General features: G+C 40.8%; 52 protein-coding genes and 1 pseudogene (1 of these 53 only partly in view). 17 read left to right on the top strand and 36 right to left on the bottom strand.

What is annotated here, in order from left to right:
* Positions 1-310 precede the first annotated feature (310 nt).
* From AC04NP_RS16840 to AC04NP_RS16825, 4 genes are all read left to right on the top strand, one after another.
* Positions 311-673 (top strand): BlaI/MecI/CopY family transcriptional regulator, encoded by a 363-nt coding sequence (locus AC04NP_RS16840; RefSeq protein ID WP_482861001.1) that lies wholly within the window; start codon positions 311-313, stop codon positions 671-673.
* A complete protein-coding gene (locus AC04NP_RS16835; protein ID WP_482861000.1) occupies positions 670-2190 on the top strand; it encodes a TonB family protein in 1521 nt (506 codons plus the stop codon). Before AC04NP_RS16840 ends, AC04NP_RS16835 begins: the two co-directional genes overlap by 4 nt.
* Positions 2191-2461: 271 nt before the next feature.
* Complete coding sequence (locus tag AC04NP_RS16830) at positions 2462-2800, top strand: hypothetical protein (protein WP_482860999.1); 339 nt, start codon at positions 2462-2464, stop codon at positions 2798-2800.
* A 118-nt stretch (positions 2801-2918) separates the two neighbouring features.
* Entirely contained in the window at positions 2919-4616 is a 1698-nt protein-coding gene (locus AC04NP_RS16825) for a DUF262 domain-containing protein (RefSeq protein WP_482860997.1), read from the top strand.
* Between the two features lie 195 nt (positions 4617-4811).
* Here the strand turns inward: AC04NP_RS16825 and AC04NP_RS16820 are convergent, their stop codons facing one another.
* From AC04NP_RS16820 to AC04NP_RS16765, 12 genes are all read right to left on the bottom strand, one after another.
* Positions 4812-5552 carry a phosphodiester glycosidase family protein gene (locus AC04NP_RS16820; RefSeq protein WP_482860996.1) on the bottom strand — a complete coding sequence of 247 codons (741 nt, stop codon included), beginning with the start codon at positions 5550-5552 and terminating at the stop codon, positions 4812-4814.
* Between the two features lie 258 nt (positions 5553-5810).
* On the bottom strand, positions 5811-6473 hold the full coding sequence (gene nth, locus AC04NP_RS16815) for an endonuclease III (protein ID WP_482860994.1): 663 nt from the start codon (positions 6471-6473) through the stop codon (positions 5811-5813).
* 63 nt (positions 6474-6536) lie between these two features.
* The gene (locus AC04NP_RS16810) at positions 6537-6710 is read right to left on the bottom strand and encodes a hypothetical protein (RefSeq protein WP_482860993.1); all 174 of its coding nucleotides are present in this window, start codon (positions 6708-6710) and stop codon (positions 6537-6539) included.
* A 222-nt stretch (positions 6711-6932) separates the two neighbouring features.
* A complete protein-coding gene (locus tag AC04NP_RS16805) occupies positions 6933-8078 on the bottom strand; it encodes a hypothetical protein (protein WP_482860992.1) in 1146 nt (381 codons plus the stop codon).
* Positions 8079-9346: 1268 nt separating this feature from the next.
* On the bottom strand, positions 9347-9835 hold the full coding sequence (locus tag AC04NP_RS16800) for a DUF4276 family protein (protein ID WP_482860991.1): 489 nt from the start codon (positions 9833-9835) through the stop codon (positions 9347-9349).
* Positions 9836-9994: 159 nt separating this feature from the next.
* Positions 9995-11083 carry an AAA family ATPase gene (locus tag AC04NP_RS16795; protein ID WP_482860990.1) on the bottom strand — a complete coding sequence of 363 codons (1089 nt, stop codon included), beginning with the start codon at positions 11081-11083 and terminating at the stop codon, positions 9995-9997.
* Positions 11084-11202: 119 nt separating this feature from the next.
* Positions 11203-11424, bottom strand: coding sequence for a helix-turn-helix domain-containing protein (locus tag AC04NP_RS16790; protein WP_482860988.1), 222 nt, complete (start codon positions 11422-11424; stop codon positions 11203-11205).
* Positions 11425-12303: 879 nt separating this feature from the next.
* On the bottom strand, positions 12304-13401 hold the full coding sequence (locus AC04NP_RS16785; RefSeq protein ID WP_482860987.1) for a hypothetical protein: 1098 nt from the start codon (positions 13399-13401) through the stop codon (positions 12304-12306).
* A gap of 737 nt (positions 13402-14138) precedes the next feature.
* Positions 14139-15395, bottom strand: coding sequence for a hypothetical protein (locus tag AC04NP_RS16780; RefSeq protein ID WP_482860986.1), 1257 nt, complete (start codon positions 15393-15395; stop codon positions 14139-14141).
* Positions 15396-15426: 31 nt separating this feature from the next.
* A complete protein-coding gene (locus AC04NP_RS16775) occupies positions 15427-17793 on the bottom strand; it encodes a TonB-dependent receptor (protein WP_482860985.1) in 2367 nt (788 codons plus the stop codon).
* A 92-nt stretch (positions 17794-17885) separates the two neighbouring features.
* On the bottom strand, positions 17886-18503 hold the full coding sequence (locus tag AC04NP_RS16770; RefSeq protein ID WP_482860983.1) for a hypothetical protein: 618 nt from the start codon (positions 18501-18503) through the stop codon (positions 17886-17888).
* 100 nt (positions 18504-18603) lie between these two features.
* Positions 18604-19131 (bottom strand): RNA polymerase sigma-70 factor, encoded by a 528-nt coding sequence (locus AC04NP_RS16765; RefSeq protein ID WP_482860982.1) that lies wholly within the window; start codon positions 19129-19131, stop codon positions 18604-18606.
* Between the two features lie 686 nt (positions 19132-19817).
* On the opposite strand from AC04NP_RS16765, the gene AC04NP_RS16760 reads away from it, so the two are divergent.
* The 6 genes and pseudogenes from AC04NP_RS16760 (at position 19818) to AC04NP_RS16735 (ending at position 23532) form a co-directional block, all read left to right on the top strand.
* Positions 19818-20381: a hypothetical protein gene (locus tag AC04NP_RS16760; RefSeq protein WP_482860981.1), complete on the top strand. Its 564-nt coding sequence runs from the start codon at positions 19818-19820 to the stop codon at positions 20379-20381.
* A 190-nt stretch (positions 20382-20571) separates the two neighbouring features.
* On the top strand, positions 20572-21057 hold the full coding sequence (locus AC04NP_RS16755; RefSeq protein WP_482860980.1) for a YciE/YciF ferroxidase family protein: 486 nt from the start codon (positions 20572-20574) through the stop codon (positions 21055-21057).
* Positions 21058-21448: 391 nt separating this feature from the next.
* A pseudogene (locus tag AC04NP_RS16750) lies at positions 21449-21619 on the top strand (TonB-dependent receptor plug domain-containing protein); the annotation flags it as partial.
* 18 nt (positions 21620-21637) lie between these two features.
* Complete coding sequence (locus AC04NP_RS16745; RefSeq protein ID WP_482860979.1) at positions 21638-21811, top strand: hypothetical protein; 174 nt, start codon at positions 21638-21640, stop codon at positions 21809-21811.
* A gap of 121 nt (positions 21812-21932) precedes the next feature.
* Positions 21933-23150 carry a PepSY-associated TM helix domain-containing protein gene (locus AC04NP_RS16740; RefSeq protein ID WP_482860978.1) on the top strand — a complete coding sequence of 406 codons (1218 nt, stop codon included), beginning with the start codon at positions 21933-21935 and terminating at the stop codon, positions 23148-23150.
* A 154-nt stretch (positions 23151-23304) separates the two neighbouring features.
* Complete coding sequence (locus tag AC04NP_RS16735) at positions 23305-23532, top strand: RNA polymerase sigma factor (protein WP_482860976.1); 228 nt, start codon at positions 23305-23307, stop codon at positions 23530-23532.
* Positions 23533-23746: 214 nt separating this feature from the next.
* Here the strand turns inward: AC04NP_RS16735 and AC04NP_RS16730 are convergent, their stop codons facing one another.
* The 5 genes from AC04NP_RS16730 to AC04NP_RS16710 all read right to left on the bottom strand — a co-directional run bounded on the left by AC04NP_RS16730 (position 23747) and on the right by AC04NP_RS16710 (position 28303).
* Positions 23747-24607: an MORN repeat-containing protein gene (locus AC04NP_RS16730; RefSeq protein ID WP_482860975.1), complete on the bottom strand. Its 861-nt coding sequence runs from the start codon at positions 24605-24607 to the stop codon at positions 23747-23749.
* 25 nt (positions 24608-24632) lie between these two features.
* Positions 24633-25451 (bottom strand): DUF2490 domain-containing protein, encoded by an 819-nt coding sequence (locus tag AC04NP_RS16725; protein ID WP_482860974.1) that lies wholly within the window; start codon positions 25449-25451, stop codon positions 24633-24635.
* Entirely contained in the window at positions 25448-27343 is a 1896-nt protein-coding gene (locus tag AC04NP_RS16720; protein WP_482860973.1) for a hypothetical protein, read from the bottom strand. Before AC04NP_RS16720 ends, AC04NP_RS16725 begins: the two co-directional genes overlap by 4 nt.
* A gap of 125 nt (positions 27344-27468) precedes the next feature.
* The gene (locus tag AC04NP_RS16715) at positions 27469-27705 is read right to left on the bottom strand and encodes a hypothetical protein (RefSeq protein WP_482860972.1); all 237 of its coding nucleotides are present in this window, start codon (positions 27703-27705) and stop codon (positions 27469-27471) included.
* 94 nt (positions 27706-27799) lie between these two features.
* Positions 27800-28303: a hypothetical protein gene (locus AC04NP_RS16710; RefSeq protein WP_482860971.1), complete on the bottom strand. Its 504-nt coding sequence runs from the start codon at positions 28301-28303 to the stop codon at positions 27800-27802.
* A 462-nt stretch (positions 28304-28765) separates the two neighbouring features.
* On the opposite strand from AC04NP_RS16710, the gene AC04NP_RS16705 reads away from it, so the two are divergent.
* Positions 28766-29803, top strand: a complete 1038-nt coding sequence (locus AC04NP_RS16705; protein WP_482860970.1) for a zinc-dependent alcohol dehydrogenase family protein — start codon at positions 28766-28768, stop codon at positions 29801-29803.
* Positions 29804-29960: 157 nt separating this feature from the next.
* Here the strand turns inward: AC04NP_RS16705 and AC04NP_RS16700 are convergent, their stop codons facing one another.
* Entirely contained in the window at positions 29961-32021 is a 2061-nt protein-coding gene (locus tag AC04NP_RS16700) for a helix-turn-helix domain-containing protein (protein ID WP_482860969.1), read from the bottom strand.
* Positions 32022-32433: 412 nt separating this feature from the next.
* On the opposite strand from AC04NP_RS16700, the gene AC04NP_RS16695 reads away from it, so the two are divergent.
* Both AC04NP_RS16695 and AC04NP_RS16690 read left to right on the top strand, forming a co-directional pair.
* Positions 32434-32556 carry a hypothetical protein gene (locus AC04NP_RS16695; RefSeq protein ID WP_482860968.1) on the top strand — a complete coding sequence of 41 codons (123 nt, stop codon included), beginning with the start codon at positions 32434-32436 and terminating at the stop codon, positions 32554-32556.
* A gap of 19 nt (positions 32557-32575) precedes the next feature.
* Positions 32576-33682: an acyltransferase family protein gene (locus tag AC04NP_RS16690; protein ID WP_482860967.1), complete on the top strand. Its 1107-nt coding sequence runs from the start codon at positions 32576-32578 to the stop codon at positions 33680-33682.
* Between the two features lie 205 nt (positions 33683-33887).
* On the opposite strand, the gene AC04NP_RS16685 is transcribed toward AC04NP_RS16690, so the two are convergent.
* Positions 33888-34259: a hypothetical protein gene (locus AC04NP_RS16685; RefSeq protein WP_482860966.1), complete on the bottom strand. Its 372-nt coding sequence runs from the start codon at positions 34257-34259 to the stop codon at positions 33888-33890.
* Entirely contained in the window at positions 34222-34497 is a 276-nt protein-coding gene (locus tag AC04NP_RS16680; RefSeq protein ID WP_482860965.1) for a hypothetical protein, read from the bottom strand. The genes AC04NP_RS16685 and AC04NP_RS16680 overlap by 38 nt, the downstream gene beginning before the upstream one ends.
* 316 nt (positions 34498-34813) lie before the next feature.
* Here AC04NP_RS16680 and AC04NP_RS16675 point away from each other — a divergent pair, with 316 nt between their 5' ends.
* Positions 34814-35398, top strand: coding sequence for a GrpB family protein (locus AC04NP_RS16675; RefSeq protein ID WP_482860964.1), 585 nt, complete (start codon positions 34814-34816; stop codon positions 35396-35398).
* 216 nt (positions 35399-35614) lie between these two features.
* Here the strand turns inward: AC04NP_RS16675 and AC04NP_RS16670 are convergent, their stop codons facing one another.
* The 11 genes from AC04NP_RS16670 to AC04NP_RS16620 form a co-directional block, all read right to left on the bottom strand.
* The gene (locus AC04NP_RS16670) at positions 35615-35908 is read right to left on the bottom strand and encodes a hypothetical protein (RefSeq protein WP_482860963.1); all 294 of its coding nucleotides are present in this window, start codon (positions 35906-35908) and stop codon (positions 35615-35617) included.
* 478 nt (positions 35909-36386) lie between these two features.
* Entirely contained in the window at positions 36387-38846 is a 2460-nt protein-coding gene (locus tag AC04NP_RS16665; protein WP_482860962.1) for a TonB-dependent receptor, read from the bottom strand.
* A 78-nt stretch (positions 38847-38924) separates the two neighbouring features.
* On the bottom strand, positions 38925-39725 hold the full coding sequence (locus AC04NP_RS16660) for an AraC family transcriptional regulator (protein ID WP_482860960.1): 801 nt from the start codon (positions 39723-39725) through the stop codon (positions 38925-38927).
* Between the two features lie 195 nt (positions 39726-39920).
* On the bottom strand, positions 39921-40658 hold the full coding sequence (locus AC04NP_RS16655; protein ID WP_482860959.1) for a hypothetical protein: 738 nt from the start codon (positions 40656-40658) through the stop codon (positions 39921-39923).
* Positions 40659-40860: 202 nt separating this feature from the next.
* Positions 40861-41049, bottom strand: a complete 189-nt coding sequence (locus AC04NP_RS16650; protein ID WP_482860958.1) for a hypothetical protein — start codon at positions 41047-41049, stop codon at positions 40861-40863.
* Between the two features lie 246 nt (positions 41050-41295).
* Positions 41296-42255: a hypothetical protein gene (locus AC04NP_RS16645; protein ID WP_482860957.1), complete on the bottom strand. Its 960-nt coding sequence runs from the start codon at positions 42253-42255 to the stop codon at positions 41296-41298.
* Positions 42256-43015: 760 nt separating this feature from the next.
* Positions 43016-43393: an ABC transporter permease gene (locus AC04NP_RS16640; RefSeq protein WP_482860955.1), complete on the bottom strand. Its 378-nt coding sequence runs from the start codon at positions 43391-43393 to the stop codon at positions 43016-43018.
* Positions 43353-44672: an ABC transporter permease gene (locus AC04NP_RS16635; protein WP_482860954.1), complete on the bottom strand. Its 1320-nt coding sequence runs from the start codon at positions 44670-44672 to the stop codon at positions 43353-43355. The genes AC04NP_RS16640 and AC04NP_RS16635 overlap by 41 nt, the downstream gene beginning before the upstream one ends.
* 408 nt (positions 44673-45080) lie before the next feature.
* Complete coding sequence (locus tag AC04NP_RS16630; RefSeq protein ID WP_482860953.1) at positions 45081-46568, bottom strand: TolC family protein; 1488 nt, start codon at positions 46566-46568, stop codon at positions 45081-45083.
* A 22-nt stretch (positions 46569-46590) separates the two neighbouring features.
* Positions 46591-47799 (bottom strand): efflux RND transporter periplasmic adaptor subunit, encoded by a 1209-nt coding sequence (locus AC04NP_RS16625; RefSeq protein WP_482860952.1) that lies wholly within the window; start codon positions 47797-47799, stop codon positions 46591-46593.
* A 221-nt stretch (positions 47800-48020) separates the two neighbouring features.
* Positions 48021-48509, bottom strand: a complete 489-nt coding sequence (locus AC04NP_RS16620; protein ID WP_482860951.1) for a DUF427 domain-containing protein — start codon at positions 48507-48509, stop codon at positions 48021-48023.
* A gap of 454 nt (positions 48510-48963) precedes the next feature.
* Here AC04NP_RS16620 and AC04NP_RS16615 point away from each other — a divergent pair, with 454 nt between their 5' ends.
* From AC04NP_RS16615 to AC04NP_RS16605, 3 genes are read left to right on the top strand one after another with little or no spacing between them, the layout of a single operon-like run.
* A complete protein-coding gene (locus AC04NP_RS16615; RefSeq protein ID WP_482860950.1) occupies positions 48964-50370 on the top strand; it encodes a WD40 repeat domain-containing protein in 1407 nt (468 codons plus the stop codon).
* A 1-nt stretch (position 50371) separates the two neighbouring features.
* Positions 50372-50575: a WD40 repeat domain-containing protein gene (locus AC04NP_RS16610; protein WP_482860949.1), complete on the top strand. Its 204-nt coding sequence runs from the start codon at positions 50372-50374 to the stop codon at positions 50573-50575.
* Positions 50515-51561 carry a WD40 repeat domain-containing protein gene (locus AC04NP_RS16605; protein WP_482860948.1) on the top strand — a complete coding sequence of 349 codons (1047 nt, stop codon included), beginning with the start codon at positions 50515-50517 and terminating at the stop codon, positions 51559-51561. Before AC04NP_RS16610 ends, AC04NP_RS16605 begins: the two co-directional genes overlap by 61 nt.
* A gap of 46 nt (positions 51562-51607) precedes the next feature.
* Here the strand turns inward: AC04NP_RS16605 and AC04NP_RS16600 are convergent, their stop codons facing one another.
* The 5 genes from AC04NP_RS16600 to AC04NP_RS16580 form a co-directional block, all read right to left on the bottom strand.
* Entirely contained in the window at positions 51608-52039 is a 432-nt protein-coding gene (locus tag AC04NP_RS16600) for a hypothetical protein (RefSeq protein ID WP_482860947.1), read from the bottom strand.
* On the bottom strand, positions 52036-53001 hold the full coding sequence (locus tag AC04NP_RS16595) for a hypothetical protein (protein WP_482860946.1): 966 nt from the start codon (positions 52999-53001) through the stop codon (positions 52036-52038). Before AC04NP_RS16595 ends, AC04NP_RS16600 begins: the two co-directional genes overlap by 4 nt.
* 20 nt (positions 53002-53021) lie before the next feature.
* On the bottom strand, positions 53022-53303 hold the full coding sequence (locus AC04NP_RS16590) for a hypothetical protein (RefSeq protein ID WP_482860945.1): 282 nt from the start codon (positions 53301-53303) through the stop codon (positions 53022-53024).
* A 72-nt stretch (positions 53304-53375) separates the two neighbouring features.
* Complete coding sequence (locus AC04NP_RS16585; protein ID WP_482861031.1) at positions 53376-55259, bottom strand: pyruvate kinase; 1884 nt, start codon at positions 55257-55259, stop codon at positions 53376-53378.
* 411 nt (positions 55260-55670) lie between these two features.
* Positions 55671-57671: the 3' portion of an ABC transporter permease gene (locus AC04NP_RS16580; protein ID WP_482860944.1), read on the bottom strand. The gene runs 465 nt beyond the window's last position; only the last 2001 of its 2466 coding nucleotides appear in the window; its start codon lies beyond the right edge, outside the window; it ends in the stop codon at positions 55671-55673.

Raw genomic sequence — 57671 nt, 5'->3', positions numbered from 1 at the left:
AACAGGATCATGTACCAAGTACTGTTCATATTTCGTATGGCTACCGATACTACCTGTATTTTTTGATTTATCTCAGCAGTTATATTTATCATGTAATCCTGCTCCATTGAGAATTTTACCGACCCGAAACCCACCAATTGTTTATCCTGTTTTGCGCTTCTTCCCTATTGGCAATGGTCTAATATAGTTTTTATAAACTAAAAAATTAGTTTATTATTTGGAAAAGTTAAATGAAGTTCTTAGCTTTGAACTAATGATTTAGTTTAAACTAACTGTATAGTTTGTAAATCCGGGTAAAACAAATCAATCCATGAAAGAGTTAACGAAAGCCGAAGAAGAAATCATGCAGGTGCTATGGGAACTGGACGCAGCATTTGTGAAAGACATCATCACTCAATTACCCGAGCCCAAACCTGCATACAACACAGTTTCCACCATTGTTCGAATCTTGCAGCAAAAGGGATTTGTGGGTCATGAAATACATGGTAAGTCTCATAAATATCATCCTTTGATTACCAAGGAATCCTATACCCGATCCTTTATGAAAGGATTTGTAAAAAGGTACTTCAGTGGATCCTATCAGCAGATGATTTCATTTTTCACCAAAGAAGATGACCTTAGCCTCAAGGAACTGGAGCAACTTCTTCATAAACTTAAAAACAAGGACTCATGAGCAATTATTTGATAGAATTTTCGGTGAGCCATATGGCATTGATTTCAGGCTATTGGTTCTTTCTGAGAAAAGAGCGACAGTATACGAAAATGAGGTTTTATCTTATAGGTTCTACACTTCTGGCACTTATCATTCCATTGCTCAAACTACCAAAGCTACCATTTAACAATACGAGTGAGGAACCCGTTGATGCCGTATCTATGGAAGCCATCCCACCGGATGCTATCACCGTTAGTCCCATGGCTGATCAATCCATCTGGAACTATGATCTCTTGATCTGGATATATATAGTCATTAGTGTGTTCTTTCTGTTCAAATTCTTTAGCGGTGTATTCTACCCTATCTACTTAGAGCGCCGGAGTAACTATGAGAAGTTTAATGACTTGTATATCCGCAAAGTCGGGAATATTAAGGGAAGTTTCACCTTTTTTAACTGGATTTTCCTGAGTGATGCAATCGATACAAACCAGCGGGATTATGACGCTATTCTGAAGCACGAACAAGCACATGCTTCTTTGGGTCACACCTACGATCTCATATTCTTTGAGCTGTTTAAGGTATGTTTTTGGTGGCTCCCTACGACATGGTTTATCATTAAAGAAATTAAAAAAATACACGAATATCAGGCTGATGCTTATGTACTTAAGTCACATGATGTTGACCAATATTCGTCTATACTGATCAGTTCTACTTTGAAATCAAATGGACTGAGCCTGGCCAGCTCATTTCATGATGGTTTAATTCTAAAACGATTAATAGCAATGAAACAACAAGCAAAAAAAGTAAGCCCATGGAAACTTTGGGTTTTATCGGCACTGAGCGCTTTACTTTTCATAGTATTTGCGTGCAGCGAAGAAAAACAAAATACCCCCGACTCTGACTTCCATACTGATGCGTCCAAAATGGGAGAAGAACTCTTTACTATAGTGGAAGAGCTCCCTGAATTTGAAGGAGGAATGGACGCTTTCTACGACTATGTAGGAAAAGAAGTGAAATATCCCTCACAAGCACTACAGATGGGTGTTGAGGGGCACGTATTTATCCTGTTCGTTATTGAGAAAGATGGTTCCTTATCAGGCGTAAAGACTGTCAGGGGAATTGGTGCTGGCTGTGACAGTGAAGCTGTAAGAGTGGTGCAAAATGCTGCTTCGTTCAAGCCTGGAAAACAAAGAGGGAAGCCTGTAAGGGTGCGCATGGTAATGCCCATCACCTTTAAACTTAACGAAGATAAAACCAATGAAGACAACGGTTCGCAGGGAATGATTATCGTGGAGAGAGCCCAAATAATAGGTAATAAGCTCAGAGTAGACGCCCAATATGCCAATGGAGCATGGTCCGGCACTGTCTATGATGAGGAGGAAGGCAAGGTACTTCCCGGAGCTAATATATTGGTGGCCGGTACCATCGTCGGGACAGTATCCGATATAGAAGGAAGATTCAAAGTGAAAGCCGGTGAATCCAAAGACCTCCATATAAGTTTCGTAGGGTATGAAAGTGTGAGAATAGAAGGAAAATAAGGGGGTAACTGATGAATACAAACATATCGCGAGGTTAAGTGGACACATTCACCACTTAACCTGGCGGTATTCATTAAAACTAATCAAAAACAAAAGAACTACGAAAAGTAACTAAAAAAATAAAATCACCCCAAAACCTACCTACAACAAGGTATTTTTCACCTGACTATTTAAACCGGCTCGAAATAAGCTTTCATCATATTTGATTTGTTTGTAGTATTGCGGCAATTTAGATTAATGCTAAATAAAGAAATGGCAAGCTAAAATAAATGTGGCTAACAAAGTTTATCTGAGGGTGTCGGATGAAGAAAAAATGGCTTGGTCGGGAGATAATTTAGCAAATGATTATTTTGATAATGTATGGCAAGTGGCACTTTTAGATGTCGGCACAGGTGAAATGGAAACGGTAGAAGCATTGCCTTACCTGATATGGTTTAATACCTTCCGAATGGATGACCGGTTATTTGTAGAAACCCAGGAAGAACAAGGAGATGCATACAATAACCGTATTGTGAAAATTAATGAAGTAACGCCCGATGGTAAAAACTTTGAACAGGTATATGCGTGTAGTGCCTGCCGTTTTATCCAGGAGATTGCGCGTTTGCGATGACCATCACCATTTGAAAGGTATTTTTGAAAATCAAACGTGATGAGTTGTAGCCCATGTGATGCATACTCATTTTAGCCAGACGTTGTGAGCAAGACTGGAAAACGCTAACTTTGTAAATATGGCAGTAAATAATCTATTAGATACTAGTACCGTAAGTCTAAGTGACATCATTGGTAATGGAAAAACCTATACTGTTCCACCTTATCAACGTGATTACAGTTGGAAAAAGGATCAATGGGAAGACCTATGGAATGATATTTTAAATGTTAAAGAGACTGAAAGCGTTCATTATATGGGTTCGATTGTTCTTCAAAATATGGGCGATAAGAAGTATCACGTAATTGATGGACAACAAAGATTTTCCACTCTCACGATTATTGTATTAGCAATAATAAACAAACTAAATTTACTTATTTCAGAAGGAATTGAAATCGATAATAATAAAGAAAGAGTTTCGCTCTTATCAAAAAAGTTCATTGGTGATAAAGATCCTGCTTCTTTAACCTATTCATCAAAATTGCAATTAAATGAAAATAATGATAGTTTTTTTCAATCTAATTTGCTCGTATTCAGACAACCAACCAATGTAAATACTTTACAGGATTCGGACAAGCAACTTTGGAGTGCTTACAATTTCTTTACAGAGAAGGTAAATCAACTATTTGAAAGTGAAAGTGATGGTGAAAAAATAACCAACTTCTTAAACAAAGAAATTGCGGAAAAGCTTATGTTTATTCAAATAGTTGTAGAAGATGAATTAAGTGCTTATACAGTATTTGAAACATTAAATTCTCGCGGAGTTGGACTAACAGTTACAGATTTGTTGAAAAATTATTTATTCTCAATAGCATCGACTGTTGATCTACCTCATATCAAAACAAAATGGAAGAAAATAGTTGACATAATCGGACTTGACAACTTCCCTGCATTTCTCCGGCATTATTGGATTTCAAAAAATAAATTAGTCAGACAGGAGTATTTATTTAGAGCAATAAAAGACTCAATCACTGATTCCCCCGCTGTTATATCTTTATTAGATTCTCTTGAAGAAAATGCAAGATTATATAAAGCTATATCAAATTATACGGACAGTTTTTGGGGTGGTCATCGCGAAATAAAAAAACGGATAAAAGAGTTAACGCTTTTTAATGAAAAGCAAGCATATCCCATATTAATAGCAGCCTATAATAGCTTAAGCCAAGAGGATTTTGCTAAAGTTTTAAAATTAGTAGCAACCATCACATTTCGATATACTGTAATAGGTAAACTGCATACCAACTTAAAAGAAGATATTTACAATAAGGCGGCAATTAGGATAAGCAATAAAGAAATAACGACAATAGCTCAAATCGCAGCATCTATCAGACCTCTTTATCCAAATGATAAAGATTTTAAAAATGACTTTGCCTCTAAATCAATCAGTACCAAAAGAGGTAAAAAATTAGTTCGATATATTCTTTTTTCTCTTGAAAATCATCTGAGTCATTCAGATTATGACTTTGAAGAAAACCCTGGGACTATTGAGCACATACTCCCTGAAAACGGTCATGAAAATTACTTAGCGGAATTTCCACAAGCTATTCACGAATCTGTAGTTTATAGATTAGGAAACTATACACTTTTGGAAGAAGATAAAAACAGAGCTTGTAAGGCATTATCATTTGAAGCCAAAAGGGAAATTTTTGCAACAAGTCAATATCTTTTATCTCAAAGAATTGACTCTAATACCTGGAGTCCCAATTCAATAGATCTTCGACAAGAACGGCTGGCGAATTGTGCATCTTCTATTTGGAGGATTTCTCAATATGACTCATAAAGCCCAGCTTATAAATAAACCAATTTTGAATGGGTACAAAAGTTATGGTATTTAAGGAATTGTTAATTTCTTATGCTCGAAATCTGTAGTTGTTAATAATAAATTAAGTGACTATATTTTTTGCAGAAAACTTTTTGTTGTGTGGCTCATGTAATTTTTAAAAGCAAAAATATCATGTATTGAAATCACCTGCTTTTACTCTTTCAATTTAGTTTCGCCAATAATTACCCCGAAATTACCCTCAAATTGCCTCCAACCCTTGGAGGGCAAATAAGTCCTCGATACAAATCCATCCAGATACAATGCGTTTTTACAGCCCTTTTGCCTGAAATAGGAAGCAAAATCGTAAAAGTTGACTTTTTCTTTAGACATGGCAAAAAGTATATTTCCATCTGGGAGAATGCCCACTCCATTTCTAATATGTACATTTGCCGAGCCTTTGTTGAATCTTGGATGCATTTTCCTTTCAATTAACAGCATGGGACCTGATTGGGTGGCATATTTAATATTTCCATCATTCTCAAAATTAGTGGTGGTGCAAATGACAGGTTCGTTCGACCCTGTTAAATAAAATACGCCATTAGGCTGGAGGTAGAAGTTGCCATATCCGTCCTCGACCGTATCAATACTTGTTTGCATGATGCCATTTTCAATGAAAAGTCCTTGTGGAGACAAGTCTTTTTTATACATTCCTCCGTTCACCGCAAATATCAATTCTTCATTGTTTTTCTCAACAGCTAGTTTTAAATTTTGAAAATTTAAATAATTTTTACCATCCTTATCTTTCCAATAGAATTTAAGTTCCTGCTTGGCCGGGTTGATTATATAGCTTAAGAATCGGGACTCATTAATACTACTATTTGCTTGTTGAAGCAAATAAAAGCCTGTTAAACTAAAAAGCAGTCCGGCACCGATGATCCATTTTACCTTTTTCATAATTGGAATATTAACAAATATTTCACACGAGTTTCAATTAATCCCAGCGCCACAAACCAGGCCACTCTGATGAACTTTGATTTAAATCTTCTCATTTTCCCCAACAACAGATAACTCTGACTCCAGCCGGTAAAGCATTCCTCCCCCCGCGGAAATAACAACAGCGTGTTCCCACCCTATTCATCCAAGCTTTCCATAATTTGCCAATCGTAAGTCAATCACCGAAATGTGTTGTATGGTTGTCATTCAAAAATCCGGTCATTTATTTGCCGGTTTTAGATCAAAATTCTTGAACATCGGTACTCTTCCTATTTTAGAACAAATGGGACACGCATAAGGATTATGTCCTCTGGCCGGACAATAGCCTCGACCAAAAAAAATAATTTGAAGGTGTAACTTGTTCCATAAGTCTTTGGCAAAAAGTCTTTTACAGTCTTTTTCTGTCTGTTGTACATTTTTACCGTTTGATAATCCCCATCTGTAGATAAGCCGGTGAATATGGGTATCCACCGGAAATGAGGGAACACCAAAAGCCTGGGCCATCACAACAGAAGCTGTTTTATGGCCAACCGCCGGTAACTTTTCTAACGCTTCCATATTGACAGGAACTTCTCCGTTATATTCATCTACCAGAATCTTAGATAGTGCTGAAATACCTTTGGATTTCATAGGGCCCAGGCCACAAGGTCTGATAATCTTTTTTATTTCTTCTACCGGAACCTGTGCCATATCAAAAGCATTATCTGCCACAGCAAATAAATCAGGAGTAATTTTATTTACGCGTTCGTCTGTGCATTGTGCAGACAACAATACTGCAATCAATAAAGTATACGGACTGTAATGGTCTAAAGGGACGGGTACTTCAGGATAAATCTCTTCCAGCTTTTGTACGACAAAGTCTACTTTCTCTGATTTGTTCATATCTTTACTTTCGTTTGAGCAATAAAACCGCTATTATCTTATATCAGGTGTTGGCAAACGGTTTTATTTGGACATTTGCTCAATCTCACTTTTTGATAAGCGAAACGGGCCTTCAATCCCATTATTTATAACCCCATTTTTACCTATAAATGCATAGGTGGCACCACCATCACAAAATGCTGATATTTTTTTGTTGCTAAAATTGCTTAATATAGAATCATTGCCTTCGATCGGCAAAAAGTAATGTTTAGCTTTCCACGAATTATCAATAATCCTTGCAGCCCATAGTTTTTTATGCTCTTTCTTATCTATACATATATTTACTATATTGATTTTTTCTTTATTGGTTTTTTCAAAATCCTTTATCGAAGGTAGTTGGCTTACTATGGATGCACCAGCATATTGTGCTGACCAAAAAATAATAAATAATGCTTGCCTTTATAACTTTCTAACAAGTAATCAAACTTTGACTGTATCTAGCGTCAATGCATTTTCCTTAAGTCTGTAATCCATATTGCTTAGACCGTCGTTCAACAAATTTTCATAGTTCCTAAGTCTTTTTACATATTTATTGTTTTTTTCATCATAATTGAGCTTTTCCAGGTTTTTTTTATAATCCATACCCATTGTCATTAACCAGGCTGATATATCGGCATAGTATTTATTGTGTATATCATTGTTGAAGTTATTTTTTAAATAAGCTGAAACCCAGTTTTCATAATCAGAGTTATTGAAAAAAGATTGCCAATTTCCGTAAGTTATTTTAATATTTTCTTCCTTTGTTTGTCTTTTCAAATATTCGATTTGTAAAATACTCTCCAGGCTATTGGCCAAATGCCAATCGTTTATATTATCCATCTTTTTGTACGTTTGTTTATTAAAATATCTAAAAGCTTCATCCTTAAAATTGATTTGAATGGAATCTGAATTTTTTTTTGCGGACATTCCGGATAAAAAGCTGGTTAACAGATAGTATTTTTGGAAGCTTATACGATTTAAGAGAAATTCATATTCAACTTGGGGCAGCGGGGAATAAGTTATGATTTTTTGAATTTTACTTTTGTTGTCGGCATCTGATACTTTTGGGTCATTTTGTTTTTTGAAGTAAATTGAGTTTAAAAGACTTGTTTGTTTTGAAATAACATGATCGACATAAGTTGTAAATTCATTGATGTTTCTATGCTTCTCCAAATCAAAGTTGTCATATTGGAATTGCTTTAGGTTTAAGACATTTATTTTTCCTGCTCCCTTTCCGGTGGCAAATAATGAGTTGTCAAGGTTATTTAAGTCAAAAGTAAAATGAATATTATCTCCCTCGAAGAGGATTAATTGGATGCTTTGATTTTGAAATTCCAGGCTATAATTTGCTGCATCGGTTATTTTGTTAGCAAGTAATTTGAAATTTCCTTTTGAATCTATATTCGAACCAACACTTTTGAAACCATCAAAATTTAAATTTCCTCGAAATCGTGGCACATAGGTTAAATTGACATATTCTTGTTCTGAATTTTTAACGGAACCACTTATTTTAACTCCTTTATCCAAAGAAAAATCACAACCGAGAAATAAAAAACTAAAATTTAGTAGTAAAAGGACATTTTTCATAAATAGCATTATTGAATTGGGCGACTGTTTCTAATGGAGCGAGCTATCATTTTTCTTTTATTCCCGATGACGATTTACCTTTCAAATATACCCCTAAAAATCAAGACTATCCAAAGTACTCTGAAAAGCAGGTAAATTGTCTTTGCTAACCACTCTCCCTATTTAAGTTACAAAAATGCCTGGTTGATGATCAAGCCCGGAAAACAAAGGGGTACGTCTGTGAACGTGCGAATGGTGATGCCCATAACCTTCAAGCTTGAGCAAGGTAAGACTAATGAAGACAAGGGCACTGTGGGAACAATTGTCGTCCTTTTCAATTATCAAATTATTTTGAACTAATCTAAATTCAAATAGCTGACTTGCAGCTATTTAAATTGATTCTAATCCTTTCAAAACGTAATTTTGCATAGAACTTAAAAATTACTGATATGGCAATTATAAGATTAGCAAACAGTTGCAATAATTGTGAAAACATCTTAGAGACAGGTAGATGCACGGTGCATGGGGTAAAAGTCAGCCACAGCTATACGTGCGATGCCTTTGACATGAAAGCTTCCCTACAGGATGATCGCAATTGTCTTACCTGTATCAGATACGAGACCGACAATTGCGCAAACCCACAAAAAGCAGCACCCGGAATGCTCTGTTCACATTGGGCACCTAAAAATGTCGCGTGAGTTACTGGTGAGTTTAAAAAGAGATGCAGGGTCAGCTTTTCCGGCTGACTTTACTGTTATTTTTCCGTTTACAAAGCAAATTCTAAGCTACTGATTTTCAATAATTACGGTAATAATTTTTTTGCTAATAGTCTAAAACTGTTAATGAATTTTTCATATCTTCCTTGAATCAGCTATTACTATCATCCTTGATTTACCCATGGCAAATCAATATATACTACATCCGAGAATCACGTCCCATTAACCATTAATCCCCCTTCTTTTCTTCAAGGCTCTAAGTAACTTTATAAAATAGATCAAACTAATAGATGCCAAAATAACCAGAAACAAAAACCCTAAAATTGTCAACGTACCAATATCAACTGTTTCACCTCCCCAATTAAAGACAAAGTCCGATGAAGAATCTTCCAAAAATTCAGACTTTTTGACTTTAAAAAATTTATCATACACTTTATCCAGCAATAGATATAAAAGCGATGACGATATCAATATAAATGGAATTGATAGCATGGAATACGTGATAATTTGTAACTTGCTTTTCATATTCTTCTTAACATAATCCTTAAAGAACATAGATAAAATAAAGCTCGATCATTCCGACAATCTGACCATAATAGTTTCAAGCCATCTGGCAAAACGAGGACATTTGTTTATGATGTTTTCAATGCCAATCATTTCAAAAATGAGTTCTCCATCTCCTGTTTTATCATAGTTAAAGATATTTTGAAGCCTTTTCGACGGTGCTGTTTCCGGTGAATTATTAATATCTTCCGGATTCGGAAATTCTTTGATGATGGCGTCGATTTGTCGCAATTTTCCATTATCATCAATGACCAGCTCAAAGCCTGCCCTATGAGAGAACATCAAAGCCTCCAGTTCATGACGCTGAATGGAAGGAATAAAGTTAGGGTCATTATCGAAATCATCATGGATCGCTTTTTCAATTTGTTCGATTCCTAAGGAATCCACAGTATATCCTGGAAAATCATTCGGTAACTTGAAGAAATCGATAATGGTGGTAACCATTACATTCCCTTGGGCTAAAGTTCTGATTACCTCATTCCTAAACAAACTTGCCATAACTTGTTACCCCTCCTTTCTTATGCTGCTTTCGATTGGTGATTATTGTTTGAGCATGTATGGAATTACGAAAACCAGTTTTAATTAGATAAGGAACAATGAGATTTTGTACTAAAATGATTTCAGTGTCCCCCTCTACAATAAAAACTAATCGCTTCATTAGACACTATATGGCTGTGCTCCAAACTTATTCTGGCCCCATAAATCCCCTAAAGTATAGTCTTCAAGCCATTCCTGGAGTTCTACACTTCTAAGTCTCCTAAATATTGAGCCTTCATCTGATCGATCTGTCACAATGACATCTTCTGGCTCAAAATTATCGATAAGGTTAATCGACTGGGTAGATAGAATTACCTGAGTGTGTTCAGAGGCTTTTCGGATTAAGGAAGCAAGTTTATTGATAGCCACTGGATGAAGGCCTAGCTCTGGTTCATCAATTATAATCGTAGCTGGTGGTTTTGGTTGCATCAGCAGGGTAGCGAGACAAATAAATCGTAAGGTCCCATCAGATAAATGATAGGCATTGAAATAGGTATCAGGAAAGCCCTTTTCTCTCCATTCTAACTGTATTTTTTGTTCATTCAGGCGATTTGGCTGTAAAACGAAATGCTCAAAGAATGGTGCAATGGATTTGATTGTCATTTCAATTCGTTTGAAATATTTAGGCTCTTTTTCCTTTAGATAATAAAGAAAAGCAGCCAGGTTGGAGCCATCCCTCCGAAGCCTCAAGTTGTCATGAATATCCGACATTGCCTTCATAGGAGATGTATCTCCTGTGTCATGAAAGTGGTAGACATCAAATTCGTTAAGCCTTCTATTAACATAAAAAGCTTGTTTTTGATTTATATGGGCGAACTGAGATTCTGATACGTTTTGCTCATATTCCAACTTACGCCATTTTCCATAGTGTTTATAAGCAGTTCGTGTTGACTTAATGAATAAACTTTCCTGTCCTGCTTCTAGTATCAGGGTAAACTGATTCTCATGACCTTCAACACTTTTAAAGCATATTGTTATCTCAATTTCTGAAGTATGTTTTCTCCCAAAGTGCAGTAGGCTATCTGCCCCTCCCTTTTTCTGTATATAATTTTGAAAGTTTTTATGATGGATGTTTCGAATAATTGGGAAGAGTGAGATAAAGTTACTTTTTCCTACACCATTGCCTCCCAATAATATATTGATTGGCTGAAGATCTAGTCGCAATGACTTGATACTTTTATAACCGGTTATATCAATACGTGTGATCATAGTATTAAATATGCTTTAGGCAATTGACATCATCTTTGATTTGAATTCCTTAACATTTAGTGGATGAATCTGAGATTCGTTAATATAGTTAAATGCCATAAAGATATTCCTTGCTAACATCAGTTCTCTTTTACTAAAGAAAGGTTTTTACAAATATATCGCATTACTTCACAGGGATCAACATCAATAGCCAGTGCAATTAAATATAGTTCATCTACCCTCAATTTTGTATTCTCGTTATTAGATAGTTCGCTTAATCTAGTTTTACTAATACCTGTCTTTCGTGCAACATCCGAACGATTAACAGATTTTCTAGAGAGATAAAGTCCTAATTCTGTCATTTTTATCCGACTTTTTGAAAACAAAGATACTTTACCAGATAAAATATTCCGATTTTCTAAACATATATTTGAATAATTTCGAAAATCAATATATTTGATCTTAATTAGAGAACATATTAACCGAAAAAAAGATCAAGATCAATACTTTACCAAAGTACACATCTTAAAAGCAAAAACTCATGTCCACCAGCAAAAAAACTAAACAATCCAAAAGCCCCCAAACCCACAATCTCAAAATCCAACCCAAATACCGTAGCAACCGCTGGAGTACCAGCATGGTGCCGGAAATAAAACTCTGTGGCAATTGGTTGGAAAAGTTACCTCAAAAACAAGTGAAATACCCAACCAAGTGTGGGAGTTAAATATGGGAGTGGTGGGAATCAAACCCGCAATTACCTATCAAACATACTTTTGCGCCTTCTGGACTCCATACGATCGTTATGCCCCTGGAAGTTCCTATATTCCCCGTCATGATGTCCGAACAAAAAAGGAAAAATAAACTCCAGAATCTTCCGGAATGTTGATTTCCTGGGCGTTTTACCAAATTCTCTCATGAGTCTGTAGGTTATATATAACTGTAATAATAAATTAAATGTCAGTATTTTTTTGCAGAGAAACTTTTTGTTGTGTGGCTCATGTAATTTTTAAAACCAAAAATATCATGCATTGAAATCACCTGCTTTTACTCTTTCAATCTAGTTTCCCCAATAATTACACCAAAGTTACCCTTCAATTGCTTCCAACCCTTAGAAGGTAAATAAGTCCTAGACACAAATCCATCCAGATACAATGCATTTTTACAACCCTTTTGCCTGAAATAGGAAGCAAAATCGTAAAAATGATATTTATCATTTTATTGATAAGTCCACTTTTACGGTTTTACGATGCTTTTGACATATCACTTCTTTTGTACTTCCGGATTATGGTATTAATCAAATTTAAAACCAGCAGCGATATAAGCACAAAGACTAATATTACCGGAGTGCCCAGGACCATATAGACTCTGTCACCGGGAAATTTGACTTCGTCGGTAATAAAACGCCTAAAAAAGATGTCTTTATTTAAATAAGCCAACAAATAACAAATGGTCACAATTATTCCCAGCGCAACAAACCAGGCCACCCTGATGAACTTTGCTTTAAACCTTCTCATTTTCCCCAACAACAGGTAACTTATCAAAACAAGCAAGGCAATGACTATTATTTCATAAGCTGTCAGATAGAAACCTGCCCTGACTTCCGGATACCTGATGTGAAGATGTAGAAAATCATCGGGAATATTCCTGAAGTTGCCGATAAGCCTGTGGTCCTCATTGAACAGGTCTATGTTGCTTCTTATTTCCCAGCCCAATGGGTATTTAACCTCCAGAACCAGCGCCCCGAAAGATCTCCAATTCTTTGCCGGATATAATGCATAAGAGAGGGTGTGTATTTTGGTTTTTGATTGCGTGTGATACAAGAATGTTTTGGTGGCCCGGCTTTTGTACCGGATCACCAGTTTATGTTTGCCTTGCGGTATACTCATTTTACAAAACACGTAATCTTCTTTAAAGTATTCTGGCTCGGGGCCTCTGTCAGGCTCACCCCAGGGCGTTGTAACAACAGGGATTTTTAAATCCGGTAAGTTTTGATTGCTGTCAACTTTTGTTATTGCAACTGGCAAGCCGTTGAGTTCGATGACGACACGGTCGGAGACCTTTGAAGCGGCGACAAATACAAATAACAGTGAGTCTGCTGCCCGGTCCAGGAAAATATCGTATTGAGCGGTAACCAATGCATAAGAACCCCATTGGATGGGCCGTAGGTCGATGGAAAGGTTTTCATGGAGGATTTGACAATGCCTTTTTACAAATGGTTCGGTGATCAGTTCTCCGCTCTCGGAATAAGAATAAAAAGCGCCATTAGCATATAAACTGGGGGAAATGAAAGTTAAAATGAAAATAAAAGTTAAAATGGAGATGGCTTTTTGGCTGTTCATATTGGTGGGTGCGCTGGCATTGGACTTGAAAAATTATATTGTTAATGATAAGTCAATTGTTTATTGGTTTTGTTGGAAAATTTACTGTGGTATGCCTTGTGTAACTTTTGTGGCCATTAGATTGGTTTTGAATGCGTTTCCTTTTGAACGCAACCTTACATGAATCCAAGGTGTGATAGGAAGTGACAGCTTGATCGATCCGTTTTACAAAAATTCTGCTGAATCTGTACCTGTTCATTTCGTGCCTGTAGTAAGGGGGCCTGCAAATCCCAGTCTTTTTGTTAATAAAGTAGCTGGGGCCTTAGGAATTTTAATACCGTGCTTTAATGGGTTACAATCTGACTCCAACCGGTAAAGCATTCCTCCCCCCGCGGAAATAACAACAGCGTGTTTCCACCCTATTCATCCAAGCTTTCCGTAATTTGCCAATCGCAAGTCAATCACCGCTTTTATTTATTCCTCTTCCGAAATACGGACATTCCGCGGCTTAAAATAGAAGAGGCTGTCTCACTTTTGAGACAGCCTTTTTTAACGCCAAATATCCTTTTGTCGGATACAGTTTGAATGGGTATTTATCTCAAGATATGAGTAAAACACCCCTTGTTTTCTATCGATTCTCAGTGAGATTTTAACCAAGTAAAATAATATTTGGCAAAAAAATCAGAGGCTACCCTTTTGAGACAGCCTCTTTTCTTTTGGATAAAGCGTACGCTCTTTTACCGAAAGTGGCAGTTACACTACCAAAGTTTATAAAACTGTTGCAGCTCCCCTCCGGTCATTTTTGATATTTCCGTATAGCTGTCAATTGCGTCTTGCCGCAAGATAAAGTTGTAACCCTCTACGGCATTGTCTGCCCATAGATATGGAGTGCCGTCGATAATCGTTCTCAAACCAAATCCTGTATAGTCGTCTGAAAGGTAAGGAAAAGGAGTGGTTTCCAAGGTGGTTAAATTAAGCACTACTGCGGTATCTCCACCTACCAGGTTCCTGTCGGCAAAGTTATCAGGAAATTCGTAGCCAGGTGCTTTGAAGGTGACCACAGCCTGGTTGTTAAAAACGAAGGGTATCCCCCCTCCTGAAAAGGCCTTGGTATTCAGCACTTCGGAAAAGTCAATGAAAAAATTCGGATCATGGGTACCGTCGCTATTTACTTTTAGCAAGCCTACCAGCGCATTGAGGCCGGATGGTTCATGATCTCCATAATGTGCGGCAAAAGCGGCTTCCCAGGCGCTCTTTTGATATAAATTGCCGTTTTCATCTTCCTCCAATGTCGAGCTGGCAGATGCCATACGAGTATCCTGATGGTAGGTTATCGTTTTGGCAGCCGGATCAAAAACCGCCGTAGTCGCTTTATTAGGGATAGTAAATTCCTGTCTGTCACTATAACCTACCGACATGATGATCTTGCCGCTCCGCACCCATTTTTCCCATACATCATAATTCGCAGTGGGCGGAGAGGTGGGTACGCCTTCATAGGTCAGGGGTTCTACATCTATTGTTTCGGTAATTTCCATGATAGTGGGATTGAACTCCACTACCTTTCCTTCCGGCAAGTCAAAAAAGTAAGCCTGCTCATCCGAGAAAAATGCCGGAGGGCCCAGGTCGCCACTGATACCCAAACCCGCAAGGCTCATGACCTCCGCTTCGGAAACGTTCAGATTTGTTCGGTCTACATTCCATTTGGTGAGGTTGGAGGCATTGCCGTCCCAGGTATAAGGGTTTTCCCCAAAAGCATACACCCTGAACCCCGGACCCAGTTCCACCATAGTGGATAAATCCGGTTCATTTGGAATTTCCTCGTAGACAGCCATGTAATAGATACGTCCATCGGCGCCTTCGGTACGCAAGCTAAGCAATGTAGCCGTTTCCACTTCCTCAAGATTTTGTTCCGGCTGATCATCATCATTACAGGCGAAAAACGTGAATGTTAACGCTATGGTCAAAAGGGTTAAGCGACTCGAAAAGAGCAGCTTTTCGATATTGTTTTTGTTCATGGTCATTTTGTTTTTATACATGGTTAATTAATTAGAATTGTGTGCTTAGTTTTACAAAAAAGGCCCTTCCCGGCCGTTGGACGCCAAAGAAGTCGAAGACCCTGGCATCGGTTAAATTTTGCATTTCTACCGTGAGCGCCCACTTCAATTTGTGCAGAGGCAATTGATAGGTAATACCTACGTTTTGCAAAAACTGGCTGGGTATCAAGGCTTTGAAGTCCCGGATTCCGGCACTTTCCCAGGAAAGAAAATACTCATGGACATACCGCATGTTCCAGAATAGGTTCAGGCGATCATTGGGGAGTAACAACGTGTTTTTAAAATTGTAATTGAGGCCGCCATTAACAAATAAGTAAGGCCGGTTAGGTATACGGTCGCCATAAAAATTAGAGAATTGCCCATCCCTGGAACTGTTATAAAAGTTTTGATAGGTAGTATTGACATTAATGGCCACTCGCTCTCCCGGTAATTTCACATTGGTGGCTGTTTCCAACCCCAGGGATACTGATTCGAAAACATTTAAATGGATCAAATAAAAGACTTCCTCATCCCCGGTGGACAGGGGAATGATCAGGTCGTCTATCTGTCGAAAAAAGAAGGTATTTTGGAGCTGCCAATGCGTTTTGGCTTTTTCACTGCTTTTTAAATCCAGCTCGAGGTTGAGGTTATGGCTTCGTTCTGCTTCCAGCTCCGGGTTTCGTATCACCATTAGACCATCCCCAAATATTTCATCTGGCCGGGGCTGGCGAGTAGTCCATTCATAGGAGAGTTTGGCGATTAACCGCTTGGAAACCCGGTAACGCAGCCCATTGCCTAAACCATGATAATTCAACGTTTTTTTTGTGGTGACAGGGCCAAAACCTGCCAGTTGGGTTGTGATATCTGTAAATTGATGGTAATTTTTGACGAAAAAGATGTTTTCCAGTTTTCCTTCAAGGGCATTGAGCTGGTATTCGACCCCGTTGACCCAGGAAAAAAGTCTCCCATCTGCGGCATGGGGGTCGTACCGCCCGGCGAACAATTCGTCGCCGGTTCTCAGGGATAATGTTGGAGCAGATGAAAAACGGATTTTGTGGTGCTTGTTGAGGTAGTAACCGATACCGAGCCTGGAATAATAATTGTCATCCCAGGTGTATTGTAAATCCGGACCCTCTCCTGCTTCTCCGGGTCTCAGGTTTACATTGATACATTCTCCAAACCAATTGTATACACAATGCGCCGTGTCCTCAAAGATCCTTTCGGTATAGTTATAACCGGCCACAAGACTCACACTGGTTTTAGCACCCACCTCTTTTCGGTATGTCAGGTTGGCGCCAGCCGATACCTGGTAGTTCATGACATCTCCAAAGGGATTGCCCGACATGAAATTGTTGTGCTGAATTTCTTTGTCATAATCGGCATAGTAACCTCCAATACTCAATTCTTCGGCCCAGGATTTGTCTTTCAATCCGGTTGTAAAATTCAACCCCAGCGCACTATAGGTATCATGAAATCTTGGAACAGTGATTTCTGATAGCCGGCCTCTTTCGTCCGGTACTTCTACATCTACCTCATAATTGTTTTCAGCATAGTCATAAAAACCACCAACACTCACAAAAAGACCAGTAGAATCGTCCAAATACGTGGTGTTCAATGTCATACGGTGTGTGCCGAAAGAGCCCACCTGATAAGAGGCCGAACCGCTTACGCCCTCATATACATCCGGAGAAACAATATTGACCGCACCTCCCAGGGCATCGGAGCCAAATCGAATGGGCACGACCCCTTTGTATATTTCTATATGATCGACGAGGTTGACAGGCACATTAGCAATGCCAAAAGCGTAGGGGCTGAAGTCCAGGGGCATCCCATCCAGAAAAAAACGGATCTGATCGTCGGTGAGACCATTCAATGAAAACCGGGTATCCGAGCCAAGCCCCCCGTTACGCCGAACGTTAACACCCTGAGTATGGGCCATGATCTCGCCCAGGTCTATTGTTTGCAGTTTTAGCTCCCTGGTTTCGATAACGTCAACCGCTTGAGCGGATCGTTCCAGTCGTTGTTTTTGCGATTCGATGGAGAAAATGACTTCATCCAGTATTTCGGCATTTTTCTTCAATGAAAAATTTAGAGTAATGATTTTTTCTCCATGTACACTAATGATTTTACTTTGCGTCTCAAAACCCAAAGAACGTGCGATTATTTTGTGTGTGCCTCGCGGTATATTCCTGAGTTCATAGTAACCGTCAGTATTACTTGTTGTACCCTTCGACAGGCTATCTATCAGAATATGGCAAAAGGGAAGTGGTTTTCCGGCATGGTCCCGAACCATACCACTGACGGTGCAGGTGCTCCTGTCCTGAGCCAACGCTCCTGCAAAATGGATTATCAACATAAAACCGGTGATAGGGAATTTCATGTGTTTTTTACGCACTTTGTCCGTTAGATGCCCTCGGGCAAAATACAAATGGTTAGGATAACCGGGGCTACAAGACTGGGTTAATGTTAATGCTAAGCAGCTACCAAATGAATCGTAAAATATCCCTTGAGATAGCGTGAGTAATCGCCGTCAATGGATACATCTTCATCTTTGGACAGATAGGGTTTTTCATTCGTGCCTTCGAGATAATACAATTGACGAGGCTCCAGAAGAAACACCTTTGATGCATTTTTACCGTAGCAGATCACGGTCTTGGTAATGGAAGAGGAATTAAAAAGTTCCAAAGTGCCATTGAAACTTATTTCAAAGATATCTTTATCTACTTTAACCATATTTCCTGGGCCACTGGTGATGTACACCTGTCCTTTAGATGTATCTTTTGCAGCTTGTTCAGACTGCTGATTTTTAATGTCCGGTAGTGAGATACCGATAAGCATCCCGATGAGAAGACAAGCTACGGCAGCATACCGAGCCATGTATTTGTACAAACCGACTACTTTTGTTCCGGGGCGGCCCATTCTTTCAGAAAGGGACTTCCAAGTATCTTCTTCCAGTTTTTTCAAAGTGGATTCCGAAAGCTCACTATTTTCATTATTCGAGTTCAAAAGCCATCGAAGAATAGCCTCTTTTTCCTTTGCAGTACAACTGTCCAGGTGATATTTTTCTATAAGTTCCGGCGTAATTTTCATCTTAATAAGGAAATATTGTTGATGTCTCTACTTATAAGTAGTATAAAAAGATAATTACCCTTAGTACAGATAAAAAAAATTTAAGTAATGCCAGGTGGGCCTAATGCCGGTAATCAGCGAGGTTTACCCTCAGAAATTTCAAGGCTTTGGAAAGATGTGCCTCCACAGTTTTTTCCGCCAGGGAGAGGATGGAGGCAATTTCCCTGTTTGACATGCCTTTTTCCCGACTCAAACGGTACACTTGGCGGCATTGCCTGGGTAGCCTGTCCACCAAAGTATTGATCTTTTCTGAAAGCTCGTTAAACCTAACCTGTTCCTCGGTACAATGTTTGGAACCGTTGTAACCTGATAATGCGGATTCCAAGTTTTTTTCACGGTTCAACTTCGTGCGAATATAGTCAAAGGCAGCCAGTTTTACAGCACGTACTAAATAGTGTTCCACTGGGCCTTCTAAATGCAAGTTATGCCTTGATTCCCAAAGGGAGCAAAACACATTATGGACAATGTTTTGTACCACAGTTTCGTCCTTTACCTGGTTAAAAGCGATACGGCAAAGTTTCTTTATGTACTTTCTGTATATCCTTTCAAAGCCTTCGTGGGTAACCAGGCTTTTATTCTCATAGAGCATCTTATGTGATTTCCTGCTAAACACCGGAGCTTATTAAAAATGTTGAATAATTGTTTAGAATGATTACAAACAATGTAAAAGTAGGTCGCAGCGAGTTTTCATTCAATCGCTATGCTTGGTTAAATTTGGATAGCTACCAGTAGTGAAGTCAGCCACAGCTATACGTGCGATGCCTTTGACATGAAAGCTTCCCTACAGGATGATCGCAATTGTCTTACCTGTATCAGATACGAGACCGACAATTGCGCAAACCCACAAAAAGCAGCACCCGGAATGCTCTGTTCACATTGGGCACCTAAAAATGTCGCGTGAGTTACTGGTGAGTTTAAAAAGAGATGCAGGGTCAGCTTTTCCGGCTGACCTTACTATTGTTTTCCCGTTTACAAAGCAAATTCTAAACTACTGATTTTCAATAATTACGGTAATAATTTTTTTGCTAATAGTCTAAAACTGTTAATGAATTTTTCATATCTTCCTTGAATCAGCTATTACTATCATCCTTGATTTACCCATGGCAAATCAATAAATAAAATGCGTTGTTTCACCAGTTTTGCTAGCTAAATAGGATGTGCAATAACCGGTAATTTTTTCAGAAACAGTCCCATAGTCTTGAAATTCTCAATTAAAGCTGATTAATTACTTTTAACAGGAGCTAATCAAATGATTAAAATGAAAAAGATAATAAAATGAGTAAAATATATTTTACTTCAGACCATCACTTTGGACATAAAAATATCATCGAATTTTCGCGTCGTCCTTTTAAAGATGTTGATGAAATGGACGAAATTTTAATCCGGAAATGGAACGAAAAAGTTAAACCGGAAGATGAAGTTTATCATTTAGGAGATGTTGGCCTTTCTTCTTCAGGAAAATTGAGAAAAATTCTTGAAAGGCTAAATGGGAAAATTTATCTGATTAATGGTAATCACGAGAAATCTGCCCAGGCGTGTCATACAAGATTTGAATGGATAAAAGACTACTATGAATTAGTCGTTAAAGATGATGAATTTGAACGTGGCGAACAGTTAATCGTATTGTTCCATTATGCAATGAGAGAATGGAATGCTTCTCATTGGGGAACATATCATCTCTATGGACATGCTCACGGAACTTTACCTGACGACCCAAATTCTTTATCATTTGATATTGGCGTTGATTGTCATAATTTTTATCCATTATCATATGAAGAAGTGAAAGCTATTATGAAAACTAAGCGTTGGACACCTCCTTTTGCAAAGGGAAATAGATAAAATGTGTTACAGTGCTGTCCAATAAGTATTATATTTCAGGATTTAGCCAATCCCTCACATCAATATCCAGAACCTTAGCGATTTTGTTTAAAACCGGCAATAAGATCATGTCCAAAGGTGATAAATGTCATTGGCGGAACTATGCATTTTCATTAATTTAAATTTATTCTAAATAGATAAAATCAATAAAATGAAAATCAATAATTTACGTGACCTGCTTCTGGAGCAGTTGAGAGACCGCTATAGCGCTGCTAGCCAGCAAGCTTCGATGTATCCTAAATTGGCCGAGGCTGCAAGCCATCCTGAGTTGAAAGACATTATTAGCAAAGACATTGATGCCAATAAAAATCATCAAAAAAAATTAGCCGAAGTGTTTGCACAACTTGGCGAAGAACCTGATGGAGAGCAATGTGAGGGTACGCTGGGCCTAGTGAACGAGGCCAATGAATTGCTGCATTATACAGATACCTCCATGATCAAAGATATAGGGATAGCGGTATCAATTCAGCATATCAACCATCATGATATTGCGGGTTATAAAAGTTGTGCAGTTTACGCCGAGGCTATTGAAGAAAAAACGTTAGCGGTGACTTTAGGTGAAATGCTGGAAGACGAGAAATCAACTGACGAATCCCTGAATACCTGGGTAGTACAAATCTTGAAAAGCAAACCCTAACTTGCCTTAACGTAAAATCTTTCTATGGGCAACGTGCCGGTCAAGTGGTTAGCGCACGTTTGCCTATAGTGTCTTTTGGCGCCGGAATAACCTTCCCCCGATAACCAGGTCTGCACTTTCAGCAATGCGCTAATCTTATCCTACGCCCTTACTCTATCACTATCATTAGCGACTAAAATTAACTAGTTCTAGGCGTTGACACCATGTTGGTTTGGTCATTAAATTTGAGCTTTTAAAGTAATTCCAAATAAAAGCTAACTTTTTATTCCACGCATTCCAACATGAAAAATATTGTACTATTTACATGCCTAATCTTGTTATGTTATGAAAGCCAGGCACAGCATGGCTCGGCTACCATACAAGGCAAAATAATTGATGAAAAAGGAGAACCATTAACCGGGATCAATGTACTATCCGCGGATTCAGCACCAGTTCTAGCAATAGTCGCCTGGTTAACGGACTGCGAAGCCATTCAAATTTCTGGACCAGCCCTTTACTCGTCAATATTGAACGGGTTGAAGTCATTAAAGGCCCTGCTTCAGCGGTGTTTGCCAATACCAATCCTGGGGGGACAATCAACATGGTGACTAAAAAACCGCTCGATGAGCATCGTAAATCGCTCAGCTTTACTACCGGTACCTGGAACACCTATCGGGCCCAGGCTGATTTTACCGGGCCGATCAATGAGGAAGAAACCCTCTTGTACCGGTTAAACCTATACTGTAGACAAATTTCGTATTTCAGCCAATCTTGAAAACGTTTTTGACAAATTATATTACGCAGGAGGCTATAATTATCAGCGGAATTTTCCCGGAAATCCCAGGAATTTTTTACTCAATATCGGTTACACCTTTCAGGAATTCAAATACAATGATATGACCTTCAAAAAACTGACCGGAAAAATTCACCTGTGGCTTGGCTTTACGGCCGGACTGGTAGTGGTAATAAGTATGACAGCGGCGGCAATTTTTGTGTGGGATGAGGAGCTGACTGACTGGTATTACGCAGATTATGTGTTTATAGAGGCGCAAAAGGAGTTGCAGCCTGTGTCAGAACTTTTTTCGGCGGCCAGGCAAGCTTTGCCCGGAAAGGAGATCTATAGCTCTGAAATCTATAATGATCCTAACCGCGCTTATGTTTTTACCGCCTACCAGCGCAGCAAAGCGGCTGGCGGCTGGACCCATTGGGATGATCACGATTATTGGTACCGCGTTTATGTCAATCCCTATACAGGGCAAGTCACCGGCGTGGTAAATATGCTCACCAACTGGATCGACCTTACACGCAGACTTCACCAAAATTTGCTGCTGCGTTACAGTATCGGTACCTGGATTGTGGGTATTGCCACGCTTATCATCTTTGTCATGGTATTCACCGGCCTCGTGTTGTGGTTTCCTAAAAATCTGAAGGTACTCAAGCAACGTTTGAAGATCAAGTGGAAGGCCCGCTGGCGGCGTGTCAATTACGACATTCATAATGTGGGCGGATTTTATACGTATCTTGTTATCCTGCTGCTTGCCACCACCGGCTTGGTGTGGACATTTGACTGGTGGACCGACGGCATCTACCGGCTATTGGGTAACGACCCTAAAGAAGTATTTGCCAGTCGCCCCAGCCCACTGGAATGGGCAGATAAGCCTACAGGCCAGGCAGTAGATCTCGCTTTATATGATGCCATGCAGCGCAGGCCTCATTGGCTTGGTATCTACCTTAGCCTTCCCAAAAAAGAAGGAAAAGGTGAAATCAATGCTTACGTGTTGTTTGATGGTACTTCGGGTTGGGAAGAGTCTGACCAGTACGCTTACCACCCAACAACAGGACAATTACATTGGCAAAAAAAGCAGGAGGAAAAACTGCTGGGGGAAAAGTGGAGAAACTCCAACTATGCGATACATGTAGGCAGTATCTATGGCTTACCCACAAAGCTATTGGCTTGTTTTACAGCCTTATTTTGTGCTTCATTGCCCGTTACAGGCTTTTTGATTTGGCTGGGAAGACGTAAAAAAAAGAAAAAGCAAAAAAATATCCACCGAGAAAAACCCAAAGATCAAATCTGGCAACAGACTGCAAGAAAAGTATCGGTGCCCCGGTAATTGATTGTCAATCAAAATGCATAGCCCTAACCTGCCAAACCGTTACTACGCATTTCCCACAAACCGTTAGCGAACATTTCTCACTAAAAAATTTCATCTGTCTGTGACAATTCCTGAAATTTTGCTGCTAATACAATAAAAGCAGTAGCTTAAAATGAAATTGGAAAAGCGTCACTTTATTCAAATCATAAACAATAATAAAGGCACTATCAGAAGCCTCTGTAAAGTTTATTATGCGAATAGCGAAGACCCAAAAGATGCTTTTCAAGACATCATTCTTCGACTTTGGAAATCATTCGCCACATTTCGCAGAGAATCTGAAGTCAGCACCTGGATTTATCGGATAAGTCTTAATACGATTCTTACTAAAAAAAGGAGATAAGAAATCGGTTTCCATTGAGCCACTTGATACACCTCATCAGGATTTTTGCATTGCAAATGAGATGGTATGGAGTCTGTTGGGTTTTAGGAACCCTTGGTTATAAAATCATGCTTAATGTTTACAAATCAGAAGACACTCCAACTATTGAACTTGATAAATTCACAACTTATATAATGTTGGGAGCAACCCTGTCAAATGGGTATCCAAGCTGGGGTTACTGCTCATCTACCTGTATCAATTCGTCATCCTTCCAGGTTCCTTTGGCTACTATTTCACCTTCTTCTCCGTAAAAAGTGCCTTCACCATTACGCTGGTCATCTTCCCAATGGCCTATGAATTTTTCGCCGTTTGTCCAATGGTACGTTCCTAATCCGTGGCGTCTGTCATCTTTGTAATGGCCTTTATAATATTGACCATCCGGCCAGTAAAACGTGCCTTGCCCATGGCGCAGGTTATTTTTCCATTCTCCTTCGTAGCGGCTTCCTGTACTAAGGAGGGCCACCCCCTGCCCCCGGGCCATATCGTTTTTTACCTGGCCTACGTAGTGGGCTTGTATTCCCTTGCTGGTTTTGAACGTGAGGTAGGCATAGTCCGCATTTTCTTCGAGTTGACTTTCGAGGTATTTTATTCGCATATAGGCTTTGTCAAGGGCAAAACTGAGGGAGTCAAACTGCCGTATCTCTTCCGGGGTGACATCTTGTTGAGGGATGGTAGCGATGGTGGCCGAAGAAGTGTCTTTCCCATCTACAATTTTCTTGTCCTTATCCATCAACTCGCGGGCCAGTTTTATTCGTATTTGAAGTGCCCGGGAAAATTGCGCATTTTCCACTTGTTCGGCTTGCTTTTGGTAAGCGCTTATGGCTTCAGCGTACTGACCGGTAAGCAGTAAAGAATCAATGGCTTCTAATGCTAAGGGTTGATGGAAGAAATTGGGATTTTCCATGGTCCGGATTTTCTTCTCTGCCTGTATTAGCTGCTCATTCGACTGTTGGATTTTAAAGATAAAGTAAATAGCCAATACGGTCGTCACGGCCAGTAAGGAATAGGAGATTATTGTAGCTTTTGTCCTGGGCATCTATAGTATAAGTTTATGGTAATCTCTAATCACTTTGGTGAATAGATGGGAGTTTACTTTTTATTTTTCTTAAATCCGGAGAGAAATACAAATGGAATCGCAAGGTCCAATTTTGCCGGTAGATGCTGCCCTCCGCGAGGTCCTGGCCTTGGGAATACATAATGCCGGAGGCCAGGGTGATCCTGGGGTTTACAATGTAACCAAAGGAGGTATGTAAACGCAAATCTTCAAAAGGACTATCCACCACAGGTTTTCCACTTTGCATGATCAGCTCAGCTTCTGGCGAAACATAAAATGTCTTAGAAGCCAATTTTGGTTTGTTCAAGGGGATTTTAAACTTTAACATGTATCGCCATCGATTTCTGAAAATGTACTCGCTATCTTCATGGAATCCCTGAGACCAACGATGCTCGATACGAATGCGGTGATACACCATCATTCTGGTCAGCGGCATAGCAAACAAATATTGATGCCAGATGCGCCATTCAGGAACGGTATTTCTTTGCGTTGGGGTCTTGTTCGTATTGTAATTGACACGTAAAACCCCACCCAGACTAGCGTTGAACTTTTTGGAAAATAAATAGCTAATAGCATGCCGGTTATAGATTTGTGCTACTTGCCCGGCAAAAGGGGTGTTACCTTTTTCCGCCATCCTGAAGTGTGTTTGGGCAATCCAAAACAACCGGTCAGAAATTCGAATATTCCCATAGGTATTTACCCACATAATCGTCACAGGCTCTTTGTATTCAGAGTCTCTGGGTTGTTGTTGTGCCATAGCGTAGCATTGAAATAGCACCGATAGCAAGAGTAGCCCTAAGATTTTTTTCTTGTTACGCAGCTTCATGGTTTAACCACTTTGTTGTCAGTTTGAATGTTAAATAATTGCATGATCGCCAACGGGTCAACCTCCCTTTTTAGTTTGCGTTCAAGCTTGCCGGTATCCTCTTCTCGCAGCGCCAACATCCTTTTGTGGGTATTCTCCAGGAGTGATATCAACTGGGGTGTATTATTGCATGAAAGAGCGTTGTTTAACTCATTGAACAGGTATGGGACAAGTATTTCCCGGTAAGCACCGGTGATGTGTCTCTTCACTTGTTCGTTCATCACCGTTGCGGTGAACGGATTCCAAACCTGATCGGTGTACAACACTTTGATTTCATCCATTTGTACCTGAAGCATCGAAATTTTTTCTGATAAATCCTGCATTTGATCGAAACAGCTCGTAAGCCATCGTGCCCGGTCAGGCTTTTTCGCCAGGTCATTCATAGAGGAATATTCACTGAGTTCGTTTGTAGCGGCTCGCTTTACGGCAACTAAAGTGCTTTGAGGTTCACCTGTTATTTTTTCTCGCAGTGAGTCCACCAAATCATTCAAAGCAGTCATTTCTGCGATCAGTCCTTCCTCTAGCATCATCAATTGCGTCTGCCGCTGCTCATTGGTCAATTTCTCATTTAACTGGGTTTGAATAGACTCCATGCTACCGGCTACATATTTGGCAAGCTCGTAAATACCTTCTATACCATCTTTTTCAAACTGGTAGGCTTCGGCGTTCGGCCCTTTATATGATCTTGTTATTACGCTATCTACAAATTCATAGGTCACACCGATTTCAGTTGAAATCGCATCATGCTGCCATAATATCGATGAGATATGCTCTCGTGGCACGAAAGACAGGATATTCCGATCATACAATTGAGTTACTTCTTCGAGTAGTGATAAATGCTTTCCGGAAAGCTCATCTACTACCGAGAGCAGAAAAAAGGCTTCATTATCCGACATTTTGAGGATGTTGAGCTGGGTACTTTTCAGCAAGGCTTCACTGATTTTTTTACTTTCAGTATAATAAGCCTTTATTGAATCAAGTTGATTTAACTCATTATTATTCAATGAATTATAATTTACTTTTACTTTGAATTCCGGCATAAACCGGGACTTTCCCAACTTAGACAGAAGATCATCAATTTTTCGATAATGCTTCGCATTTTCAACAAGTAAACTATTCAACTTACCTTTGATTTCAACACGGTGATCTCCCGTTAGCCGTTGATTAAGTTTGATGATTTCAAGGTATCTCTCATCCAGGTTAATTATTTGGGGATTCTCAATTCCGTCGTTATAGACTTCCAAAGTAACTGTAAAGTCGTTTTTCTTTACTAAGATCTTGTCGAGACTCCCTTCCGAAAAATGCCAGCTTTCGATAACACCCGGCTCATCAGCGGAATACAATTCCCACACATCATGGGCCAGACCGTCTCTCAGAAACCTGCCCATAAGCGTCATGCGCTCATTTTGAATGCTAAAACTTTTTTGGGGAACACCCCTGTCAAAATCAATTGTACTCTTGAAAAGCGTCTCTTGAACTTGGGATTCCCTGATATGCTGTGTGGTTTGGGTCCATCTCCCATGAGGTGTACCTTCTAAGATATTACCCGAGGTCTCATGGTAAATACCATTGGTTTTTACCTTATAATAATAATCAATAACCTCAAGTACTTCCGCACCGTCAATGGTAAATTCTCCAAATTGAAAACGCCAGGGACCATCGGGTACATTATTCTGAAAAGCGCCTTCAAAATAAAAGTAGAGATCCTGCTTGGATAGCAGGTCTTTCAAATTAGCATGCTGCATTTGAAATCGGCCATCAAAAATAGTATCGCCATCCAATAGCTTATAACCAAACTCCGCCATCCCCTCATATTTACCTGCCTTGTAGGGGCCGCTATAATTCAATGCCATTTGGCCATAAAGCGAATAATGGACGACTATTGACAGCCATAAGAATAGGGTTATTTCTTTAAACAATAGCATTGCGCAAAGAAATAAAAATTAAATTGAAATGAGATAATAATCAGCCTGATAAATTAGCCATTAAGTCCTTGAACCACCTTGCGTTGCCGGGGTTGACCGGTAGTATATTTTTTACTATTCTTCAACGTAGCGCTTATGTTTAAATTAAATCTTTGCTTTCCATCCTTGACATGTGGATTGTGTTGGATATACACTTCCCCGGCATATTTTTCTATGGCTTCTTCAGGCTTATTTTGATTGAACATCAGATCACAAAAAGCCACTGCATTTTTCCTGTTGTCTTCTAACATGGGTAAAACTATTCAAATCATAAACGGTCCACAACCATGGCTATTATAACCAAAAACCCTCCGGAATACAACCATGTTAAATTCCTGGCCGGCCTTAGCTAATCAATTTCAAATACCGTGTAAGTAAAAACCACCCCATACCCATCACTATGGCGACGGCATCCAACCAGTCAGCTATGAAGCGATCTGAAAAATAAGGAAAAAGTACCTCGGACACAAAAATGATATAGCCTGTGGTCACCACTATGTCTGCCACTGTCAACCGTTGCTGTCCGAAAAACAATCGTCGCTCAAAGGAAACGGCTGTCAGTGCAAGCGCTCCGGCACAAAAGGGATCCAGATAGGCATCTGCCAGTTCCAGCCGTAAACCCAGCCAGTGCTGCAGGTATTGATGCACAAGGAAAAGTACAAGTGGGACAACCCAACTATAATGCCAGCTAATCTGCTTTACAAGGCCGCTAATAAAGCGAACAAAAGCCCCACCAGTATCAATGGACTCAGCGCCACTAATATGAGGAGTATGATGATCCGGATGCTGATTTTTGCGGTTTTGACCCAAAATGTATCGCCTGATTTGATGGCGAAAAGTTTGTTCCATTTGTTATATGTATCTTTGGCACGATCTGAGAGGTTACCCTCCGCATGGGAAGGCTTGCCCTCTGATTCAGCGGCTGATTGGCGCTTCATAAGTTTATACCGGTATATCCTGTTTCCCCTTCTTAAAAGAATAAGGAGATGGTTCCACTAAATCCATTTTACGGATTTTTCATTAGCATAATCATCTCCTTCACTATCTGAAACAACAGTTTTCACTCCTTTTAGTTGCTGTTAGGTGCTGTTTTGTTAGCCATAACGATTTTCCCGATCCGAAACGCTCTTTGATACGGACTATTCCTTTCTCTTACCAGGTGACCGTAGATCATCATAAAATGTTGTAATGACATTTATCTGAATTCTGATTGACCGATATCATAGCGAAGTTTTGATTTTGCCCATAGGTTTGTACCGGGCATGATAGGATACCAGCCCTTCATTTGATCATTAAATAACGATTAACCCTATGAAAGCACTAGTTTATCATGGTCCCGGTAAAAAAAACTGGGAAGAGAAACCAAAACCAACTATTCAGGAACCAACGGATGCCGTTGTAAAAATTTTGAAAACGACAATTTGCGGTACAGATCTGCACATATTGAAAGGCGATGTACCGGAGGTGGAAGATGGAAGGATTATAGGTCATGAAGGCGTCGGTGTTATTGAGGAAGTGGGGGGCGCAGTTAGCCATTTTAAAAAAGGGGATCACGTATTGATCTCCTGCATTACCTCTTGTGGCAAGTGTGAATATTGTAAAAAGGCCATGTATTCACACTGTGAAAACGGTGGTTGGATACTGGGGCATTTAATTGACGGCACTCAGGCCGAATATGTAAGAATACCTTATGCCGATACCAGCCTGTATCTTGTTCCGGCCGGTGCAGATGAAGAGGCGCTGGTGATGTTAAGTGATATTTTACCCACCGGTTTTGAGTGTGGTGTTTTAAAAGGAAAGGTAAAGCCCGGAGATACGATTGCCATTGTCGGTGCAGGCCCCATTGGAATGGCTACCTTATTGACGGCCCAGTTTTTTGCTCCCGCAGAAATCATCATGATAGACGTCGATGACAACCGGCTCGAGGTAGCCAAAACTTTTGGTGCCACCCATACCATTAATAACTCGGATGGGAAGGCCCTGGAAAAGGTGATGGAATTCACCGACAACAGAGGGGTTGACACTGCGATTGAAGCGGTAGGTATTCCCGGAACCTTCGAACTATGTGCGGCCATGGCTACTGCGGGAGGTTACATAGCCAACATTGGTGTTCATGGAAAAAGCGCCACCCTTCACCTGGAAACATTATGGGCCCACAACGTGACCATCACCACACGCCTCGTGGATACGGAGACCACACCTATGTTGTTCAAAAATGTTCAGTCGGGTAAACTGGATGCCAGGCAACTCATTACCCATCATTTTAAACTGGACCAGATTATGGAAGCGTATGAAACTTTTCAAAATGCGGAAAAGGAAAAGGCATTGAAGGTGATCATATCCGGTTAGAGAATTGGTTTTAAACTAAGGAACTGGCAAGAACCCGTGCAAGCCTCTAAAAATAGATAATTCCCCATAGCGCGCGTTCGCGGCTGTTGCACAACGTTTTCGCCTATAAAAAAATACAAGCACATTCTTAAGTTGTGTAACGGACACGCGCGCCAATTCAAAGTAGCCCCTCCGCTTCAAGCATCGCCCTGGTTTGTTTGTGCTGCGCCCAGAATGTCTCATCGATCCTGGCCATCACGGTGTCAAATTCAGGGTGGTCTTTGAGTCTTTCCAATAAAGGTTCGTCCCGCAAAAAGAGCAGTACCCAGAATTGGTAGTTTTTCTGCCTGGAGAAGGTCTTTAAATGCTTCATCGCCAGATCGAGGTCACCATGATGGGTATAGTAGGTTGACAGGCTTAGGCCCTGATACATGGAGTGATCTTTGTCTGCATACGCCTTGTAGGCGGCAAAGTATTTTTTTGACGCCTCTACCTGGCCAACCTTCTCCAAAACATAGGCAATTTTGGCATTTTCACTCGGGTATACATCCAGATCTTCGGCTTTCTTGATCCTAATGAAATCGTCATAGTACTTCATTGCCTCATTAAAGTCACGGAGGTAATAGCACACCTTAGCAACTTCCTGGATGATATCAAAACGGGTGGTGTCTTTTTCCAAAGCCCTGAGCAGTAGCTGTTTGGTTTTCTTCAGGTCTTTATCCTGCGCAAGCTGGACATAGGCATATACGTATTCCGAAAAAAGATTCGCAGGATTGTAGGCCAACGACTTTTTGATGTTTTCCCCGGCCTCTTTTAAAAAACCTGTTTGTACCAGCGCATTGCTCAAATGGAGGTAACTGTAGCTGGCGGTTACCGAGTCCTGGCCACCCCTATTCAACCTGCTTGCCCGAAGCGCATGCTCCAGGTACTTTTCAGTATCAGGCATATAAGTGGTATAGATATCTGCCAGAAAATTACTTACCCAGCCCGAATTGGGCCGATAGGCAAGCACTTTCTCAAGAAATTTAACAGCGAGTTCATACTGTTCGTCCTCCATGTAAAATAAGGCTTTTGCCAACATGCTTTCAGGCAGATCCGCATCTAACAGCAACGCCTTATCGGCATAGGTGTTGATTTGCCCGGCATATTGCTTGTGGGCCTGAAAAATATCGAGGTAGTAGTAACAAATCGCCATGTAAGCATAGGCATGCGCAAAGCCGGGATCCTGTGCAATGGCTTTCTCAAAATTTTCTATGGCCTGATAGAGCCCTTCCCGGGTTTCTTCACGTGTGTATTCAAGTCCTTTCAGATAATGATCATAGGCTACCAAATCTTCCGTGGGTATTTTGTCAATGCGCTTTTCTTCTTCCGGGGTAATGATTACCGCTATCTGGCCGGCAATATTCTTTGCTACTTCGGTTTGCAATGGAAAGATATCCTCGACCCGCCGGTTATAACGCCGTGACCAAATATGTTTGTCCCGTGGTGCTTCCACCAACTGGACTGTAAGCATAATCTGATCCCCTATCTTTTGACCACTGCCTTCTACAAAGTAGTTCACGTCCAGTTCCTTTGCCATCTCCCTGATGGTTTTAGGATTATGCCGGTATTTTTCCACACTGGTTCTGCTGACAACTCTCAGGTCTTCAATTTTCTGCAGATGGCTGAGTATGGCTTCCATCAACCCATTGATGATGTAGACATTGGAAGAATCGTCACTATCGTTTTTGAACGGTAGGACGGCAATGGATTTTTCAAGCGGTTCCGGTGTTGATTTTGGCTGCAGCCAAACAAAAACGGCGATTGCCAGAACAACGGCTAAAATTAACGACCAAACCGGCACCACCGGTAATCTCCCGGAGTTCTGATCGCCCGATACATTTTCCTCTTCCTGCTCCTCTTCCATTCTTCCCAGTTCTCTGGGCGGAAAGCCATATTGATCCTTAAAACACTTGATAAAATAGGAAGTACTGTTGAAGCCCACTTTAAATGATACCTCGGAAACGGTCAGGGAGTCATCCTTTAACAATTCCCTTGCCTTTTGCAAACGTACCTGGCGGATTAGCTGGCTCACCGAAAGCGAAGTGATGTTTTTAACCTTGCGAAGCAGATGGGACCGGCTCATATTAACTTCTTCCGCCAACTCAGAAACGCCGAATTGCTCATCCGAAAGATTTTCTTCGATCTTTCGGAGCACTTTCTTGAGCAACGCATTCTTTATCGTTGAAAAATCGCTCATGGAAACGGGCCATGCTTGGCAATGACTGCCTACAATGATAAATGAAAGGATCGCTAAATCAAAGTCTTTTTTTAGTGGATTACCCCTGGCAATGCGTCATAATTGATACCGATGAGTCATAGTTTCAATGCCTGATTTATACTTTATATACTTTGCAGCATAGGTATTTAGTACCGCCCCTGTGCCGGATATAACTTTTTGATATTGAAGTAAATGTGAAATTAAACCAAACCTGTTATGAAACTTTTTAAAAAAATGTCTTTGCTGAATTCCATTAAATTTACTTTCACTGCCAGCCTTTTTTTCCTGATTAGAAATCGTAAGGGATTTACTCGCAGCCGGTGCGGATGCCAGTCTGAGAAATCACTATGGTTCAACGGCGCTGGAGTCTGTCTCTGCACCCTTTGAAGATGTGAAAGCGATCTATGATCAGATCAGCAAAGACCTGGGGCCTTTGGGGTTAAAGCTGGATTATGAGCAACTTCGGAACACCCGGCCTGTCATTGTAAAAATGTTGTCAGAAAATCAACTTTAATCTTGTCGCTTATACGATCATGTTGATTGCAAACAGAAGATATGACATAGACTGGCTGGGAGTCATCGCCATTGGCCTGTTATTAATTTATCATATTGCCATCGGTTTTCAGCCATGGGGCGTGTTGATCGGCTTTATTCAAAACAATGAACCTATGGAGTCTGTTTGGATTCCTATGTCCATGCTAAATGTATGGCGAATCCCGCTACTGTTTTTCGTATCGGGCATGGGTGTCTGCTTTGCCATCCGGAAGCGGAATTGGAAGCAGTTGCTTCTTGAGCGATCACAGCGGATTTTACTTCCCTTTGTATTTGGTACCCTGACCATTGTGCCTATCCACATTGTATTGTGGCAGCGCTACTATCATCAGGACATCGAGTATGTTTTAAATCCATCGCATTTATGGTTTCTGGGCAACATTTTTATTTACGTGCTGGTGTTATCACCATTATTTTTCCTTATGAAGACTCACCAAAATGGGACTTTCCGTAGATGGCTCGCTGTCCTGTTCAGCAAGCCTGTGGGATTGCTGTTAATTGTTGTGCCCTTTATTATTGAAGCCGCTTTGATCGAGCCTGAAAGTTATGAACTCTATGCGATGACATTCCACGGCTTTTGGCTGGGACTGCTGGCGTTCCTGTTCGGTTTCTGCTGTGTGTATAGCGGGGAGGTATTCTGGCAGACGGTATTAAAATGGCGGTGGCTATTCTTTGTGGTCGCTTTTGGCCTGTATCTGGTCCGGCTGATTATTTTTGAGCTTCAGGGACCCAACTACCTTACGGCTTTTGAATCCAATATGTGGATATTCGCTGTATTTGGTTGGGGGTATAAGTATTTAAACCGGCCAAGCAAAGCCCTGAGTTATCTGAGCCAGGCAGCTTACCCGGTTTACATTATCCATATGGCGTTTTTATATTTGGGATCATCCCTATTTTTCCCATTGGCTGTACCGACTGAAATCAAATTCATGCTGGCCAACCTTTTTACCATTTTGTGTTGCTTTATTGTCTATGAACTGGTTATCAGGCTGATCAATCTATTGAGACCTCTTTTTGGATTGAAGGTAGTTGAGCGGAAGGCTAAGGATAAAACCTATGTCCGCAAACATGAGAAAAAACCCGCGTAAATGGCTGGAAGTGTATGAATAGGTAGCATTTAGTTTTCGACCTCCGGCATTATTTTGTCTGAGTCGGTTTTATCAATATTGTATAAACAATGCACGTAGATTCTCATTGGCTAAAAGCTCGGTGACTCTTTGAGTCTTCGTGCCTCTCATATATAGGGCAATTTCCGGTTCATCCAGGATGGAAATTGATCGGTCATTATTATGATCATTTTTCATTTCTAAGAGCAGAAACCTCAGACTTAAGTGCTTGATTGTCCTCTTTCAGATCTTTTATTTCTTTATTCATCTCAATCATATAAAGAGTAAGTTCCTCCACTTTCTTTAAAAGTTTCAGATTCATGTCTTTCAAATTTATACCGCTTTCCTCCATTTCAAAAGCTGAAGGTATCTCTGGTAGATGGCAATTTTCTTTAATGTAGATTTCTGTTTCTTCCAGCGTTCTTAGTTCATAGTTACTTTCAAAAACATAATCCGGAGCAACCGCTCCATTAAGGTCAACTTTTACTTCATTGGTATGAATGGTTCCTTTTACGGCAAGTTCAGCGTCTGGCGAGGTGGTTCCAATTCCTACTCTCATAACCACCACTAAATTCTATTTCACCTCCCTGCCCGGTTACTAAGCCATTTCGTGTACCACTTAAATAGACCTTTCCAATGTGTCCATTATCTCCATAAATCCCAAGGTTAAGCTGGCCGTTGTTGTTATATTCTAAGTAGTTTGTTGATGTATTATCTTCAAATTGAAGTTTTTTAAATTGAGCTTTGACAGTGATAGTTGTGAAAAACACAATGGCCAATAAATAAATCTTTTTCATAATTTTATTCTTGGTTATGGATGGTATAATCTTTTATTTAAAGCTTTTTTGCAGTGGATCATATTAATGATCGATACTTTTATATTAAAAAGTCAAACCTGACATATTTACGCTTTATACACCTTGGCCAGGGATTTGTTCCCCAAGATAAAACCGTTCAGTGACATGAGATGTCACCGAGATTTTTTTATTTGAAATAGTTTATTAGCAAGACATAACAGCATCAAAAATCCATTACATTAGCATTGTAGATCAGGCAGGTACGAAATACCTGCTCGGGTTATCTGACTATTGCCGGCAACCGTAAAAACCAAAAATGAAAAAAAGCCTATACGATTTAACAAAAGAAGATTGGAATTCCCTTTTCCCTGTAGAACTGGTTGAACACAATCCCGCATGGAAAGATATTTTTGAAGAAGAAAAAAAGAGGATTACAGGAAAGGTAGGTAAGGATGTCATCTTAAGAATAGAACATTTTGGCAGTACCTCCATACCCAACATCAAGGCCAAACCATATATTGATATAATCATTGAAATACCCGAAGTACTGCTCTTCGACAAAAGAGTAATAAAGGATTTTGAAAAACTAGGGTATACCTATTTTAAGGTACCTGAAAGAGAAAATATTCCGGCTTATATGTCATTTGGCAAAGGGTATAACCTGAATGGGGTAAAGGAGCAGATTTATCATATTCATATGTGTCCTAAAGGTAATTATATGTGGAGACAGATCGAATTCCGGGATTACCTGATCGCTCACCCGGACAGGTCCAAAGCCTATGAACGACTAAAAATTGATTTGGCCTCCGGACACAAGAATGACCGGGGCGGATATGTTGTTGCTAAAACCGCTTTTATCAACGAAACGCTAGACCTTATAAAAGGAAAAGCCAGTCACTAACCATTCAAAGGGTTCAGTTAAGCGGGAATTTACGGGTAACGGTACAGGTGTAACCTGGCTAAACCTAAAATTCCCGATGTCTGAAAACAGATTGATATTCAACGTATTACGATTTTAGAACTCATGAGAAAAGAAGGTTGGAGGTTTTAAATTGGATCAAAAATGTATAAAAAGCAGACCACATATAAAGAGTGGCCTGCTGACATGGTATGAAATTTAAGATTTCACCAATGTCTCCAGTTCCGACCACAGCGCTTTTAAACTATAAAGTGCGTTTTTTTCTGTGGTATCGAGGCAAAAATCTGTGTGATAAAGGGCAAGATCATGAATCATTTTTAAGGCATGTATCAAATCCTCTATTCCTAGAGATTTGAGGTTTTCAATACATTTCACTTCCAAAGAAATCAGAGGTTGAGGTTTAATGCACTCAGATTTCTTTAAGGATGGGGCACTAACTGTTTGTGACTGATTGACATTTAGGCATAAGCCATTGTCATTCTGTGTTCGCATAATAGAATGAATTTTTAAGATAAACAATGAGAGGGGAAGTCACTGCGAACACATTCCAAGCGGTGCTTAGATAGGTCTCGGGACTTTCACCCGTATGCTTCCCCAAGATTTTCCGTTTAAGACTTAACTGCAACAAATGCACCATGAGTAATAAAATTTTAAAATGTGTTCGCATTTCAAAGTTAAGAAAACCAGGAAAAGAATCCAGAAAAAAAGTCAACAACATGTTGTATGTGAAATGGCGCTGTTCTGCCATGCTGAAAAGTCTATACTTTTAACAATTTGTCGGTCAAAAGAATGCCGTGGTAGGTTCTGGTATGTTATTACTTGTATATGCAACTTAAAGGTGCTTTCACAAACAGCAGCTCATGTTAAAATACCTTGGTGGTTCACCATTTTTCACCACGGAAGCACTAAGACACAAAGAGACACAGAGGTTTGCGCCATGTCGTTATCCGCGATAGTGACCATATTTTCATCAAAACTCTTTTTCTCCAAACTCACTTTTGATGAACTTCGCCTTATTTTCAGATTTATTCAGCGCGTAGCTCAGGTTAAGCATAATCATGTCAACCTCATATACATAGTTAGTGGTGGTGAAAAATTCTCCTTCCCGGAAAGTGGTGATGCGTTGTTCATTGCTTTCCAGTAATCCCATGTCCATGTGAAGCCATTGCAGTGTGGCCGTGAGACGATTATCCAGGAGCCCTTTTCTAACGGTCAGGTTAGGTGAAAGAAAGCGAGAGTCCTCTCCCTGGGCCGTATTGCGGTCGGAAATGTAATTTAGTGACCATTGCACACTGTAATCCCGGGGCAAATGAAAAGTCATATTGGCATTGATGGAATAGATCCAACCGGAGGTGTTTACCGGACGGTCATCAAATGTACCTTCGATTTCATAATGATACAGATTTCCACCGGCAAATACCTGCCACCATTTAGCCGGTTTTAACTCAGCCCCCACTTCAAAACCATATGAACGCCCCACACCCACGTTAGAATAGATCCGGTTGAGAATGGTATCGTTGTAAACATTGTTAACCCGGTTTACCAAATTTTCGACATTCCTGAAATATCCCGTGGCATATACCGAGTTTTCCCCGAAGTCTTTAATGAAGCCCAGCTCCACAAGGTCGATAAACTCTGGCAAAAGTTCCGGCTCTCCCTGCTCAAGGGTTTCTGAGTGCTCACGCTCGGGAAAAGGATTCATTTTGAAAGTGGTAGTACGCTCAATGCGTTTGCTGTAGGCAGCTTTGATTTTCAAACCATCATTGATCGTATATTGCACATTGGCTGTTGGAAAGGGTTTCACAAAATCATAGAGGTAGGTGGTATCCAGCGTCCCGGCTTTGTCTTTCAAATCAAGCTCGCGGTCCATGTATTCCAGGCGCAATCCAACGCCATAGTCCCACTTACCTTTGTTTCCCGAAAGCTGCGCATAAGCAGCGTGAATCCGTCTTCGTAGTTCCACATTACTCGAAAACTCAGGAACCAGTTCAAAAATTCCTGTTTCATTTTTCTTTCTTTCATACACAAAGTCACCGGTATGGTCCAGGTCGCGAAACTGATAACCGGCTTCAATGGTACCGATATTTAGCGGCTTGGACTGATAGTCTGCCTGAAAGCGTAAACCATTTAATGGATTATCATTGGTGTTGAATTCATCTTGAAACACCACGTTTGTATCGGGCCATCCCAGGTTACGGTTGGTGGTAGGGCCACCCAGGAGTGTATATTCGTAAAGCAAGGAAGTCGACAGCCTTGATTTGTTTTCAAAAAGATGGCTGTAGTCAAAACTGCCCAGTACAAAATCACCCTTGCGGATACGGAGATTTTCATTGAAATATTGCAGCGTATAAAGCCGCTCTTCTTTGAAAACGGCATGATTGTCAAAATACAAAATATCGGCTGTGCGGTCTTTGCTGCGCTTTCCGGCAAAAAAGCCTACGCTGTAGTTATTCCTGGGGTTAGGGGTATAACCAATGGTAAACCTCCCGGAGTAGTTGACTTCATCAAAGCTTCGTTCGCCGTCTGAGGGGAAACGTGTGAGTGTATCTTGTATCATGGTAAAAACATCTCCTTCCCTGCGGCCGGTTATGTCATTTCGCAGATAGCTGGCCCCCAATGATATGTCCCATTTGTTTTTTCTGTAGTTAATGGTGAAGTCCCCACCAAAGCGCGGTGCTGATTCAGCATTGTTGTAGTCTTCAATACTCGGCATACCCACCCTGGCATTAATCTGCGCAAAAAGGCCATCGGCAGCCCCCTGATGAGTAATAATGTTGATGATACCTGCTTTTCCCTCAGGGTCGTATTTGGCGGATGGGGCAGTAATTATCTCTATATTTTGGACTGCGTTGGCAGGCATTTGGTTCAGTATCACAGTGGCATCGGTCTGTACCGGCTTGCCATTGATCAGGACTACAAAACCCGATGATCCCCTGGCCCGGATTTGCCCCTGGGCATCGACAGAGATAGAGGGAAGGTTGCGCAGTACATCAGTGGCCGTACCACCCTGGCTGGCTTGAAACTTATCTGCCTCAAATACCTGACGGTCTACTTTATGGACGGTAGTTACTTTTTCACCTGTAATCTCTATTTCATCCAGCATCTGTTGATTGGGAAGCAATGCCAAAGACGAAAGTTTGACTGTTTCATTTTTTTCGATGGTAATGTTATCAACAGTTTTAGTTTCATAGCCCATGAATCGGGCAGTGAGATAATAGCGGCCAGGCTTAACGTTTTGGATTTCAAAATCACCTTCCTGCGAAGTAACGGTTCCGGTGACCAATGTGCTGTCTTTTTGATTGTAGACCACTACGCTTGCATATTCTATGGGTACATTTTCCATGCTGTCTACCAATTTGCCTTTGATGGTCTGGCTAAAAACGGCTGGCGCGATAAGCCATATTAACAACGACAGAAATAGTTTTCTCATCTAGGTTAAGTTTATCCGCAAAGAACGAATGCCATGCACAAAAATCATGGTAAATTTTTTCTAATCATGGTAGATTATCTACCTGGTACCGGCGCGGTACTCCATCGGGGTAAGTGCTGTCAATGATCTGAAAAACTTAACGAAGTTGGAAACATCACTGAAGTTAAGCCTGAATGCAATCTCAGAGACGGTCAGGGTAGTGTGGGTGATCAGGTTTTTAGCTTCTATCAATATTCGCTCCTTGATGATGTCTATGGCTGATGATTGCGCCGCTGACCTGCATATGGTATTGAGGCGTTTGACGCTCAGGTTCATTTGCTCTGCATATTGGCTGGCTTGTCTCAGCTCAATAAAGTGGTCGTTGACCAGCTTTTTAAACGCATAGAAATCCGCAATAATGGAAGGTTCGACACTTGTGTTTTTGTCGGCTAGCGCTAATGTTTTTAATAAGGTCAGGTTAAGGTAGGCCTGAAGGATTTTGTTGTCCCTCCAGGCTTTAAAATCGTCATAAAACTGTTCCAGCAGGGTGAAAAGGCCGGTTTGTTCGGGCAAATTAAATTGCACAGACATACTGAAAAGATTGTTCATTGTCTCAGTATATGTGGCCATGACTTCTTCCTTAAACAGTATTACAAACCCTTCCGGAATCTGTGAGAAATCCCAGCAGTGTACCTGTCCGGGTTTCAGGTAAAAACCTGTATACGGCTTCACCTCAAACTTTTGGTCATCGATGGTATGCATACCTGATCCTTTAAACAGAAAAATCAGTTCGTGGTAACCGGCGTGTTTATGGGGTTTGGTTGGCTTGATTACGGGTTTCATGCGTGAAACCTCGATCAACATGTCATCCTGGATTTTCTTCTTAAAATCTATTGCCATAGGTGTTTGGTAAAAAAGCGTTTGCCCAATTGGAAAGTTACTAAATAAGTAACGTGGATCTGGGGTAACAGTTTGTAATTTTCTTTTACGCCCTACTCTATTTTAGGAAACCTGAAGTTTAAAAACCACCAAGACACAAAGAGGCACAAAGCATTTTGTCGAAAACGTTATGCAACAACTGTTATGTGATGCACTTTATTTATGCATTGCGTCTGACTTAATCGCCTCCAGCAATTCCTCATCGGTCATGTAATACTTATCCATGAAAGCCTGCTCCTTTTTAAAAAATTCAATGCAAGATGAATCTTTTCTGACAAAATAAGCATATTGGTATATCTGGCTCCCCAATCCGTGATAAAGTGGCATCAGGTCCGTTGTCCGTTCGTGAATGGCGCGGAATTTATCGTCTTTAAGGTATTTGAGTCCCCATTTACCAAATTTGAAGAGGTTAAGCCGGTGGTAGTAAACGACATGTCCCAGTTCATGCGCTAAAATGCCTACCTGGGCGTCAAATGGCAGGGAACGAAGCAGGATCGGTTCAAAAAAAGCCCCCTCCTTCCTGGTATCGTTTAACAAAATACGGTATTGCCGATTCTTCCGTTGCCCAAACAGCGTCCATACATCCAGGGTGGACTCCATTGGCGCACCATCCTGGGTGAGTATCATATCAATTTTCACATCTTTTAGCTGGGGATAAGCGGTGTAAGCAATCGCTGCCGCTACCTCAAACCCTTCCGGTAAGCCTTTATGGTCTCCAATAATGGCTTTTAAGCTATCCAGATTGTATGACCTGTTGGCAAGTGTGTCGGGAAAACAGTAAGGCTCGAAGTCAGGCCTCTTTTGTGCCGGATCTACACGTTGCAGCAATACGCCGGCGGCAACCAGCGAGGCGGTAGCGATTGCGATTAAAAGCACATAAATGAATATTTTCATAATTTGGAATTATGTGTAGTCATAGTATGACTTGGAGTCATACTATGACTGGATTCGGAATTTATTGCTTTGGAGGAATGGTATGGGCGGAAGGGGTAAATGGAGTGTGTGAAATGTGTTCTTTGTATTCCGGAGGGGTTAAACATGGATGGATGAAGGTTACTGTTTTTGTCTAATGGCTTCTGCCGGATAAAGATGTTTTTTACAAACGCCATGTAAGACTTTTTACAGTCACCCCGATAAAAGTAAACTGATGACCACTATTAAATTTTTGGGTAGAGCCACGAATACCCAGGATAACTGACCGGGTTATGGCAACATCCAGATTCAACCCAAGTGTATATCCGATTTGCAATGGTTTGGACTCAACGAGTATATAATCGAAATTCACAATATTTCCACGGGCGTCTTTGGCAATGGAAAGGCCTAGGATGTGTCTTTCACGGTGCTTGTATTTTTATTTTACAGACACAAAGAGTTTTGTAGAAAACGTTGTGCAACAGCCACGAGACGCCTGCGCTATTTGATTACCAGGAAAAACAGAAGGGTGCCAAAAACACTGAGCCAAAATATATAGTCCCCGCCTTGATTGGCTCAGCGTTATGGGACACCCTTCTTCCCTGAGGAATACTAAGAATTATTCCACGACGACATCTACCTCCTCTTGTATCGTTTCGTCAACGTCGATGGAAATAGCCTGGTCAACAACAGTAGGATCCAGTATAAAGTTGTAAAGCCTGTTTTTGGCAATTGTATCCATTTGTGCTGTTCCCTCGGCAATCACTGCGTCTAATTCATCAAGCAGTTTAACCGATATTCTAAGAGGTCTGGTACCACCCATTGCACCTGACTCTGAGAATGGCATAGTGTGAAATATGGTGTTAATTCCGGGGGATGTTGTTAGATCAGCGGTAAACGTGAAAGTAAACTCATCACATATGTCACCCGCCCATACCAAATCCAAATCAATCGCCCCAAGGCCGTCCTGGCACTCATCATTGATACTTACTTCTCCCTTTACCGCGTTGGAGGGTAAAGAGACGCCTTCAGGCATTTGTATCCTGAACTGCACGCTGACCCTATTCAGCACCGCATCGATGCTCATATTATCCTCAGCCGTGAATATTTTGGAAAAGGCATAAAAATCATTCTTTAAATCGTCATTTATCTCGTAGATCACCGGCTGTGTTCCTGAAAGCGAGAAGAAAGTCTCGTATATAGGTTGGAATCTTGGTTGCTTGAGGCTATATGCCGCAATACCAATATAGTATTCCCTGTCCCTTTCTAATTCGATGGTATAATTATCCGGAAATTCATCTACGGGAAAAGATGTTATTACCCTTTCCGTAATATCTCCGGGATTATCACTGATCACTTCAGGAAATGGCCCATAAACCACATCAATGAATTCAACAGTAGATGGTACTGCACTTGTCCTTTGATTGGCAGCATCGGATTGGTCTATTTTAAGTGATCCGAGAGAGACTTTTACCAATTTCTTATCAGACAAATCAGGGGTTTCCTCTTCTTCAGTAGAACAGGAAAAAAATGCAAAATTCAATAGAAGTAAAAAAGCGAAGATGGTTATCTTTTTCATAGCAATGTTAGATTGTGGTTAATTTTACTTGTTAAATAATTAATTCAGAACTTTATAAGGCGGGTCAATTACCTATATATTATCTCTTATTCATTCTTAAATCACATGAACGGCTCCGGACATCATCTTTGCCTTAAAGCCGTAACTACCAATTTCTGGCTAAATAAATCATGGAGTTGCTTCTCTACTGTTGAAAAGGGAAAGTACTTTAGAAGTTAAAAGAAGTAAAAAAGCAGCGGTGGTTGTCTTTTTCATAGTGGTGTTAGATTGGTTAATTTTTATACAATTCAATTCAGGACTGCTCAAGACAAGATGAATACCTGCTATCGTGATATTTAAGATCAGTAGTACCCTGCATCCGACCTAACGCTCACAGCAATAATCTGTTAAAATTGCTGATTGAAGCTTTCCATTTTCTTAAAAAAATCATATTCTTACTCTTAAAAGTAATATAAGTGACAAAAAAACAAAGGATTTTATAGTTTTTTATTAAAAAAATCATATAATTTCTAAGCTAAAAAAATTAGAATTTACTGATTTCAAAGCTATTAGTACAACTGAAAGAAGCAGGGCTATGGTGTTTTCTCTTCTTTAACCGGATATTATTGATGAACCTTAAACGTTATTCGGCTTTCAAAGAATTTACAGGATCCGCGATCGACGCTACGTATGTCCTGTAACCCACGGTTAAAAATGAAACAAATACCAGAATCAGGACTGGCATTAAGATGATATCAAGCGCCATTCCAGTCTTGTAAGCCTAGTTATTCAACCAATCCCTGCCCCACAAGATAATCACCGGAATGGCCAATATGACCGCCACCAATAGCAGGACAAGATATTCCCCGGACAATAAAACCATCAGGTTATGCGTGCTGGCTCCAAAGACTTTTCTTATCCCAATCTCCCTGACCCTCAAAGTGGCCGAAAAGGAAACAAGTGCAAAAAGTCCTAAGCAGGCGATAAAGACCGCGAGGAGGGAAAATGCGGAAAACAATTTTCCAAACCGGAGTTCTGCCTGATATTGCCTGTTGAAATCCTCTTCCAGGAAAAAATAATGAAACGGGTCGTTGGGAAAAACCGTGTGGTAGGCACCCTCAATATGGGCAATGGTTTGCGGCCAGGAACTCCAAATCATAGGCATCTGTGAAGTCGGTATCTGCAATAATGATGTTTACGCCTTTATCGGCATCTCTAGGAGCACCCGACCTCCTGAAACCCTCGGTATAATAATACCCCCTACCCGGCACGGAGCTCGAGGCAGATACAGATGTAACAGCATGATGGCAAGTCGCCTGGTTCTTAAAAGTCCGGTATTTGGAGCCTTCCCGCTCCCCTTTTTCCAATGTTTCTAAAAATACCCGGGGACCATTGAGCACCAGAATTTTTTCCATATCCACCCCTAAATCCTGTTCCTTCATGAAGGTGATCTGTTTGTATACAAGGTAGGTTCCGGAAATAAGCAGTACCGAGGACAAAAATTGAAATACGATGAGGCCTTTGCGCAAACCAAATCCCCGGCCGCCGCTTGTCTTATTCGATTTGAGTACGCTCACTGGTTTGAAAGAAGACAAGACAAATGCCGGATAGAGGCCAGAAAGCACAGCGCCAAGGATGACAATCAATACAAACCAAATCCAAAATTCCGGACTCAATACCATACTGAATGTTATTTCTTTTCCAATAATTTTGTTGAGTAAAGGCAAGGTCAAAAAGGGAATGCCCAGGGATAGCAGGGCTGCCAACCCCCAGCCATTACTGTCGTTTTCCCTGTAAAACGTATGACTTTCAAGCAGAAAGGCCAATGGTAAAAGCATGTCGAATTGAAGATGACTATTAACAAGAAGTTTGTTTAATACACCGGTAACTACAAAATCCCCGCTGGTAATACCCAAACTTACTTTGAGTCGTTTCCCTATGGGAAAGGTGTTGCCAAAATACTTATTGGCCATTTGTTCGGTGATCACCACACTATGTTTGTTTTGCAATGCTGATTCGGGATCCCCATACTTCAACGGAAAGTTAAACATTTGCAGGAAATCACTGTCGGCAGACCAAACCTTATCCTCCTGATGGGTTTCGTTATTTTCAGTATTGGTGATAACAGGTTCAATTTCCCATGGACGGATCCGGACAAAGTCTATTATTTCAGGGATCATTTCCTTCCCTCTGGGGCCCAGGGCGTAAGTGGTATATACGCTCGGTTTGAGGTCTTCCCTGTTGGTGAATGTTTGTGTGATCCGGTAAGTATTTTCAGCATTTATATGAAATTTATCATAGCTCAATTCAAAATTGATATATTGGTAAATCAACAAGCAAACCCCCATTTCTAAGGCCAGGCCAAGCATATTAATCAGCGAGAAAACCTTGTTTCCGGAAAGGTTTCGAACAGCAACTTTAAAATAATTACGGAACATAGCAGTATGGTTATCATACTAAAACCATTTCCTTCGTACCGCTTGCTGCCATAGTCAGGGTTTACCTCATACTGATAAGTTTGTGTCGCTTCATTAAAACCGATGACATTATAGATTTGATCGTTGAAAATAGTTCTGTAACCCCCTTCATTTTCATCTATAAGATTGGCCAGGTTAAAAATATCCAGCGATAATATTAATTTATGTTCCTAATGGCTTGCAGAATGAATAACAATTGATGATACTTACTCAATGCTACTATGCTTTCACATTAACTATCTCAAGGTATTTTATCCCTGAAAGGTTAGCAAAAAATGAAAGTTGTTTTTTTGTTATAGTTTTGTGACTATAATCTTACCAATTGAGCATATGGATAAATAAGATTCTTTTCGGTCCGGTTGTAATAAACTAATTCGGCGAAAGTGATGGGTTGCTATAGATAATCTTATCGTTTAATTCAAAATCATATAGTGTGAGTATCCTTAAATAGTAATAGGATTCCCAATAGTCCCGGATGGAAGAAATATAATCCCTTTTGGCTGTTTCTCTTTCTGATAAAGAAATATTAAGATCAGTGATACTTATTTCTCCATTTTGAAATCGCTTCAGGGCTATCTGGTAGCCATTTTCGGCCACTTTGTCTGCTTCTCTTACAGTTTCAAGCTGATCTTTCAACAGGTTGAACTGTTCGACCTGCACCACAACCTCACGTTCAAAATCCAGTTTTTCACGCGCTACATCGTACAGTACCAGCTCCCGGCGCGACTCGGCCAGTTTTACTGCTGAGGCAGATTTTCCCCAATCCAGGATGGGAATATTCAGCGTAAGTCTCAGCGTTTGCTGCTTTTCGGTTTCCTGATAAACATCTGACAAAGAAAATGCATTTTTGGATGTTCCATAACTTCCTCTCAGCGTAGTGCTAAGTCCGGTGTTGCGTTTGGCCCTGGTCAGGTCCCGGTCTGCTTCGATTAACCGTCGCTCAAATTCCGGGCCCTCCTTCCTGTTTTCCAAGGTCTGCTGAAGTGCTAAATCCGGATCAATATAGAAAAGCGACATTTCAAGAGGAACAGTTAACGCTATTTGGGTATCCTGATTCATACCAATGTAGGATTTAAGTTCAAAGTCAGCGTTTTTTAAATCCATACTCGAGTTATTGAGTGCCTTTTTTGCATTCAGGACGGATAGCTGAATTCTCGAAAAGTCATTTTCAGAGATTTTTCCAAGTTTTCTTTTTACCTCGGCGATTTTCAAATTGTCTTCACTATTCTTGAGGTTATTGGCGGCGAGGTTGTAATTGGTTTGAATCCTGAGATAGGAAAAGAATCTTCTTGCCGTGTAGAGTGACACACGTTCAACGGACTCAACATATTGTTTTTGCGCTTCTTCGTAAATCAACGGCTCAGTCATCCTGGACCATTTCCACCAGTTGTAGGCAAATAAGGGTTGCTCAAAGCCAATATAAAAAGGTGAGCCGGACCATTCTATTGTATTTTTATTATAGTCCTGCACCCGGTACAAAGACGATGCGCCGTAAATAGTGGTACCCGTCTGGGGAATAATTTGGGTTAGCGCCAAATCTGCGGTAGTCCTTAATTGTGATATTTGTCTGAATTCAATGCTGCCATCAGGTTGTGTAATCGGTTCATTGGAAACCTGATAGTTAGGGAGATCCCCTGAAAGTCGCAACTGTGGCCTGAAATTGGCCTGAAAATTTTTCCACCGCCAGTAGTTATTGACATTTCTGTTTTGATGGTTTTTGATGGACGGCGATTGCTGAATAGCCATAGTTACCACATCTGACAATGTGAGTTTTACGACGTTTGCGGTATTCTGTGCATGGCTTTCCGGATGTAGTAATAAGAGTGTGGTGATCAGAAAAATGATATTATTTATCATGAAGCACAGTAAGATTTTTAGTTTATTTTAATTCGACTTCCCTTAACTTTCTTAACGATGAAATGTCTGAGATAATCAGCTCATCCCCCGGTTGGGCTCCCTCTTTTATCTCATAATATTCACTGCCTGACAATCCGGTTTTTACCTCCTTAAGCAGTGCTTTACCTGATTCCTTAAAGTAAATGAAATGTTTCTTTGATTTTCCAAAAGCAGGCCCCTTTTTTATTCTAACCACACTATCCTTCTTTACCTGCACCACCATTAAATCAACTGACATATTAGGCCGCAGCCCGGAATAATCACTCTGATCCAGGAACACATCAAATTCAATTTTTCCATCATTGATGGTGGGACTTATGGTCCCGATTTTTCCTGAAAACTTTTTTCCGTCAAGCAGGGCATAGACGCCGCGACCGGTTTTGGTAGCATTCGCGTACGTGTCTTCTATAGATGCACTCAGCTTAAAAGTTGTAAGATCAGACATTCTGACAAGTAATCGGTCTGTATCTACTTTTTCACCCTCTTTACCATTCACTTCCAGAATGATTCCGGATGAAGGGGCACGGATGGCCATTTTACGGAGTAGATCTTTTTTTTCGTCCAACTGCTTTTGTTGGATTTCAATTTGAAGCCTGAGTCCCTTTTCCTCGGTGGACAATTGTTTCAGCCGTATGGCATTTTTTGCCAGAATTGTCTCAAGATCCTTTTGGGCTAGTGTAAGCTCCTGTTTTGTTTTCTCGTATTTTGCCGGCGATATACCCCCCACTTCCAGAAGCTGCTCCTGATCCGCCAATTCAGATTTTATGGAAACAATTTTCAATTTTTTTACTTCCACATTGTAAGCAAGATCTACCCGGATATTTTTGTCATTCAGCAGGGTTTTCTCCAGATTATTGTTTTTAACTTCAATCTGGTCCTCTATTTCTTCAATCTGGTCCCTGATAGGCTTATCGTCCAGCTTCAAAATAATGTCATTTTTTTCTACCCGGCTCCCTACACCATTTTTTATATCTGTGATCACAGATGCTGCCGGGCTTAAAAGCAGCACTTCATTCTCCGGTTCCACAACCCCCTTTGCGGGCACGGTTTGCATAACTCTACCGACATCGACTTTTGCCGTTTCCAATTCATTTGATCTCAAAGTTGGGGCAAGGGGGTTTTTCCACATAACGGCAGTCACAAGGACGCCCAGGGTAATAAACATGATACCCCAAATTAACGCTTTTGACATGACAACTAATTATACTACGCCTTAACTAAAAAATATGCTTAACAATGATGCCCGATTTGTGAATAATCTTACATAAGGTATATTATCAGGTTCCTCACCTTGTTTTACAAAAATAATTAGATTAATATAATATGCATATAAAATTTGTATCTGTTTAAACTATTTTTTTCCAAAAGATCTTTGGCAGCGAAATCTCTTTCCCTGAGCAGGTTGCCGTGCTGCTACCAACCCCAGGTTCCGGCAGCGCCTTTAAATGGACCGACAATATTGGATGTTATCCAACCGCCGTAAAAATCGCCTTCTTGGGCCTGAACCACTTCATCGTTGACATAACACCTATCCATCCTATGTGCATATACAGCCACATGATCCTTAAGCGCGCTATAAACTCCCCTGGCCTGTGAATATTCCCAGGCAGCCCCGGGTGCCGTTTTGTTCCTTAGTATGATATCATAATACCTGGCACTTCCCTTAAACTCACAATTGGAAATGCCTTGTACACCTTGCAGCACGCCAGACCGGAAATCCTCTTTTGGGAGATAGTAAGTGGGTGGGTGACTGGTTTCCAGGATTCGCCAGGCTTGATGGGTATCCAAAATGATTTCTTGGTTGAATATAATCCTGATATGACCATTAAACTGTTCTATTCCAGGGGGTCGTGGGTAATCCCAAACTGACTCCTGCCCTGGCTTTGGCTTGATTTTTTTCATGTTTTTGAGATTGGCATTCTGAATAAATTCCGGCAACTTTCTGACTGCCTGATTTTTAAACAAGGAGAAGGGCAAATTGTTGTAAATTCAAAATAGAATCCGTCAGCTATTCTTGCTGCAGGGCTTCAACCGGGTTAATTGTAGGGGCTTAGTATTCATTTACAACAAAAAATCGCATAGGAATACCAGGTTTAATGCGGATCGACCTTTACCGGTTACTTTCAATTATGCCCGGATTAACATCTTTTTGCTTAATTCATGTAATTACCGCAACTTGCCGGCCATTATGAAATAATCAAATTATTGAATATCAATACTTTATAGAATTGACTATCAAAAGAGAAAGGATTTTGCAAATACTTAAAAGCTACCTGGGTATGATAAAAAATTTTGTCATTAATATTGAAGAAAATATAAGCAGATTAAGTAAATTTATATACGTAACTGTTCCGGCATGAATAGTCAAGCATTGGTCGCGCTTATTGTTTACTTCTATCCTGCCCTGGTTTTAGCCCAAAGCAGTTTGATAGAACAAAGGAAACATGAAAAGGCCGTAAGGTCCATTGCATGGAGCCCGGATTCAAAACGCCTGATAAGTGGGGATGTGGATGGGATTATTAAAATCTGGGATAGGCGTCACCTGACCATTGAAAGCACCTGGCAAATTAACAGATTGGCATGGAGCCCCGATGGAAAGTACCTCGCCGGGGCCACAAGTGACGGCATGATAATAATCTGGGATGTCAAAGGGACAACTGTGAAAAAGTTTTTGCCCTTTTCACCGGAGGAATTTCTTGATGTCGAAACAAGTTCAAATGGCGAATTCGTGGTTAGTGGGGGTAAACAAGGATATTTTCGCCTATGGCAATTAACAACCGGTAGTTTGACCCGTTCGCCACCTATTCATAAAGGTGCTATTAATGACATTGCCATTAGCCCTGATAATCAATTAATTCTGACGGGCGGTAAGGACAAGAAAATTACCATTTCGACAGTTCCCGGGTTGAGCCAGTTAATAGGTTTTGAAGGTCATGACCATTCGATTACGGCCGTTGAATGGAGCCATGATGGCAAACGTTACGCCAGTGGTGATGAAAAGGGTATTGTTAAGATTTGGGATGCCGACATTCATGAGCTGATACGAAGTTTTGGCGCTGAAAGTCGCTGGAAATGGCCTGTAATCAGCTTCAGTTGGAGTTCTGATGGACGTTATCTGGCCACTGGTTATTATACAAGTCACTATCAGGTCTGGGACATACAATCCGGTGTTCTGGTAAGAACCATCAGGGGATATACTGAAAGAGTAGCAAAATGTCCGGGAAATGGATTTATTCAATTCAGTCCTACTGGAGATTACATAGCCGGAGCTACCTTAAATTGTGAGGCTATTGTGATATGGAATAGTTTTAATGGCCGGGTTCACAAGGTTTTAGGAGGCCTTTCAGCTACTACACCTGCGTTAATTTTCAGCAACGATGAAAAGTACTTGGTATCCGCCGGCGACGACCATATTATACGCATATGGCGCATAGATTCAGGCTTGGTTATAAAAAAACTTTCTGCTGGCTCAGGAGGATTTTGTTCAGTAAATCTGAGCCCAAATGGTAAATGGATTATTAGCGGAGAATATGAAGGGAGAATCCGAATATGGGATTTAAACACAGGTGTGAATGTATTTACGCTTTCACTACTTAAGGATCGTGATGACTACATTCTATACAAGCACCAAAAGCCCGTTAGCGGCACAGATTTTGCAATTAAAAATTTCTTGAAAACCAGTGAGAACGGGAATCCTAAACCTACCTCAGCCTACAATTTAACAGTCTCCAAAACACTTCCCGTCATAAAAATAACCGACTAAAATGAAACCTAACCACGCACGTGCGGTGATGCATTTGCCGCTAATGGTCATGTTATTGTTTTCAAATGCCTTCACACTATCAGGCCAAAACATACCTGACATCAAATTCCAGGTAGGCCATTCGGATTTTATTACCTCAATAAGTTGGAGTCCTCACGGAAAATACCTGGTAACCGGCGGGAATCTTTCTCCGGAAGGGTGGTGAATACCCTCAGTAAGCATACTGGCGGAGTAACGGCGGTAAGTTGGAATCCGGATAGCAGGTATTTCGCCAGCGCTTCAACCGATGGGACTGTTATTGTGTGGGATCCGGAAAAGGGTGAGCCCGTACAAGAATTCTTTCTCTATCATAAAATCAAAGCCATGAAATGGAGTCCGCGAGATAACCTCATCGCCTGTGGCATAGAAAATAACGTTTTAAAAATACTGGAGTTCGCACCTCAAAAAAAAACACAAGCTTTTCAGGGAGCTGATGAACGCTTTACATTACTGGGCCACGATAACGCAATTGGTGCTATTGATTGGAGCCCGGATGGGAAATATGTTGTCAGTGCTGATAATTCCGGCAAAATCATTATCTGGGAAGCTTACACGGGAAAGCAGATCCGCGTTATAGACAATAAAAATATCTCCATATCCACTTTGATATGGACGAAGGACAGTAAAAGTATTGTAAGCGGAGAGCCCATGTACTTCAAGAAAGGGTCCGGTAAAACCCTCACTGCTAAACTATTGGGTGAAAGAATTCCAATTTATCTAAAAGTTTGGGATGCTTCAACAGGAGAGCTGAAAAGGAAAATTCTGGTTAAATCCGGAGTTTCATCCCTGGTGGGAAGTCCCGATGGCCGGTTTGTCGCGGTAAGGGAGTTCCTCGATGATACTTTGTACATCATCAATATCAATTCTGGAAAAGTAACGGGAAAAATGGATGGAAACAATTATATTGGAATGGGTTTGGCCTGGAGCCCCGAAGGCCGGTGGGTTGCCACGGGTGGATCTCCCGGGATCCTCAATATTAAGGGCATCCGGGGTGGAGAAACCCTTGAATTGGATAAAGCTGATGCTGATAACAACGGGTTACAAGTCAGCGAACTTAAAGATTATATTATTCACGAGGTTGTTAGAATCTCGGAGGGGGTCCAAAAGCCAACAATCAGAAGGGAGAATTCTGAGTTTAATTTCACATTTTAGCCATGGTTCTTTAATGGGTGGTGAACACATTGGAGGCCAAACACGTTTAATTGGCTTTTGAAATACTAAAAAGATCGGGAATAACCTGCGACAAGTAAACCCCAAAAAATGTTTCAATAATAGCAATACCGTTTCTGAGCCAAAACAGATCGGTGTTTCCTCCCAGTCCAAAAATAAATATGACACCGATAACACTTATGAAATGTAGTGAGATCACTAAAGTAACAATGGTTCCATAAAACCTCGATTTTACCCGGTCAGTTACCTTTAATGAGTTGTCAGCTATTAAATATTTTACGATGTTTCCTGTGTACAACCCCCGCAGTGGAACCAGTAAAACCAGGGTTTCATTGAACTCATCCCCATCCATCATTCTCAGGGCACTCAGAGCGATCAATAATACGAAAAGTAACAGGTCGAATCCCAGGATTAGGAACCCAATTCGCTGGCCAAGATTGGCTTTTTCAAGACTATTCATTTTTGAAGCATGTTTAAGATCGCATCTTTAAGGTCACTGGTGTAAGCATTCAAATAGGATTGGTATCTGGGTGCCATGGGTTTGTATCTTTCATTTTTGGGTGCAAACCATCCCGAACCATATTTACCCCTTACTTTGAATCTGACATCAATCCTCTCACGCCGTTCCGGGTCAGGAATTAGCTCGATCCGGTAATCCAGCAATTCATAATAACCAATGCCAAGCAAGTTCCCGGGAATGACGCGTTTTGTGAGATTTATTGCCTTAAGTTCGATAAGGTCATCTGCAGTATTCCTAACCTTAATTTCAAATTTGTCCGCATCAATGGCAGGCCGGTAGTCTGACTTGCTGAGGTCCTCTTTCAACAGCTTAATAATTTTTGACTTAACTACCGCCCCGGTGCCCCGGACTTTTAAGGACTCTTTACCCGTAAATTTGGAATTATCGATTTTCACAGAAAAACTTCCCTCTACCTCTCCCTTGGAAATAGTGGACTGTGTTTGAACTTTTCTATCATGATAGAATAATTTAATGAGCGTATCCTTACCTCGGATCACGATAGAAGACTGGCTATTATCTAAGTCCATGAGGTAAACAAAATACTCCATTAATGCTGTTTCAATGTCATTTGCGGTCTTTGTTTTAAATTCGTTTTTAAGAGCTCTCCAGGAGGAAACGTTTGGAGTGATGAGATAAAGTGTAATCATCTCTTTGCCAATCTTTAATTTGTCAGGTAGATTTCCTGATCTTGTGCTGTCAACTGTCAAGGCCTGATTCAAAGAAGTCGCTTTAAGCCAATATTGATACGCGCCTATCTGATTGTTGAAAAAATTCCGATATTGCCGCAAATCTTCATTCTGGGCCTCCAGTGTAAAAGAAGTAGTGTTCAGCAGGGCTACAATAATAATTATGATATGTTCAAACCGGCTCTTAAAATTTTCTGTTTGTTTAAATGCCATCATAAACCATTGAACATTAATTGTTACAACAATATACTTACTAATTTAATGACAAACAATGGTTCTGTCAGGCATAAATGCTCATTCCTACCTCCTATTCCTTGCAGCGCTTCAACCGGGTTATTGGTGGCAGTTTTGAACACATGATAACTCACTGTTAACAAAGCAATGCCCAGGACAAAAATACCTGCTATAACAAAAGGCCATATGCCGATTTCTGTGGCATAAGCAAAATCAGCCAGCCACTGGTGCATAAAATACCATGAAATGGGTATGGAAATCAGGAAGCCAAATATTACCGGCAAAGAAAATCCCCTGGATAGTAAATAAAGTAGCTGGGTAATGGTCGGGATCAGACATATTTGAGGTCAGTAGCCTCAGGATTTAAACTGGGTGGATACCTTTAACTTGCGTAAAGTAGCATACTTTTTGACCTGATGATCCTGCATTCTCTTCAGGATGTCATCCAAAACCTTAATGGCTTTTACAATATAAGGGCCTTTGTTGAGCATTACGCATTCAGCGCGTTGGGCCATTGCTGCGTCGGTGATCTCGGCCCGGGAAGGCAGGCCTGATTTGGTAAGGCCTTCTAATACCTGAGTAGCCCAAATGACCGGTACATGGGCCGCTTCGCAAAACCACATAATTTCTTCCTGCAATTCGGCCATCCGTACCCAGCCACATTCAATCGCCAAATCTCCACGTGCTATCATAACACCCAGGGGATAGTTTCGCATGGCGGTCAACAATATCCATGGTAAATTCTCAAACCCCAGGCGAGTTTCAATTTTTACGATAATTCCAAGATGCTCTGCGTCCCGTTTTTTCAGCTCATCAAGCAAAAAGGCTATATCGGAAGGGTTGTTCACAAAAGACATACTCACTACGTCGGCATGAGCTATGATAAAGTTCAGGTCCTGCAAATCCTGGTCAGTGAGACTGTTTAGTTTTATTTGGCTTTCGGGAAAATTGATCCCTTTGTCTCCCCTTAACTTGCTTCCTTTGGGTTTGGCAGAGGTGATGTCAAGGGTCATTTGCTCGGGACCAACAGCGCATATTTTTCCGGCTATTTTACCATCATCTATATAAACAGGTTCACCCGGCCTCACATGCTGGAATACCTGGGGGAGCGTGCATGAGATGAAGGCCGGTTCGATCACCTGGCCATGTTCATTGATTACTGCGGGCCGTCCGGGCGACAGGGCTTTTTTCAGTATTAGTTTATCCCCCTCATTTAGTGTTATCGGTATCTCCAAAGCAGGCAACTCCTGTACTGCTGCCCTCAGGGCCTCCTTGGTTTTAGGAGAATAGCGTTCCATCACGGTACCCGGCTCAATGTAGGCCGTTTTCCCGCTTTCCGCCCAAAAGCCATCCTTTCCTTCTCCAACAATTTTAAGCTTTCTTTTCTTTCCTCTTCTGTCGGTAAAACGTATCTTATCACCTTTCTTTAACTGACTTATCCACTTTTCGGGCATGGAAAAGGTAAGTTCCGGTTTTGGTATAGAACTGGAGACAATTTTTTCAGCGGGCGTTATCAAAATTCGGGCAGGAGCGACAATTTCCCCCTTTTTATTCTTCATGGCCCGCCACTTTAAAACTTTTGTGCCGGTATCTAATTTTCCGGTTCTCAGCTTGGGCCCTCCAAGGTCCATAATTATCTTACAATCCACACCCAGCAGCTGTTTTGCCTTTTTGATATTGGAAATCATAGCCAACCACTCTTCCGGAGAGTCGTGGGCACAATTAATACGAGCAGCATTCATACCAGAAGCCAGCATCGCATGAATCCGATCATAATCATAGGCTGCATCCCTGGAAAGCGTAACCATAATCCGACCGTCCCTGCCCTGGGATGGCGGGCCAAACAAGGCATGCGTATTCGCTTCCAGTAATTCCATCCCCCAGAAAATGGAAGGTTGCATGTCTTCCTCATTAGAGGCGGGCCGGTTTGAAATTTTGTTTAGAATCTCTGATAAATGATGCAAATTGGACATCACATGACTTTCAGCGCGCCCCAGAGAAGAAAGCCCCATTCCTGCCAGGTTTTTTTGAAGCTCCCGCACATCATGTTGTCTCAAAGCAATGTAATGGAGCAGGTTTTTGGCACTTTCTCGAAAATAAGGATGTGCCCTGTTGATTTCTTCTTTACATTCATCTGCTAAAGCAAAGGCGTAATCCTTCAGGTCTTGTACCTGACCAATGATCCGGTCCATTTTTTCATTCCATTCCATGTTGCTTTTTTGCTTTTTACCGGCATACACATAACCCTCCTCCACTAACTTGCATGACCGTAAATAATTGCCAATGTGTATCGCCCATTACCTGGTGATTTTGTAAGCTAAAGTTAGCACCGATATGGCGCTCCTGAAATGATGACTATCATGTTTGCATAAATATCTTAATCATTTAACCTTCTGATCAAAAGCTGGTAACAAAAAATTAACAGGATGTGCTTTAGGTGCACCTCGCCTCACCGCAGAAAGTATTCAATAATCACCATTAGCTAATGGTATTAATCATTTTTGATTATAGAAACAGGGTTTGTATGGGCCAGTCTGAGTGAATGGAAGGTTGTCGTAGCTACGGTCAGGTAATTTTTTATTTTCATAGCAGTCTATTTAAATACGGTTAGAAGACGATTTCCCCAGATGAAAGTTACACAGGATATTTCATCATTCATCCTTTAAACTCTCAACCGGATTAGTAAAGGCAGCCTTAAAAACTTGCCTGCTGATCGTGAAAATAGCAACGATAGTAACACAAAAAATGGGAACCATAAAAATCCACCAGGGAATTTCAGTTCTGTAAGGGTAATCCTTCAGCCATAGATCCAATAAAATCCATACCAGTGGCATCGCGATCAGGCCGGCAATAAATATCAAAACCATGAGGTCTTTGGTAAGCAGCCTTACCAGGCTTCTGATTGAAGCGCCAAGTACCTTTCTGATGCCGATTTCCTTTGTTTTTTGTCTTACTGTAAATAATGAAAGACCATAAAGCCCCAGGCATGCAATAAAAATAGAAAGCCCGGTGAACATATTTAAAAGATTACTGAATTGCCGCTCGGATTTATACTGCCGGTCGAACATTTCATCCGGAAAGAAGTAGTCGAAAGGAGTATCCGGAAATACGTTTTTCCAATTCTCCTGTATTAACCCGATGTTTTCTTCAAGTTGATCTGTACCGGTAAAATTCATTTTAACCGACAAATACTTCACAGGCCCGAAGAAGGTCTGATAAGCGATCGGATAATTCTGCTCTTTGAAAGAAGTAGCCCTGAAATCCACCACCCCGATAATCTCATGCCCTCCTTCCCGGTTATTACCCCGGTAAACTTTTGCACCAATGGCTTCACCCGGAGAGGACAAACCAAGTGCCTTAAGTCCTTCCATGTTGATGATTACGTTTCTGCCTTTAGAGGAGGGTTGAGGTGAAAAATACCTCCCGGCAACAAGCCTGGCATTGAATAATTGCATAAAATTAACGTCAACCCGCGAGTAGTATATGTTGGCCCATTGATCCTTTTTATTCATATTCCTGATGTCCGGAATGGCTATCAGATGTTCTTTGCCGGGGACATCGGCTGATGCGGCAAACCCTTCAATTGTGGGATAAGAAGATAGCCGGTCCTTCAGAATGTCCAGCCGTTTATTAAAAAGGGAATCTGATCCGGGTGGCCCGAATACATTCAACGTCCTGATCACCAGCGTTTGGTCAATGTTAATTCCCAATTCTTTTTCCTGCATAAAACTAACCTGCCTAAAAATGGCCATTGCCCCGGCTATTAAACCCATCGATATCGTGAATTGGAAAACCACCATAGCTTTTTTTAAATAGCCCGTATTACCTTTTTTCGAAATAATGGCAGAATTACCCTTTAGAATGCTTGAGGGATGAAGGGAGGAAAGAATTGCTGTAGGATAAATGGCGGAGAGCAATGAGCCGAGAATGATAAGGACTAAATAACTGGCAGAAAAGACCCAAAGTCCGGATTGATTGTATGGAATAGCCTGCCCGTTGATTTCGAAATAAACACTGACAATAAGCTGGGTGAAACTAAGTGCTAATAACAGCGCCAGAAAATTCATCCATAGTGACTCAAATAAAAACTGTTTTACCAAATCACCTTTTGTTGAACCCAGGGACTTTCTTATACCTGCTTCTTTAGCCCTGTCCATAACTTTGGCAGTCGACAGGTTGACATAATTGGCCCAGGCGATAAGCAATATAAAAAAGCCCAGGATAAAAAGAATGGATACAGACCGGATGTTGCCGTTTTTCCCGGCCTCACCCAGTAAATTTGAATGCAAATGTATGCTTGTGAGTGGTTGAAGGGAAAACACGGGATCAAGATTGGGATTTTGTCTGTTGCCCATATATTTATCGACCAGGCTGGGGAACTTGCTTTCAAGATAGGGTACATCGGTACCCTCGCTCAGGCGAATGTAGTTATAGAAACCGTCCCATTGCCAATTGTTTGCGTCCCCTCCTCTCCTTTCACTGGTAACAGACTCCCATCCGAAAAGAAAATTAAATTGTATGTGTGAATTGTCAGGAACATCTTCAAAGACCCCGACTACCTTAAAATCTCCAAAGTAAGGGTGATTAAGCAATTGATTAATAGCAGGTTTATCACCAAAATACTTTTTAGCAATGGATTGAGCTATTAAAAC

Source organism: Agaribacillus sp. DX54 (genome assembly GCF_056858335.1).
This window is presented reverse-complemented; position numbering and strand designations above follow the sequence as displayed.

What these genes read in the sequence shown, in the direction of transcription:
- AC04NP_RS16840 (WP_482861001.1), top strand. Translation starts at nt 311, where the DNA reads ATGAAAGAGTTAACGAAAGCCGAAGAAGAAATCATGCAGGTGCTATGG.
- AC04NP_RS16835 (WP_482861000.1), top strand. Translation starts at nt 670, where the DNA reads ATGAGCAATTATTTGATAGAATTTTCGGTGAGCCATATGGCATTGATT.
- AC04NP_RS16825 (WP_482860997.1), top strand. Translation starts at nt 2,919, where the DNA reads ATGGCAGTAAATAATCTATTAGATACTAGTACCGTAAGTCTAAGTGAC.
- AC04NP_RS16820 (WP_482860996.1), bottom strand. Translation starts at nt 5,552, where the DNA reads ATGAAAAAGGTAAAATGGATCATCGGTGCCGGACTGCTTTTTAGTTTA.
- nth (WP_482860994.1), bottom strand. Translation starts at nt 6,473, where the DNA reads ATGAACAAATCAGAGAAAGTAGACTTTGTCGTACAAAAGCTGGAAGAG.
- AC04NP_RS16805 (WP_482860992.1), bottom strand. Translation starts at nt 8,078, where the DNA reads ATGAAAAATGTCCTTTTACTACTAAATTTTAGTTTTTTATTTCTCGGT.
- AC04NP_RS16800 (WP_482860991.1), bottom strand. Translation starts at nt 9,835, where the DNA reads ATGGCAAGTTTGTTTAGGAATGAGGTAATCAGAACTTTAGCCCAAGGG.
- AC04NP_RS16795 (WP_482860990.1), bottom strand. Translation starts at nt 11,083, where the DNA reads ATGATCACACGTATTGATATAACCGGTTATAAAAGTATCAAGTCATTG.
- AC04NP_RS16790 (WP_482860988.1), bottom strand. Translation starts at nt 11,424, where the DNA reads ATGACAGAATTAGGACTTTATCTCTCTAGAAAATCTGTTAATCGTTCG.
- AC04NP_RS16785 (WP_482860987.1), bottom strand. Translation starts at nt 13,401, where the DNA reads ATGAACAGCCAAAAAGCCATCTCCATTTTAACTTTTATTTTCATTTTA.
- AC04NP_RS16780 (WP_482860986.1), bottom strand. Translation starts at nt 15,395, where the DNA reads ATGAACAAAAACAATATCGAAAAGCTGCTCTTTTCGAGTCGCTTAACC.
- AC04NP_RS16775 (WP_482860985.1), bottom strand. Translation starts at nt 17,793, where the DNA reads ATGAAATTCCCTATCACCGGTTTTATGTTGATAATCCATTTTGCAGGA.
- AC04NP_RS16770 (WP_482860983.1), bottom strand. Translation starts at nt 18,503, where the DNA reads ATGAAAATTACGCCGGAACTTATAGAAAAATATCACCTGGACAGTTGT.
- AC04NP_RS16765 (WP_482860982.1), bottom strand. Translation starts at nt 19,131, where the DNA reads ATGCTCTATGAGAATAAAAGCCTGGTTACCCACGAAGGCTTTGAAAGG.
- AC04NP_RS16760 (WP_482860981.1), top strand. Translation starts at nt 19,818, where the DNA reads ATGAGTAAAATATATTTTACTTCAGACCATCACTTTGGACATAAAAAT.
- AC04NP_RS16755 (WP_482860980.1), top strand. Translation starts at nt 20,572, where the DNA reads ATGAAAATCAATAATTTACGTGACCTGCTTCTGGAGCAGTTGAGAGAC.
- AC04NP_RS16745 (WP_482860979.1), top strand. Translation starts at nt 21,638, where the DNA reads ATGGTGACTAAAAAACCGCTCGATGAGCATCGTAAATCGCTCAGCTTT.
- AC04NP_RS16740 (WP_482860978.1), top strand. Translation starts at nt 21,933, where the DNA reads ATGACCTTCAAAAAACTGACCGGAAAAATTCACCTGTGGCTTGGCTTT.
- AC04NP_RS16735 (WP_482860976.1), top strand. Translation starts at nt 23,305, where the DNA reads ATGAAATTGGAAAAGCGTCACTTTATTCAAATCATAAACAATAATAAA.
- AC04NP_RS16730 (WP_482860975.1), bottom strand. Translation starts at nt 24,607, where the DNA reads ATGCCCAGGACAAAAGCTACAATAATCTCCTATTCCTTACTGGCCGTG.
- AC04NP_RS16725 (WP_482860974.1), bottom strand. Translation starts at nt 25,451, where the DNA reads ATGAAGCTGCGTAACAAGAAAAAAATCTTAGGGCTACTCTTGCTATCG.
- AC04NP_RS16720 (WP_482860973.1), bottom strand. Translation starts at nt 27,343, where the DNA reads ATGGCATTGAATTATAGCGGCCCCTACAAGGCAGGTAAATATGAGGGG.
- AC04NP_RS16715 (WP_482860972.1), bottom strand. Translation starts at nt 27,705, where the DNA reads ATGTTAGAAGACAACAGGAAAAATGCAGTGGCTTTTTGTGATCTGATG.
- AC04NP_RS16710 (WP_482860971.1), bottom strand. Translation starts at nt 28,303, where the DNA reads ATGGAACAAACTTTTCGCCATCAAATCAGGCGATACATTTTGGGTCAA.
- AC04NP_RS16705 (WP_482860970.1), top strand. Translation starts at nt 28,766, where the DNA reads ATGAAAGCACTAGTTTATCATGGTCCCGGTAAAAAAAACTGGGAAGAG.
- AC04NP_RS16700 (WP_482860969.1), bottom strand. Translation starts at nt 32,021, where the DNA reads ATGAGCGATTTTTCAACGATAAAGAATGCGTTGCTCAAGAAAGTGCTC.
- AC04NP_RS16690 (WP_482860967.1), top strand. Translation starts at nt 32,576, where the DNA reads ATGTTGATTGCAAACAGAAGATATGACATAGACTGGCTGGGAGTCATC.
- AC04NP_RS16685 (WP_482860966.1), bottom strand. Translation starts at nt 34,259, where the DNA reads ATGAGAGTAGGAATTGGAACCACCTCGCCAGACGCTGAACTTGCCGTA.
- AC04NP_RS16680 (WP_482860965.1), bottom strand. Translation starts at nt 34,497, where the DNA reads ATGAAAAAGATTTATTTATTGGCCATTGTGTTTTTCACAACTATCACT.
- AC04NP_RS16675 (WP_482860964.1), top strand. Translation starts at nt 34,814, where the DNA reads ATGAAAAAAAGCCTATACGATTTAACAAAAGAAGATTGGAATTCCCTT.
- AC04NP_RS16670 (WP_482860963.1), bottom strand. Translation starts at nt 35,908, where the DNA reads ATGCGAACACAGAATGACAATGGCTTATGCCTAAATGTCAATCAGTCA.
- AC04NP_RS16665 (WP_482860962.1), bottom strand. Translation starts at nt 38,846, where the DNA reads ATGAGAAAACTATTTCTGTCGTTGTTAATATGGCTTATCGCGCCAGCC.
- AC04NP_RS16660 (WP_482860960.1), bottom strand. Translation starts at nt 39,725, where the DNA reads ATGGCAATAGATTTTAAGAAGAAAATCCAGGATGACATGTTGATCGAG.
- AC04NP_RS16655 (WP_482860959.1), bottom strand. Translation starts at nt 40,658, where the DNA reads ATGAAAATATTCATTTATGTGCTTTTAATCGCAATCGCTACCGCCTCG.
- AC04NP_RS16645 (WP_482860957.1), bottom strand. Translation starts at nt 42,255, where the DNA reads ATGAAAAAGATAACCATCTTCGCTTTTTTACTTCTATTGAATTTTGCA.
- AC04NP_RS16640 (WP_482860955.1), bottom strand. Translation starts at nt 43,393, where the DNA reads ATGATTTGGAGTTCCTGGCCGCAAACCATTGCCCATATTGAGGGTGCC.
- AC04NP_RS16635 (WP_482860954.1), bottom strand. Translation starts at nt 44,672, where the DNA reads ATGTTCCGTAATTATTTTAAAGTTGCTGTTCGAAACCTTTCCGGAAAC.
- AC04NP_RS16630 (WP_482860953.1), bottom strand. Translation starts at nt 46,568, where the DNA reads ATGATAAATAATATCATTTTTCTGATCACCACACTCTTATTACTACAT.
- AC04NP_RS16625 (WP_482860952.1), bottom strand. Translation starts at nt 47,799, where the DNA reads ATGTCAAAAGCGTTAATTTGGGGTATCATGTTTATTACCCTGGGCGTC.
- AC04NP_RS16620 (WP_482860951.1), bottom strand. Translation starts at nt 48,509, where the DNA reads ATGAAAAAAATCAAGCCAAAGCCAGGGCAGGAGTCAGTTTGGGATTAC.
- AC04NP_RS16615 (WP_482860950.1), top strand. Translation starts at nt 48,964, where the DNA reads ATGAATAGTCAAGCATTGGTCGCGCTTATTGTTTACTTCTATCCTGCC.
- AC04NP_RS16610 (WP_482860949.1), top strand. Translation starts at nt 50,372, where the DNA reads ATGAAACCTAACCACGCACGTGCGGTGATGCATTTGCCGCTAATGGTC.
- AC04NP_RS16600 (WP_482860947.1), bottom strand. Translation starts at nt 52,039, where the DNA reads ATGAATAGTCTTGAAAAAGCCAATCTTGGCCAGCGAATTGGGTTCCTA.
- AC04NP_RS16595 (WP_482860946.1), bottom strand. Translation starts at nt 53,001, where the DNA reads ATGATGGCATTTAAACAAACAGAAAATTTTAAGAGCCGGTTTGAACAT.